Origin of the sequence: Candidatus Kapaibacterium thiocyanatum (genome assembly GCA_001899175.1) — a bacterium.
Taxonomy (GTDB): Bacteria; Bacteroidota; Ignavibacteria; order Kapaibacteriales; family Kapaibacteriaceae; genus Kapaibacterium; species Kapaibacterium thiocyanatum.
In genome coordinates this window covers 1-57,671 of sequence record MKVH01000013.1, presented here as the reverse complement: position 1 = coordinate 57,671, position 57,671 = coordinate 1, and the positions used below count along the sequence as shown (strand labels likewise).

44 protein-coding genes (1 of these 44 running past the window's edge) are annotated in these 57,671 nt (G+C 59.8%); 26 read left to right on the top strand and 18 right to left on the bottom strand.

Annotation, left to right across the window (positions count from 1 at the left end):
• Nucleotides 1–1,467: the 3' portion of a hypothetical protein gene (locus BGO89_02105; GenBank protein ID OJX59235.1), read on the top strand. It extends 123 nt beyond the left edge of the window; the window shows 1,467 of its 1,590 coding nt (coding positions 124–1,590); its start codon lies off the left edge, out of view; the stop codon is at nucleotides 1,465–1,467.
• 132 nt (nucleotides 1,468–1,599) lie between these two features.
• On the opposite strand, the gene BGO89_02100 is transcribed toward BGO89_02105, so the two are convergent.
• The 13 genes from BGO89_02100 to BGO89_02040 all read right to left on the bottom strand — a co-directional run bounded on the left by BGO89_02100 (nucleotide 1,600) and on the right by BGO89_02040 (nucleotide 13,013).
• Nucleotides 1,600–3,600 (bottom strand): hypothetical protein, encoded by a 2,001-nt coding sequence (locus tag BGO89_02100; GenBank protein OJX59234.1) that lies wholly within the window; start codon nucleotides 3,598–3,600, stop codon nucleotides 1,600–1,602.
• Nucleotides 3,573–5,162 (bottom strand): hypothetical protein, encoded by a 1,590-nt coding sequence (locus tag BGO89_02095; protein ID OJX59233.1) that lies wholly within the window; start codon nucleotides 5,160–5,162, stop codon nucleotides 3,573–3,575. Before BGO89_02095 ends, BGO89_02100 begins: the two co-directional genes overlap by 28 nt.
• On the bottom strand, nucleotides 5,162–6,058 hold the full coding sequence (locus BGO89_02090) for a hypothetical protein (protein ID OJX59232.1): 897 nt from the start codon (nucleotides 6,056–6,058) through the stop codon (nucleotides 5,162–5,164). The genes BGO89_02095 and BGO89_02090 overlap by 1 nt, the downstream gene beginning before the upstream one ends.
• Before the next feature lie 66 nt (nucleotides 6,059–6,124).
• Entirely contained in the window at nucleotides 6,125–6,883 is a 759-nt protein-coding gene (locus BGO89_02085) for a hypothetical protein (protein OJX59231.1), read from the bottom strand.
• A gap of 42 nt (nucleotides 6,884–6,925) precedes the next feature.
• Nucleotides 6,926–7,249, bottom strand: a complete 324-nt coding sequence (locus tag BGO89_02080) for a hypothetical protein (protein OJX59230.1) — start codon at nucleotides 7,247–7,249, stop codon at nucleotides 6,926–6,928.
• Nucleotides 7,250–7,316: 67 nt separating this feature from the next.
• Complete coding sequence (locus tag BGO89_02075; GenBank protein OJX59229.1) at nucleotides 7,317–7,610, bottom strand: hypothetical protein; 294 nt, start codon at nucleotides 7,608–7,610, stop codon at nucleotides 7,317–7,319.
• A complete protein-coding gene (locus tag BGO89_02070; GenBank protein ID OJX59228.1) occupies nucleotides 7,607–8,290 on the bottom strand; it encodes a hypothetical protein in 684 nt (227 codons plus the stop codon). The genes BGO89_02075 and BGO89_02070 overlap by 4 nt, the downstream gene beginning before the upstream one ends.
• The gene (locus BGO89_02065) at nucleotides 8,274–9,230 is read right to left on the bottom strand and encodes a signal recognition particle-docking protein FtsY (GenBank protein OJX59420.1); all 957 of its coding nucleotides are present in this window, start codon (nucleotides 9,228–9,230) and stop codon (nucleotides 8,274–8,276) included. The genes BGO89_02070 and BGO89_02065 overlap by 17 nt, the downstream gene beginning before the upstream one ends.
• 46 nt (nucleotides 9,231–9,276) lie before the next feature.
• Nucleotides 9,277–9,813 carry a hypothetical protein gene (locus BGO89_02060; protein OJX59227.1) on the bottom strand — a complete coding sequence of 179 codons (537 nt, stop codon included), beginning with the start codon at nucleotides 9,811–9,813 and terminating at the stop codon, nucleotides 9,277–9,279.
• Complete coding sequence (locus BGO89_02055) at nucleotides 9,797–11,182, bottom strand: hypothetical protein (GenBank protein ID OJX59226.1); 1,386 nt, start codon at nucleotides 11,180–11,182, stop codon at nucleotides 9,797–9,799. Before BGO89_02055 ends, BGO89_02060 begins: the two co-directional genes overlap by 17 nt.
• Complete coding sequence (locus BGO89_02050; protein OJX59225.1) at nucleotides 11,179–11,784, bottom strand: ribonuclease HII; 606 nt, start codon at nucleotides 11,782–11,784, stop codon at nucleotides 11,179–11,181. Before BGO89_02050 ends, BGO89_02055 begins: the two co-directional genes overlap by 4 nt.
• Before the next feature lie 12 nt (nucleotides 11,785–11,796).
• Nucleotides 11,797–12,549: a hypothetical protein gene (locus BGO89_02045; GenBank protein OJX59224.1), complete on the bottom strand. Its 753-nt coding sequence runs from the start codon at nucleotides 12,547–12,549 to the stop codon at nucleotides 11,797–11,799.
• A complete protein-coding gene (locus BGO89_02040) occupies nucleotides 12,546–13,013 on the bottom strand; it encodes a 6-pyruvoyl tetrahydrobiopterin synthase (GenBank protein OJX59223.1) in 468 nt (155 codons plus the stop codon). Before BGO89_02040 ends, BGO89_02045 begins: the two co-directional genes overlap by 4 nt.
• Before the next feature lie 125 nt (nucleotides 13,014–13,138).
• Between BGO89_02040 and BGO89_02035 the strand changes: the two genes are divergently transcribed.
• The 20 genes from BGO89_02035 (at nucleotide 13,139) to BGO89_01940 (ending at nucleotide 45,934) form a co-directional block, all read left to right on the top strand.
• Nucleotides 13,139–13,954 (top strand): hypothetical protein, encoded by an 816-nt coding sequence (locus BGO89_02035; GenBank protein OJX59222.1) that lies wholly within the window; start codon nucleotides 13,139–13,141, stop codon nucleotides 13,952–13,954.
• Nucleotides 13,951–16,485 (top strand): hypothetical protein, encoded by a 2,535-nt coding sequence (locus BGO89_02030; GenBank protein ID OJX59221.1) that lies wholly within the window; start codon nucleotides 13,951–13,953, stop codon nucleotides 16,483–16,485. The genes BGO89_02035 and BGO89_02030 overlap by 4 nt, the downstream gene beginning before the upstream one ends.
• A gap of 58 nt (nucleotides 16,486–16,543) precedes the next feature.
• Entirely contained in the window at nucleotides 16,544–18,379 is a 1,836-nt protein-coding gene (locus BGO89_02025) for a glutamine--fructose-6-phosphate aminotransferase (protein OJX59220.1), read from the top strand.
• Nucleotides 18,380–18,402: 23 nt separating this feature from the next.
• The gene (locus tag BGO89_02020) at nucleotides 18,403–19,386 is read left to right on the top strand and encodes an ATPase/protein kinase (protein OJX59419.1); all 984 of its coding nucleotides are present in this window, start codon (nucleotides 18,403–18,405) and stop codon (nucleotides 19,384–19,386) included.
• Entirely contained in the window at nucleotides 19,383–20,594 is a 1,212-nt protein-coding gene (locus tag BGO89_02015) for a hypothetical protein (GenBank protein OJX59219.1), read from the top strand. The genes BGO89_02020 and BGO89_02015 overlap by 4 nt, the downstream gene beginning before the upstream one ends.
• Nucleotides 20,591–22,399, top strand: coding sequence for a hypothetical protein (locus tag BGO89_02010; GenBank protein ID OJX59218.1), 1,809 nt, complete (start codon nucleotides 20,591–20,593; stop codon nucleotides 22,397–22,399). The genes BGO89_02015 and BGO89_02010 overlap by 4 nt, the downstream gene beginning before the upstream one ends.
• Nucleotides 22,400–22,445: 46 nt before the next feature.
• Nucleotides 22,446–24,164 (top strand): hypothetical protein, encoded by a 1,719-nt coding sequence (locus BGO89_02005; protein ID OJX59217.1) that lies wholly within the window; start codon nucleotides 22,446–22,448, stop codon nucleotides 24,162–24,164.
• A gap of 156 nt (nucleotides 24,165–24,320) precedes the next feature.
• On the top strand, nucleotides 24,321–28,352 hold the full coding sequence (locus BGO89_02000) for a hypothetical protein (GenBank protein ID OJX59216.1): 4,032 nt from the start codon (nucleotides 24,321–24,323) through the stop codon (nucleotides 28,350–28,352).
• 69 nt (nucleotides 28,353–28,421) lie between these two features.
• A complete protein-coding gene (locus BGO89_01995; protein OJX59215.1) occupies nucleotides 28,422–32,303 on the top strand; it encodes a hypothetical protein in 3,882 nt (1,293 codons plus the stop codon).
• Nucleotides 32,304–32,356: 53 nt separating this feature from the next.
• A complete protein-coding gene (locus tag BGO89_01990; GenBank protein OJX59214.1) occupies nucleotides 32,357–33,343 on the top strand; it encodes a hypothetical protein in 987 nt (328 codons plus the stop codon).
• 32 nt (nucleotides 33,344–33,375) lie between these two features.
• The gene (locus tag BGO89_01985) at nucleotides 33,376–35,829 is read left to right on the top strand and encodes a hypothetical protein (protein OJX59213.1); all 2,454 of its coding nucleotides are present in this window, start codon (nucleotides 33,376–33,378) and stop codon (nucleotides 35,827–35,829) included.
• A 73-nt stretch (nucleotides 35,830–35,902) separates the two neighbouring features.
• Nucleotides 35,903–37,393 (top strand): hypothetical protein, encoded by a 1,491-nt coding sequence (locus BGO89_01980; protein OJX59212.1) that lies wholly within the window; start codon nucleotides 35,903–35,905, stop codon nucleotides 37,391–37,393.
• Between the two features lie 245 nt (nucleotides 37,394–37,638).
• Complete coding sequence (locus BGO89_01975) at nucleotides 37,639–38,232, top strand: hypothetical protein (protein OJX59211.1); 594 nt, start codon at nucleotides 37,639–37,641, stop codon at nucleotides 38,230–38,232.
• A gap of 203 nt (nucleotides 38,233–38,435) precedes the next feature.
• Nucleotides 38,436–39,623, top strand: coding sequence for a thiol oxidoreductase (locus BGO89_01970; GenBank protein ID OJX59210.1), 1,188 nt, complete (start codon nucleotides 38,436–38,438; stop codon nucleotides 39,621–39,623).
• A 9-nt stretch (nucleotides 39,624–39,632) separates the two neighbouring features.
• The gene (locus tag BGO89_01965; GenBank protein ID OJX59209.1) at nucleotides 39,633–40,058 is read left to right on the top strand and encodes a hypothetical protein; all 426 of its coding nucleotides are present in this window, start codon (nucleotides 39,633–39,635) and stop codon (nucleotides 40,056–40,058) included.
• A complete protein-coding gene (locus tag BGO89_01960) occupies nucleotides 40,055–41,281 on the top strand; it encodes a hypothetical protein (GenBank protein OJX59208.1) in 1,227 nt (408 codons plus the stop codon). Before BGO89_01965 ends, BGO89_01960 begins: the two co-directional genes overlap by 4 nt.
• Nucleotides 41,282–41,332: 51 nt before the next feature.
• Nucleotides 41,333–42,124 (top strand): hypothetical protein, encoded by a 792-nt coding sequence (locus tag BGO89_01955; protein ID OJX59207.1) that lies wholly within the window; start codon nucleotides 41,333–41,335, stop codon nucleotides 42,122–42,124.
• 29 nt (nucleotides 42,125–42,153) lie between these two features.
• A complete protein-coding gene (locus tag BGO89_01950) occupies nucleotides 42,154–43,209 on the top strand; it encodes a hypothetical protein (protein OJX59206.1) in 1,056 nt (351 codons plus the stop codon).
• Entirely contained in the window at nucleotides 43,206–44,450 is a 1,245-nt protein-coding gene (locus tag BGO89_01945) for a non-canonical purine NTP pyrophosphatase, RdgB/HAM1 family (GenBank protein ID OJX59205.1), read from the top strand. Before BGO89_01950 ends, BGO89_01945 begins: the two co-directional genes overlap by 4 nt.
• Nucleotides 44,450–45,934 (top strand): D-alanyl-D-alanine carboxypeptidase/D-alanyl-D-alanine-endopeptidase, encoded by a 1,485-nt coding sequence (locus BGO89_01940; GenBank protein OJX59204.1) that lies wholly within the window; start codon nucleotides 44,450–44,452, stop codon nucleotides 45,932–45,934. Before BGO89_01945 ends, BGO89_01940 begins: the two co-directional genes overlap by 1 nt.
• A 3-nt stretch (nucleotides 45,935–45,937) precedes the next feature.
• Here BGO89_01940 and BGO89_01935 read toward each other — a convergent pair whose 3' ends face one another.
• Both BGO89_01935 and BGO89_01930 read right to left on the bottom strand, forming a co-directional pair.
• Nucleotides 45,938–46,840, bottom strand: a complete 903-nt coding sequence (locus tag BGO89_01935) for a hypothetical protein (protein OJX59203.1) — start codon at nucleotides 46,838–46,840, stop codon at nucleotides 45,938–45,940.
• Between the two features lie 33 nt (nucleotides 46,841–46,873).
• Nucleotides 46,874–49,126 carry a hypothetical protein gene (locus tag BGO89_01930; protein ID OJX59202.1) on the bottom strand — a complete coding sequence of 751 codons (2,253 nt, stop codon included), beginning with the start codon at nucleotides 49,124–49,126 and terminating at the stop codon, nucleotides 46,874–46,876.
• Between the two features lie 133 nt (nucleotides 49,127–49,259).
• Here BGO89_01930 and BGO89_01925 point away from each other — a divergent pair, with 133 nt between their 5' ends.
• The 5 genes from BGO89_01925 (at nucleotide 49,260) to BGO89_01905 (ending at nucleotide 53,118) form a co-directional block, all read left to right on the top strand.
• Nucleotides 49,260–49,607, top strand: a complete 348-nt coding sequence (locus BGO89_01925) for a ferredoxin (GenBank protein OJX59201.1) — start codon at nucleotides 49,260–49,262, stop codon at nucleotides 49,605–49,607.
• 4 nt (nucleotides 49,608–49,611) lie between these two features.
• Nucleotides 49,612–51,081, top strand: coding sequence for a hypothetical protein (locus BGO89_01920; GenBank protein ID OJX59200.1), 1,470 nt, complete (start codon nucleotides 49,612–49,614; stop codon nucleotides 51,079–51,081).
• A gap of 1 nt (nucleotide 51,082) precedes the next feature.
• A complete protein-coding gene (locus BGO89_01915) occupies nucleotides 51,083–52,270 on the top strand; it encodes a hypothetical protein (GenBank protein OJX59199.1) in 1,188 nt (395 codons plus the stop codon).
• Between the two features lie 90 nt (nucleotides 52,271–52,360).
• Complete coding sequence (locus BGO89_01910) at nucleotides 52,361–52,831, top strand: hypothetical protein (GenBank protein OJX59198.1); 471 nt, start codon at nucleotides 52,361–52,363, stop codon at nucleotides 52,829–52,831.
• On the top strand, nucleotides 52,828–53,118 hold the full coding sequence (locus tag BGO89_01905) for a hypothetical protein (protein ID OJX59197.1): 291 nt from the start codon (nucleotides 52,828–52,830) through the stop codon (nucleotides 53,116–53,118). The genes BGO89_01910 and BGO89_01905 overlap by 4 nt, the downstream gene beginning before the upstream one ends.
• A gap of 1,619 nt (nucleotides 53,119–54,737) precedes the next feature.
• Here the strand turns inward: BGO89_01905 and BGO89_01900 are convergent.
• The 3 genes from BGO89_01900 to BGO89_01890 all read right to left on the bottom strand — a co-directional run.
• Nucleotides 54,738–55,913: a hypothetical protein gene (locus BGO89_01900; GenBank protein ID OJX59196.1), complete on the bottom strand. Its 1,176-nt coding sequence runs from the start codon at nucleotides 55,911–55,913 to the stop codon at nucleotides 54,738–54,740.
• A gap of 548 nt (nucleotides 55,914–56,461) precedes the next feature.
• Nucleotides 56,462–56,932: a hypothetical protein gene (locus BGO89_01895; GenBank protein OJX59195.1), complete on the bottom strand. Its 471-nt coding sequence runs from the start codon at nucleotides 56,930–56,932 to the stop codon at nucleotides 56,462–56,464.
• The coding region (locus tag BGO89_01890; GenBank protein ID OJX59194.1) for a hypothetical protein at nucleotides 56,929–57,671 on the bottom strand (743 nt) is incomplete at its 5' end. The genes BGO89_01895 and BGO89_01890, both read right to left, overlap by 4 nt.

The window sequence follows — 57,671 nt, the reverse complement described above, 5'->3', positions numbered from 1 at the left end:
TCGGACAGAACGTACGCCCCCGGCAACCCAACCGGGCAGGATCGTGGTCGCGAACTTGCGACCGTCTACTGCCAGACCTGCCATGTCCTGCCCGAACCCGACGTCCTCGACCAGGCCACCTGGGTTTCCAAGGTCTTCCCCGTCATGCGCCGTTTCATGGGGCTGGACCAGGTCATCAATCGCGAAAAGCTGCCACACGATCTTCAGGCGTTGTATCCGACATTCCCGACGTTGACCGAGGACGAATGGTTCGCCATCGCCACCTACTACGTGGAGACCGCTCCCAAGGTGCTGCCGGCAGCCTCCAGACCTCCGATCACGATGGACCTCACCAGATTCGTGGCCGACACGACGACGGTGAACATCCAGCCTCCTCTCACGATCATGGTCAAGTTCGATCCGCAACGGCAACTGATCATGTTCGGTGACGGCATCGGCAGCAGACTCATCGTCACCGATGCCAAGGGTTCTGAACAGGCCATCATCCCCCTTCATGGCCCCCCATCCTATGTCGCCATCGACGGCGATGACTGGTACGTGACGGACATGGGTAAGCTCATGCCTCACGATAGCGCGGTGGGCGGACTGTATTCGGTGCATTGGAACGGTACGAAGACACCACAGGTGACAAGGATACTCGACTCCCTGCGCCGACCGACGAACGTGAACGTCGTCGATCTGAACGGCGACGGCCGCAAGGACTATCTGATCTGCGAATTCGGCAACATGATCGGGCGGTTCGGGTGGTATGAAATCCTGCCCAAGGGCAAGACCGTCTACCACGAACTGATCGGACGTCCCGGAGCCGTCAGGGCCCGCGTCACGGACATCAACGGCGACAAACGCCCGGACATCCTCGTCCAGATGGCACAGGCCAGGGAAGGCATCTTTGCCTTCATCAACAAGGGCAAGGGACGATTCGAGGAGAAGGAACTTCTCGTCTTCCATCCCGCCTTCGGTTCGTCCTATTTCGATATCGTGGACTACAACGACGACGGGAAGCCCGACATCATTCTGGCGAACGGCGACAACGGTGACTACGATGCACCGCCTTACAAGCCGTATCATGGTATCCGTGTCTTCCTGAACGACGGGAAGATGTCGTTCACCGAGCATCTCTTCCTTCCCGTGAACGGCGCATATGGAGCGGTGCTTCGCGACTTCGACGGCGATGGGGACAAGGACATCATGAGCATCTCCTACTTCGCCGACTATCGCATCGATTGCAGGGAAAGCCTCGTCTATTGGGAGCATCAGGCAGACGGATCGTTTCGTCCGCAGTCGCTGAAAGAAGCCGACCTCGGCCGGTGGATCGTCATGGACTGTGCAGATATGGATGGTGACGGCGATGACGACATCATCCTCGGCAATGCCTCGATGGGTATGGGGAACGTCCCAAAGGAACTCGGCGAGCGATGGATGCACCAGGCACAGGCCTACCTGTTGCTGCGGAATACGACCCGGTAGGACAAGAACATCGGCAGAATCCGAATGGCGCAGGAGCGAACATCTTCTGCGCCATAATTCTATCCATGACGCTCCCGCTCGAAGCGTCGCCATGTTTCTCCATGGTGGCACACGTTCGATGGTACCATTTCTTCAGGGCGGAACTACTTCCCTGCCTCTCCTCCGTGCAATCATCCACGTACCGATCGACGGCAGTCCCTCGATCTCACGTCCAAGCACATCGAATCTCCACATCGCCCATGGCACAAAGACCGGATCGAACAGTCTGGAGCGAAGATCGATACAGGGATCGAGGAGTCTGAACCTTCCGTCGCGGACGGTCCGCACCGGTACATTACCGGATACCGACGCATCGACACATCGAATTGCACAGCTCAGGCTATCACCCAGCACGACGATGAACGGGATCTTAACGGTCGTGTCGTGAAACACATCACCCCACAATTCGATTCCGGCTCGCACGACGATCTCGCGTCCATCCAGCACCGATTCCAGACGCGGATCGTACAGCGGGACCAGCATCGTGGCACGAGTACGGACATCGAAACGAAGCACCGTGGCGCGCCCCAGCACATCACCCGAACGTATTCGTAGTTCGACATCGACCGTATCACCGGGCCTGCCTTCGCAATCGGCGACATGGATCGTCACGCCATGGGCACGACGAACGACGACGGTGTCCGACGTAACGACACATCCACCCGGCGATATGACGTCCGCCCAATACTTCCCTTCCGACGCCGTACGAATCACCGGTGTCGTATCACCAGTACTCCATCGATGGACAGGAACCTGCGGTACGAGTGAGAGCTTTACCGTATCCTCGCCGTGCTCCAGAATGGTTCGCCCCTCGATGCGGGGTCGTACCATCGTCGGAACCGCTCGCTCGCTCTTCCCGATGACGGAATCGACGAGCATGATTCCGTCACCTCCGGTCGTAGGCCCGTACGCACCGTGTCCATCAGCGGTACCGAGAAAACGTCCTGCCGATCCACCTCTCGCATCGACGGATAACAGATACATATCACGACGAGTGGACACGACGGCTCCACCGCCACCACCTCCTCCCGGTGCATACCAGACCTTCGTTCCCGTACAGTATCCACCCGCACCACCACGCACGACCACATAGAGACGATCCGACAACATGCCCGCATGAATGACGACCATTCCTCCGGCACCGCCTCCACCCGCCCCATCCGACAGTGCCGTGTCCGCATCACCACCCGAAGCACGCAGCATGGCTCCCGGTCGCACATCGATGACGGGAGCGATCAACAGGATACATCCGCCACCCGCACTGCCTGCGGAACCACCATGATCGTTCTGATGTCCGCCACCACCTCCGCCGCCGAACGTAAGGCATGACGGCAAACGATCGGCTCGCTCGCTCTCACCGCCACGACCACCGGCGTCATGGGACGGATACTCTGTCGTCTGCCCACCTCCACGTCCACCCGCACCACCCAATGCACCACCACCTCCGCCGCCATTCCGGGCAATACCTCCTCCGCCTGCCGAATGCACGCTGCGACGACCGTGCATGGAATCGGCGGATAACCGGACGCTGGTCTCACCCTTGCGTCCACCTGCACAATCATCCGGACAGAAGTCATCCCGTCCCGACGTATCGATCGAATTACGCGAGGCCATACCACCACGGAATCCCGCATGCGACACGTCGATCGCCGATGAGAGTACCATCGACGATACGGCACGAATGGCGACCACTCCGCCCGTCGTACCGTCCCAACGCCGTGCCATGACGACATCGTCGACGATACACGTATCGCATACCATCATGCGAACGACCTGTACGACCGACGAGACGTCGTAGACATTGAGAAGACCGCAACGTAGATATATCCGATTGCCGTCGATCGTATCGATCACCGCCAGTTCATGGATTCCCGCCATGATACCCGTCCCCGATGACTTCACCTGATGGATCAGTACTTCATCGCCGGAACGGAAGCCCGCTACGGGATCGACGACAAGTTCCTTCAGGCAGGTATCGACGGCCAGCACACGTCCATAACGGTTGACCTGACCACGCAGATGCGTCTGGTCGAAGGCCATGCTATCGACAGCGATCACCGTGATGATCAGGGTATATAGGACAGCATTCGCCATCGCTGCATCTCCGCATCGTACATGAGCATCGTCGCTGCCGGTCCGATGAGTTCCAGACCCGCCTGTCCCGTCAGTATCCGCTGTGCTGCCGGTGCCGCAGGATCGTCATTGACGATCACGCACGATCCGGCCTGAACCAGCAGCGTGATGACCCGACCGTCATATCCACCTGCGAAGCCGCTCACGAAGCTGCCCACAGGGCTCGCCGTGAGACGCAGGACGGAGGCATTGCCGGGATCGATCGGATCGATGGCCCCCTGTGGCAAAGCGGCCAATGTGGCGACCGGCAGGAACGACGTTCCCGACTTCCATGCGAGACGTGCCGTATCACCGTCGAGGGCACCAGCCATGAGGACATCTCCCGCCAGGGGCATCGACGCCGGGAGGGCATAGATCGCATCGAGCGATCCTGTCCGGCCGGCGACGATCCTCGTCGTTCCGGTACCCGTACCGCGCATGACCAACGCACCGCTGATACGCGCATCGTACATCCGCGTAGTCGTATGGTTACCACTTCCGAGGCCGTTGATGAACGACGAGGGAAACCCCGGCGGACGATCCTGGTCGGTACTGCCCAGATAGACGTCGCCACCCTTGACGGCAAGAGAAAGGTTGAACGCATAGCGTGGAGTCGAGAAGAATCCGCCTATCGAACCGGTGGTGCCGTTGCCTGCCGTCGATGCCGCTCCCAGAACACCTATGACGAGACCGCCATGTGCCGTTGCCTGACCGTCAGCACGGCCGACGATTCCGGAGCTCGTCGTGTTCGTACCTCCACTACCGCCGCGAACCACGGTGCCGAGAACTCCGATGATCTCTTCCGTCGCCACATTGGAATTCGTCGCAGCATAGCCTCGAACGGCCACTCCGGCTACATGCGGTGGATCGGCGTATGCCGCCGATTGTGCGAGCCCGACGACGGCGGTACCGTTGGTATTCGTACGGAACGTACCTCCCACCGCCCCTGCACCTGCGACCGCAACGCTGATTCCACGCAGCGGCGGCGTGGTGAAGCCGACCTCGATGGCGGTACCACTACCGGCCGTGAGCGCATTGTAGCGCAGACCGGTACCACCTGTGATATCGACGCCGGTACCGAGCGTCGCGATCGTACCTCCTGCCGGCCCACCGATACGCAGGCCCGTTCCGTATCCGTTCGATGCGGCGGCGATGACGATGCCCGCATGATCCGTTCCCGTCAACCCGACGTCGTCGATGAGCAATCCGGTCGAAGCCGACGTACCGATCATGTCGATGACGATTCCTGTGGAATCCACCGATCCGACGCGCAGCCGTTCCATAATCGCCGCACCCACACCGGTGCCGATACCGAGACGCATCGGTATGGAGACGTCACCCATACTGCCCGCTTCGAGCGACAGCAACGTGCCGTTCGCCCCGGTATACATCCGGATGGGCTGTGCGATAGCTGACGATGCCATCAACGAGAGAGGTCCTTCACCGGCACGGACGTTGGATGCGGTCAACGTCTGTGCACAGGTTCCACATACGATGCAATGCATCAGCATCAGAAGGAACACGACCTTCATCATGGTCTTCATCACGGATTGACGACGATCCACGCGATGCGGTCGCCGGCAGCGAGAGGAGCAGACGTTTCCGCATACAACGTATTCGTGCCCGCATCGATACCGGTGACACTGACGGCGATCGTCGTACCGGCAGCATTGATCATCGTGAGAACGGGAATCGATCCAGCCAGCAGATCCAGTCCGGTGATCGGAATCGTATGCTGGTATTGCCCTGCCGTCGGAACGAAGATGCCTCTGGCCATTTCCGAAAGAGAGGGCTCCCATGCCATCACACCGCCGGCCGTCGACGTAAGGATCATACCATCGGCGGACGGAGGTACCGACGGCAAGGTATAGGTGATGTCGGATGCCTGCGCAGCGGCACGGAGGATGGTGACGTCGTTCCCGGCCGTCGACGGTTCGGCGATACGCAGTTCGCCGGCCGCTCCGTCGCTCGAGATGCGTATCGCACCGGTAACGTCCAGTCGTGCGCCCGGCGTCAACGTGCCGACGCCTACGAATCCCTGTCCAGGTCCGGCCGTTCCGACGATTCTCAGGCGCTCCACACCGGCGCTCGCGAGGACGAGATCCTGCGTGTTGCTGGTGCCGAGATACTGCTGTCCAGCACCCGTGCCGCCGGCCGTGACGGTACTGCCCGTATGTTCCCAGAACATACCGTCGGACCAGGCGAGCGACGCCGTCGTACCGCCCACATTACCGACGGACAGTATCTGTCCCGGCGTCCCGATCGTATCAGGCAGCAGAATACTGTAGGATGTAACTCCTGCCGATGGCACACTGAGGCTTACCGTCGCAGGCTGGGCATTCCGCAGATGCAGCGTCCCGGTCGTCTGACTCTGGCCCGACATCACCATCGTCATGATGACCATGCCGACGATCGTGAGCGATGTTCGTACGACGATCATGTAGGTTCTCCTCGGAAATGAAAGATTGAACGTGAAAGGCGCTGATGTCGATGGGCGGCAAGGGGTTTACCGGCGGGAGAGCTTCCACCGGATACGTTCTCCGGGCTGCAGGACCGCTGATGTCATGATGCTGAACGTATTGTCGTCGACGTCGATGGCACTCACGACACAGGCGATCGTCGTCTCCGTGCCGGTAACGACCGAAACCGTGACATGATCGACCGTATGCACCTTCGATGCGGGCTTGACGATGAAGCGAAAGGCATGCCCATCGCCCTCCAGTTCGCCGGTTTCGGTATCGCCGGACGTATCCGCGGATAGTCGCAGGATGTTGCCGTCACGACTGACGGTCACTCCCGATTCTCCAACGATACGTACTGCACCTCCGGCTTCGTTGATCGACGTGACGAGACCCGTGACGTCCGGGGACAGCGCGTCGGCCACCGTCGCACGGGCTGCGATCCTTGCGTACGGCGTTGCGAGCAGACGCCTGCGCGGCACCAGTTCGCTACCTCCGTCGACCGTAATGCCGATCCATACGTCGCCCCTCGACATCAGGATGTCGGGCAATCCTTTCTGCTGCCCGAGAGGCAGATGCGCCAGTCCATCGACGACGTCGATGACGTAGTCCTCCTCGAACATCGGGGAACCTCCCGCAGCGGCATCGTACCAGCGTATCGCGATCCCGTGCGTACCAGCAAGGGCACGCCCGGCATCGTCGAGGTGAATGACATGATCGATGATGTCCGGCACCTGTGCGACGGCCCTGAAGCAGAGGCAGACGATACCGAGTGAAAGACAGAGTATCCGCAGAATCGAAGGCATATGACGTCCATGTGTCGTTACACATGGATCGTACCGCGATGGTCACGCAACGTGACGCGGTCTCCGGAAGGTGAAGGCGACGATCAGCAACCATACCGCGCAGATGATCAGGCCACCGGCCTCACGCTCCGCTTCCCCTTCGAACCAGTGTCCGGTCGTCCGCATCACGGCCCAGATAGCCCAGGCGGCATAGACCGGAGCGATCAGCCCGGCGAGACGCCCGACCTTGCGCCCCATCGCGGCAAGCAACGAGACGATGCCGACGATGCCATATCCGACGACCCACAGCACGGGATCGACGTCGTTGAACTGGACGTAGACGGCATAGACGAAGAAGGCGAACATGACGGCGGAAACGATGCGCATGAAGAACCATTCCCTAGGTGATGATGCGGCAATGTACAGCCTCCCGGACAATCGGAAGGCTCTCCTCTCAACGGAACAGGACGGCCAGATACCCCAACAGTCCCAGCGTACCGATGATGGCGTGGCGCTTTGCCCGTGCGGGAGCGAAGGGCATGAGTGTCAGACAGAGCACGGTCCAGAACAGCATCCTGTCCCGGGTCATGACGAGGGCGACGATACACGTGAGGCATGACAGTCCGAACATCACGTGATGCCAGCGTCTGTTACGCCGTTTCGCGAAGGACGCCGTGATACCGAGGGCCATCGTACAGAGGTAGACGAGCACTCCCACCCACAGCGCGACGATGGCGATATCGTTCACAGGCTTTCCATGAACCGTCGTGGTACGATTCTCGGTACGGGTGGCACCGGGGGCGGAGGATCGGAAGCCGGGCGCGCTCGACGCCATTCCTTGCGTCGTATGTCGAGTCCCTTGAACAGGAGCGGGCCGGCGGTACGCAGACGCTCGGCGTTCCGCTGCAGCATGGGGGGAATGGACTTCGGCCGTGTGGCTGGCTGCGCATTGTACAGCTCATGGACGGTGCGCAAGTCCACGGCCGAAAGCGTTGTGTGCACGTCGTCGTCGAACTTCGCATCCTGCAGCATCAGGTACTGGAGTGTTTCATCGACCCGCTCGGTGATCCAGCGGAATTCGGTGACGGACATCACGTACCGGTTGAAGAGATCCGATAGCACGGTCCTGCGCTGGACGGGAGGTGACGAAGCTGCGATCAGCGAGTCGTAGGTCCGCGTGACGATGATGGCGAAGGCGATCTGCGTCGGTGTGAGCACGGTATCGGCAGGAGGAACGTAGGCCTTCTGATTGACGACCATCTCCGCGAAACGCTGGGTTCCGAGCTGATCGATACTGCCCAGACTCATCTGTGCATCCTTCAGGAAGAGGCGCACGGCGAAGACGATATAGACCAGGGCGATGGCGATGGATACGATGAAGACCCACCGCCCCCATGTCCACTTCCCGTGTTCAGGCTGCGGAGTCATTCACCACGGAACGGTCTTCGAACAACGCTTCGACGAAGGCGGCGGGATCGAAGACCTGGAGATCGTCGATGCGTTCGCCGACACCGATGTAACGGACCGGAATCTGCAGGGCATCGGCAATGGCGAGCACGGCGCCACCCTTGGCCGTACCGTCGAGCTTCGTGAGGATGATGCCGGTGATCGGCGCCACTTTCGTGAACTCGCGGGCCTGCTGGATGGCATTCTGTCCGGTCGTGGCATCGAGCACCAGGAAGATGTCGTTCGGTGCCTCGGGCTTGATCTTCTTCATCACGCGGCCGATCTTCTCCAGCTCCTGCATGAGGCCCTGCTTGTTGTGCAGGCGTCCGGCCGTGTCGATGATGACGACGTCGGCATTGCGCGAAACTGCCGCACGAAGCGTATCGTAGGCTACGGCGGCAGGATCGGCCCCTTGCTGCTGCTGGACGATATCCACGCCGGCGCGCTGTGCCCATACTTCGAGCTGTTCGTTGGCGGCGGCACGGAAGGTATCCGCAGCTCCGATGAGCACGGAACGCCCCACGGTCTTGTAGTTCATCGCCAGTTTGCCGATCGTCGTCGTCTTGCCTACGCCGTTGACCCCGATGACCATGATGACGTGCGGGCGGGCATCTTCGGCGATGCCGAACGTCTTGTCGTTATGGGCAGACGGCGACTCTGCCATGAGCCCGTGGATCTCCTCCTTGAGCACGTCCGTGATCGCAGCAGCATCCTCGAGCTTGTCCTGGCGGACTCGCTCCTTGAGACGCGCGATAAGCTTCTCCGTCGTGGAAACACCCACATCCGACGTGATGAGGATTTCCTCGATCTCGGCCAGCAGGGCCGCATCGATCTTCCGTCCGGCGAACAGGACGTTCTTCAGCTTGCTCACGAAGGATGAACGGGTCTTTTCCAGCCCTTCCTTCAGTCGGTCCAGCTTCAATGCGTCGGTTACCGTTGATACGGCCGACGTGAACGATTGCTTGATTTTATCGAATAATCCCATAGAGTCTCTTTCCGTATGCCCACAAAGATACGAGCATCATGATACAGCTCAGGACAATCCCTATGTCCCGGGCCAATGTCCATTCCATCATGGCGATGACCCCCGTGAGGGCGATGGCGGTCACGGCCAGCTTCCCGCTCATGAGCGAGGGCAGGACGACCGGCGTGTAGCGCCGTGCGACGAAGCCACCGATGACGATGACGACATCGCGAGCGACGACGGCCACGACGAACCAGAGCGGAAGAAGGTGTTGCCAGAGCAGCACGACGACGACCGCGCCGACGAAGACCTTATCGGCCACCGGATCGATGACCTTCCCCCATTCGCTGACGGTTCCCGTCGCCCGTGCCACACGGCCATCCAGATAATCCGTAAAGGCCGCGATCCAGCACAGGACGAAGGCCACGAGATTGTGTCCGTCCATCATGGCCATGACGACAGGAACCGTCATGACGAGACGGACGAGGCTGACGACGTTGGACCACGTCCAGAAACGGTCGCTTTCAGGCTTGACGTTCACGGCGCACCATTGATATCACGGCAATCATACAAAGGCTTGCGCCAAGTCCTACGATCATGGGATCGAGATCCGCACTTCCCCACCACCGCCACGCCAGACCGGAGAGTACCGGCACGACCATCAACGGCAGGATGACGGGACCTATCCTGGACCGGATGGGGAAGTACGAACATATAAGCGGAATCAGGAGACCGGGAATGGCGATGGATGCCGCCAGATAGAGCAGGGATATGACGCTCGGTACGAGAAGTGCCGCTGCGATACCGGCGATACCGGTCACGAGGAGTCCCCACCGTATCGAGGAGGCGCGTGCGACCGACGCCGATGCTCTTCCCCGCAATCTGTCGATGATGTCGTGGCCGATGGTGTTCGCACTCACCAGCGCATATCCGTCCAGCGTACTCATGATGGCGGCGAGGACGCCAGCGACGAAGACCCCCTTGCCGATCGCGGGCAGGATGGTATCGGAGAGAACGATGTAGGTCTGTACCGGATCGGAGACGGACATATAGGCCTTCGCATAGAGCCCCGTGGTGAGCTGCAGGAGATCGAAGCCGACCCATAGCGAGACGCTGACGAGGATTCCGCGCTGCGCCACCCTCGGAGAAACGGCTGCGGCCGTACGCATGTGGAAATTCGGATCGACGAAGGTCTGCAGGGCGATGATCCACCATACGATGACGGGCTGCCATCCGGGAGCACCCGGCAGGGTCCGGTGGGTCTCCGGTAGCCGCTCCCACATTTGCACCGGGCTGCCCCACCAGACGATGCAGCCGGCGAGCAGCACGAAGAAGCCGAGGAACATGAGGACCGTCTGGACGACATTCGCCTGGGCGTCGCTGCGAAGTCCGCCCTTGAGCACGTATGCCAGCGATGCCACCGTGCTGATCACGAGCGCGACGACGAGGGGCCATCCCGTGAATGCCTGGACGAACGTACCCGCCATCAGGATATAGGAAGCGGGAACCGTGAAGACCAGGACGAGCAGCGAGGCGATCATGCCGGCACGATCGCCGTAGTGAACACGTATCTGTTCGGGAATCGACAAGGCAGGAGACGATCTGATGCGCCGCGCCATGAACAGCGCATAGCCTATCGCGGCAAGGTAATACGGCACACCGAGACAGAAGATCATCACGAGGCCGTTCGTGTAGACGAACTCGCCTGCCCCCAGGGGAGCACCATACCATGTGGCGATCATCGTACAGACAAAGAGCGGCAGGGTAAGAGAGCGTCCGGCCAGGATATAGTCGACGGCCGACGCCTCCTCCTTGCCGGGACGGCCGATGCCGCGCAATCCTGCACCGAAGACGAGGAAGAGCGAACCGAGGACGACGACGAGATCGAGCCAGTGCAGGTGGAGCGTCACAGATTTCCCAGGAACGTATGGCGATGCAGCACGCATGGTCCGTTGAGGCGGATCGCCTCCCGATGATGGACCGTCCCGTAGCCCTTGTGCCTGTCGAATCCGTATGCGGGATGGCGTACATGGGCCTCTTCCGCCATCCATGCATCGCGGGCGGTCTTGGCGAGTATGCTCGCAGCGGCGATCGACACGCTCAGTGCATCGCCGTCGATGATCGTGGTGGAAGGAAGGCGGTGTGCCCGGAACCTGTTACCGTCGACGAGCAGATGATGGGGCTCGACGGCCAGACCGTCGATCGCCAGCCACATCGCATCGTAGGTGGCCTGCAGGATGTTCACCGTGTCGATACGATGGTTGTCGACGAAGGCGATCCGCCATGCGAGAGCCGAAGCCTTGATGGCCAGGGCGGCAGCAGCGCGTTCGTCGGGTTTGAGCACCTTCGAGTCGTTCAGCCCTTCCGGGAACGACATGGGATGGAAGACGACGGCAGCAGCCACGACGGGACCGGCAAGGGCTCCCCTGCCTGCTTCGTCGATACCGGCTACGAGAAGACCGTCGTTCCAGTACGGTTGTTCATGTTCCGATGTAGGTTCATGCGTTGGCACGCACAAAACTACTCAGTCGCTGTTGATCAGCTTCAGGAACTCGTCGCGCAGGGAATGATTCTTGGCGAGCTCGCCCCGCATGACGCTGGTGATCATCGATGCGTGGTCGTGCGCTTCCACGCCGCGGGCGATCATACAGTAGTGCCTGGACTTGATCACGACACCAAGGGCGATGGGATCGAGAAGTTCCACGAGGAAGTCGGCGATCTGCTCCCCCAGTTCTTCCTGGATCTGCCCGCGGCGGGAGAACCACTCCACGATGCGCGTGAACTTCGACAGACCGATGACCTTGTCCCGCGGCACATAGCCGATGGCACAGTCGCCACTGATCGGTTGCCAGTGATGGGAGCAGACACTCATGACCTTGATGCCGCGCGAGATCACCAGTTCGTCCACTTCCTTGCGGTTCGGGAAGACGGTAATGCGCGGCGGCAGCGAGTATCGTCCGGCGAACAGTTCCGTCACCCACATGCGCGAGAGGCGGAACGGCGTGTCCGTGCTGTTGGGGTCGTTACGGTCGATACGGAGGATGTCGAATATCTCGCCGAATTTCTGTTCGAGGAGACGAACCATCTCCTCGCGTTCGTCCTCGCTCAGGGGGCGGTTGCCGTTGGCGTCGAACAGTTCCTTGCCGACTGTGTTCTGATGGGGATAGAGCAGGCCCTGCCGCACGAACTGATGTTCGAGTTCGGTATCGTCCAGATCGACCAGCGATGGAACGCGCGGCGTACTGGACGGGTCGGAGCCTTCCTGGTCGCGGCTCATACAAGTATCCTTTCCTGCCGAGGTTCCTCGATACCGGGAAGGATCGGAATCTCGATGGGTGTACCGTAGTAGTCGGCGTAATTGTGCTCGGATTCGAACAGACGTATCGCGTGGAGTTCGCCACTCGGTAGATGGTCCTCGAGGCGACGCCAGAACATCACGGCCAGGTTCTCGACCGTGGGAATGATACCGCGCAGGAAGTCGACGTCGAAATTCAGGTGCTTGTGATCGACACGATCGATGATGCGTTCGTCGAGAATGTCGCGCAATTTTTTCAGATCGATGACGTATCCGGTTTCAGGATCCGGAACGCCCTTGACGGTAACTTCCAGGACGTAGTTGTGACCATGACCGAAATAGTTGTTGCACTTGTCGAAGATCTCCTCGTTGCGCTCATCCGTGTACGTGGGATTGTAGAGACGATGTGCAGCCGAGAACGCAGCCTTCCGGGTTACAAAGACCATGTTTTTCACTCCCTTTCCGATGAACATTCAGGGCGATTGCCGATCCACTTCCGGCGGTGACGGAACGGTTACCGGCGGCGGCGTAGACGGCGGAACCCTCTGAAAGTTGGATATTTGTGCTTCCTATGGACATGCAATCTACAACGTCGAAGGTCTGGACGCATCTCGTCATGGTCATAACGGCCGTGACGATCCTGTCCTGCTCTTCCACACAACAGTCGACGACCGGCCAGAAGACCGGCCAGGCGCAGACCCTATCATCGACATCCGCGGAACCGACTGCGATGTCCCCCGTCGCAGCGAACATCCGCACCATGGTGGTCGAGGGAAGCGTTTCGGCGACCGGTACGCAGAATATCCAGGGACTTCCGTTCGACGCCGTGATCGTCGAGCAGGACTCCTTCAGGATCGATATGGGCGGCCCACTGGGAATCACGGCGGCACGACTGTTTTCCGCGCAGGCGTCGTTCGCCTTCGTCAACTATCTGACGCGCGAGGTGATGGACGGCAATCCCGCATCGCCGTCGCTCGCCAAGGTGATGCCGTTCCCCATCAACGTCACCGATCTCATGGCTCTCATGCGCGGGTCGGTACCGGGCGACGCGGCACGCTTCCGCGAGGAGTCGGTACGCAAGGACGGCAGCGTGCTCTATTCCGCGGCCGACGGGGATGGCCGGGAATATGCTCTCGTCGACACCGCACGCGACGTCCTCCTTCAGTATCAACGGAAGTCCGCGACAGGCGCGCTGCTCATGAACGTCACGTTCACGGACGTCCGTGACGTCGAGGCGATACCGGTCGCCCATGCCGTGGAAGTCACGGTCGACGACCGCCGCCAGAGCATGTCCTTCCGGCTGCAGAAGGTCCGTATCAATGAACCGGTCACGACGCGGCTGTCGATCGACATTCCATCCAGTTTCAAACGGACGACCTACCGGTGATCCCACGCCTGTGCCGGATGATCGTCCTGGTGTTCCTTCTGGGATCGGCCGGGACCTTCGCACAATCGTCCTCCCCTCCTCCCCCGATACCCGACACGGTGCATGCCGGAGGCGTCGATACGGTCGTGGTCTTCAACGCTCGAGACAGCGTGCACTTCTCCATTTCGAAGAAGCGGATGAGACTGCGTGGCGACGCCGACGTGAAGTTCCACAGCCAGCGACTCCAGGCCGAAGTCATCATCATGGACTTCGGTCCGAGCACCCTCACGGCCGAAGGCGCTCCCGATTCCACTGGACGCATCACGGGCTTCCCCATCTTCACGGACAACGGGGAGCAGTACGCGAGCGAGTCCATCCTCTATAACTTCAAGACCAGACGCGGCCTCGTACGATTCGGCGAGACGTCGATCGACGGCGGCTACTACTACGGCTCGCACATCAAACGGGTGAGCGAGGACGTCGCCTACATCGAGAACGGCTGCTTCACGACGTGCGACGCCCCCCATCCGCACTTCTATTTCAATTCGCCGAAGATGAAGGTCATGGTGAACGACAAGATCTTCATGGATCCCGTCATCGCCTATATCGAGGACATTCCCGTCTTCATCCTGCCCGTCGGCCTGTTCTTCTCCGCAGAACGCGGCAGACGCAGCGGCCTCATCGTTCCCACGCCGCGCATGACGTCGGACCGCGGTATCGTCCTCGAACAGATCGGATACTACTGGGCCGCCAGCGACTACTTCGATACGGAGCTCACGGCCGACATCACGACGAAGGGTGGTATCGTCTTCACGAACCGCAGTCGCTACAACGTTCGCGACGTCCTCAACGGCCGACTCGAACTCAAATTCGGCAACACGCGATTCAACGTCGATAATCCGTATAAGTCGAACTTCGGTGTATTCTTCGTCCATAACCAGAACTTCCGGCCGAACGAATCGCTCGTCATGGATCTCACGTTCACGTCCGAGAACCTGTTCCAGAATACATCGTTGAACATCGGAGACCGTATCAGGCAGAACGCACGGTCCAACGCCTCCTACCAACGCACGTTCTACAACGGTCACACGTTCAACATCGGATATACGCGGGACCAGAACATCATCAACGGATCCGTGACGCACGTACCGACGATTTCCTACAGCATTCCCCAGTTCTTCCCATTGCGGGACGTGATCGGCGGCGATCACTGGCTGCGGGATCTGTCCCTCACCTATCGTACGACCGGACGCTACAACTATTCGGCGCAGCGCACGGCCGATACCCTACCCTTCGCCGTGAGCGAGAACAGCGTCATCGAACACCGTCCCTCGTTGACGGTCACGCCGAAGCTCGGCGACATCACGCTTCAGCCCAGCGTCTCGTATTCGGAGAACTGGTACTTCCAGCGCTATGCACAGCAGGTGAATGCGGCCGACAGCACGATCGTCCAGACACGGGAGCAGGGCTTTTTCCGCGAGTTCACGTATCGCGTAGGTGTATCGGCCAGTACCTTCCTGTACGGCATGGCCAATCCGAGGATCTTCGGCATCACGGCACTGCGCCATACGTTGCAGCCCACCATCGATCTGTCTTTCTCGCCCGATCTTTCCGATCCGGGTCTTGGCTTCTTCGGACAGTACGTCAGCCCCGTCACGGGCAAGACGATCAAGTATTCGCGATTCGGAAGCGGCATCGCCTCGTCGAGGGAACAGTTCCTCGTCACGATGGGCCTGCTCAACAAGCTCTCGATCAAGACGAAGCAGGGCGATACCTTGCCGGACAAGGCCCTCGATCTGCTCGTCTTCAACGTGAACACCTCGTACAACATCGCGGCCGATTCTCTGCGATTGAGTCCCATCTCCCTCACGGTACGCTCGCCGTTGCTGGACGCCATCGCCTTCAACTCGACGTTCGGCTTCAGCATCTACGACCAGGCAATGGTCACGGATGCGGCGACCGGACGCCTCGGCTACCAGACCATCAACAGGACGCTCGCCGAAGCGGGCAAGGGCTTCCTTCGTCTCACCAACGTCACCCTCAATCTCGGTACGCGGTTCTCGTCGGGCGGCCTCTCCTTCACACCGCGCAGCACGGAGACCGATACCATGGCCGCCGACAGTTCGAACGGCGACCTGCGTTCGCGCTTCGACCGGCGGCTGAACTACAAGGCCCAGGACGACGACATCTTCGGTGAACGGACGCCCGGATACTCGCCCGTCATCATGCCGTGGGACGCCGAAGTCAATCTCGCCTATACCTACAATCGGACCGACCCGGCAACGTCCTTCCAGTCGCTCCTTCTGTCGGTACGCGGAAACCTGTCACTCACCGAAACGTTGCGTATGTCGGCCTCGTCGAGCTTCGATCTCGTGACGGGCGCCATCAATACGCCGGTGATCGACATCACGAAGCGCATCCACTGCTGGAACCTGTCCTTCAACTGGGTTCCATCCGGCTTCAACCGCGGTTTCTACCTGCGTTTCAGCGCCGATGCCGCATTGCTTCGCGATCTTCAGATCACCAAGCAGAATACGCCGCTCTACCGCTAAGGATCGTTTCGGGATACAGGCTTTCGTAACTTGTACGATTATTCAGGGTAATCAGCGTATGTGCGGAATCGTCGGCTACATCGGCCAGCAGCAGGCTGCGCCACTTATCGTCAACGGGCTCAAGCGTCTCGAATACCGAGGATACGATTCCGCTGGAGTCTGTATCGTTTCGAGCGACGGCTTGACGATAGGCAAGAAGGCCGGCAAGGTCAGCGAACTCGAGAAAGCCTTCCTGCCCGATACCATTCCGGGCATGGTGGGTGTAGGCCATACGCGCTGGGCGACGCACGGTGCGCCGAACGACATCAACGCCCATCCGCACACCGACCGCGACGGAGCCATCGCCCTCGTCCATAACGGTATCATCGAGAACTACGTCACGATCCGCAAGAAACTCGTCAGCGCCGGATACGACACCTTCCGTTCGGAAACGGACAGCGAAGTGCTGGCCTTCTTCATCGGCATGCTCTACGAAACGCTCGGCGATCTCGAGCTCAGCGTCCGTACTGCCCTCTCCGAAGTCGAAGGGACGTTCGGCCTCGTCGTCGTTTCATCCCACGAGCCGGGCACCATCATCGCGGCCCGACGCGGAAGCCCGCTCGTCCTGGGGGTAGGTGACGGCGAGTATCTCGTGGCATCGGACGCCGCGGCCATCGTGGCGCATACGCGGCAGGTCGTCTATCTCCACGACAACGAAATGGCCATCCTCAAACGCGACGGCTACATCACGAAGACCATCGAGAACGAAGTGACGGAGAGCGTGGTCGAGCGTATCGACATCGACCTCGCCGACATCGAGAAGGGCGGATTCCCGCACTTCATGCTCAAGGAGATCTACGAGCAACCCGATACGTTCCACGACGGCTTCCGCGGCCGCCTCCAGATCCAGGATGGCAACGTCCGCCTTGGTGGCCTGGCCGCGGTGACGGACAAGCTGCGCAATGCGCGGAGAATCATCATCACGGCCTGCGGCACGAGCTGGCATGCCGGACTCGTGGGTGAATACCTCATCGAACAGATGGCCCGTGTTCCCGTCGAAGTCGAATATGCGAGCGAGTTCCGCTACCGCAATCCCATCATCGGGCCCGACGACGTCGTGATCGCGATCTCGCAGAGCGGTGAAACGGCCGATACGCTGGCTGCCATCCGCGAAGCGAAGATGAAGGGCGCCACCGTCCTGGGCATGGTCAACGTCGTCTCCAGTACGATCGCACGGGAGACCGATGCCGGAGTCTATCTCCATGCCGGACCCGAGATCGGGGTCGCTTCCACGAAGGCCTTCACGTCGCAGCTCTGCATCCTCACGCAGTTCGCCCTCTACCTCGCACGCATGCGCTCGATGAGCGCCGTCGAAGGCAGGGCCATCGCCGAGGCCATGACGGCGATACCGGATCAGATCCGGCAGATCCTCGATCAGGCGGACATCATCCGCGACATCGCCATCCAGTATTCGGGCGTTTCCAACTTCATCTATCTCGGCCGGGGATACAACTTCCCCGTCGCCCTGGAAGGTGCGCTCAAGCTGAAGGAAATCTCCTACATCCACGCCGAAGGCTATGCAGCCGCGGAGATGAAGCACGGTCCCATCGCCCTGATCGACGAGAACATGCCCGTCGTCTTCATCGCCCCGAAGGACGAGATCTACGATAAGCTGATCAGCAACATCGAAGTGGTACGCGCGCGCAATGGACGCGTGATCTCCATCGCCAACCCCAACGACAGTCATATCGCCAGCGTATCGAATCACGTCATCGAGATTCCCGAAACGCTGCCGATGCTCACGCCGATCCTGGCGTCCATTCCCCTTCAGCTTCTGGCCTACTACATCGCCGTCGAGCGCGGCTGCAACGTGGATATGCCACGTAATCTGGCCAAGAGCGTCACCGTGGAGTAAGGATCACGCGCGTGTCATCTCCCATTACGGCCGACGTCCTCGCACAGGGAGTACTGGATGGCAATCGCCGCCATCTGGCACGTGCATGCTCGCTCGTGGAAAGCACGACGGCGGCCGACCGCGACGTGGCGGCCGCGCTGCTCGAGCGTATCATGCCGCATACCGGACACAGCAGACGTCTGGGCATGACCGGATCTCCCGGAGTTGGAAAGAGCACGCTCGTCGAGGCCTTCGGCCTTCGCCTCTGCGAAGCAGGACGCCGCGTAGCCGTCCTCGCGGTCGATCCGAGCAGCAGACGCACGGGCGGCAGCATCCTCGGCGACAAGGTCCGCATGGCCCATCTGAGCCTGCACGACAACGCCTTCGTACGCCCCTCACCGTCACGCCTCGCCCTCGGCGGCGCCACGTCCACAACCCGTGAATGCATCCTGCTCTGCGAAGCAGCAGGATACGACACCATCATCGTCGAAACGGTCGGCGTCGGCCAGAGCGAGATCGACGTGGCCGACATGGTAGACCTGTTCCTCCTGCTCGTCCTTCCAACGGCGGGCGACGATATCCAGGGCATCAAGCGCGGAATCATGGAAGTGGCAGACGCCGTCGTCGTCACCAAGGCCGACATTTCCCCCGAAGCCACACGACGCGCCATCGCGATGCTGAAGGGCGCACTCAGGCTGATGCTTCCTTCGCAGGAAGGCTGGAACGTTCCCGTTCTCGGCCTCAGCGCAGTGGATGGGGACGGCCTCGCGGACCTGGAAGCGGTCTGCGACGGATTCTTCGACGGCAGCCGCATGAGTGCGATCGCGGACCGCCGCGCCGCACAACGGATCCGCTGGTTCGACCACGTTCTGAACGACAGATTGCTCGACCTTCTCGGCGAGCGTACCGACATGCGCGCCATGCTCGACGAGCTGCGCGCGCGGGTGCTCGACGGAACCGTCTCGCCCGCAGCGGCGTTACACCGGTTCTTCTCTTCCCTTACCATCACGATGAGGCCACTACCATGAACATTTCCTTCGCCCGCATGCAGGATGCCGTTCGCGCTGCAGGCCTCGACGCCTGGCTGCTGTTCGACTTCCGCCGCACGAATCCGCTCGCCTGGAAGATGCTTGGTCTGGCCGACGACGCCCATTGCACACGACGCTGGATGATCGTCATTCCGGCGAATGGACCCGTCGTCAAGATCGTGCACCGGATGGAGCAGGTTCCCCTCGCCCATGTCCCGGCCGAAACGCTCGTCTATGACACACGCACATCGTGGGCCGAACAGGTACGCGAAGCGACGAAGGGCTTCACCATCGTCGCGATGGAATATTCGCCGATGGGCGAGCTGCCCGTCGTTTCCAAGGTCGATGCCGGTACGATCGACTTCCTCCGTTCCCTCGGTCTCGAAGTCGTCTCGTCGGCCGATATCCTCCAGGAATTCACTGCCCTGCTCTCGCCCGAACAGATCGCCGGCAACGCACTCACGGCGGCCTATCTCCGCACCGCCGTCCACGATGCCTTCGGATTCATCCGCACGCAGTTGATGAACGACACGCCGGTTACCGAGTACGACGTCCAGCAATTCATCATGGACAGGTTCGGCAGCCAGGACATGATCACGGATACACCGCCAATCGTGGCAATCGGGCCCAATGCGGCCAGCCCGCACTACGCGCCCACGCCGCAGGAATACTCCGCGATCGGACGTGACATGGTGGTCCTGATCGACGCCTGGGCGCGTTCCTCGGGTCCTGGGTCCGTCTATGCCGACATCACATGGGTGGGATATACCGGTGAAACCGTACCTTCCGACGTCGCCGAACGGTTCGCCGTGCTGACGACGGCGCGTGATGCCACGCTCGAGATGATCCGCGGTCGCTTCGCGGCGAACGAAACGGTCTGCGGTTATGAAGTCGACCGCACCTGCCGCACGTCGATCGAACGTGCCGGATACGGTGCCATGTACATCCATCGTACCGGACACAACATCACGGACGACGTGCACGGCCCGGGCGCCAATATGGACGATTTCGAAACCCACGACACACGACGCGTGCTGCCCGGCACGTCCTTCAGTATCGAACCTGGCCTGTACGAGAACGGTGTCCTGGGACTGCGGACGGAGCTCGACGTCGTCATCGACCTCGACGGAACGGTCCTCGTCCCCAGTGAACCCATCCAGCAGGCGATACTGCCACTACTCCATCCAGAAGGAATTCCCCAGGCGTGAACGGCCGCAATCCCATACGACTTCTTGCCGCGATCATCGTCATGATGGTCGCGATCTCCCATTCCGTACCGGCACAGGAAGCCCTGACGCAGCAGCTCCGCCTCGCCCAGACATACGAACGGTCGGGCGATCTGCGGAACGCGGCAAGGATCTACCAGGAGCTCTATGCCAAGCGCCCCGAGTCACGCATCTACTTCGATGGCGTGGCCCGTACGCTCGTGGGCCTGCAACAGTACGACGCGTTGATACCACTCGTCGTCGAACGGGTGGAGAAGGAACCATCCACGGACCTGGCCGTCCTCGCCGGCGCCCTGTCGTGGAAGACCGGCAAGACGTCCGAAGCGGAACGCTGGTGGAACAAGGCCCTCGACATCGGCGGCAACGACGAGGAAACGTACGTCGCCCTCGCCAGCGTACAGTCCGAGCTATTGATCCCGAAGCTGGCCATCGCTTCCTACCTCAAGGCACGGGAACGCAGTGGCACGACGGATGCCTATGCGTCGGAGCTGGCGGCACTCTATGCCAGCACCGGCGACTACCGGAACGGCGTACGTGAAGTCATCGCCGAATACAGATCGTCGGACGACATCCAGCATGCCCGCGGCAAGCTCAGCGCCTTCATGCTCACACCGGAAGGTGTTTCCTACGTCAAGACCATGCTCGAACACGAATCGGCAACGGGCGTCCAGGGTCTGAGGCTCAAACAGTGGTTCTACCGTGAAACGAAGGACTGGCCCACGGCCCTCGCCATCACGCGGGAGCTCGATGCGGCAGGACGCCAGCGCGGACAGGAACTCATCCAGTTCGCCGACGGCGCACGACAGGACGGACAATACGATATCGCCCTCGAAGCGTATGGAGCCGTGATGGAAGGCCGATCGAACGATCCTATGACGCTGACGGCACTGTATGGCTATGCCCGAACGCTCGAGCAGCGCATGCGCCTTTCGGAAGGGCTGTCGAAGGACGATGCCAGGAAGATCCTCGACCGGTACGGCAGCATCGTCAAGACCGCTCCTACCAATCCCTTCGCTGCCGATGCGCTCTACCACATGGCCATCCTCACGGATGAGGTGATGGGAGATCAGGACGGCGCCCGCGACATCCTGCAGCGCCTCATCAACGGCTTCCGCGGAACGCAGCCCGCGGCCGACGGCGTACTCTATCTGGCTTCCCTCTATGTAGCGGCAGGTCAGCCCGAGGCCGCGACCACCCTGCTGAAGGACCTCGCTTCGCTGAACATTCCGTCGCTGGCCGACAAGCGGGACGTCGCCAATTTCCGCCGTGCCGAGCTCTACTTCCAGCAGCATCGTCTCGACTCCGCCCTCGCGCTCTATTCCGCCGTCAGCGCCCGCCCCGGCTCGGCAGCCGCCAACGACGCGCTCGACAAGCTCATGCTCGTGCAGATCGCCGAGAACGATACGGCTCTGCTCTGGTTGTATGCCGACGCCGAAGCATTGTCGGCAAGGCGCAAGAGCGTGGAAGCGGCAGCCGCCTTCGTGCGCGCCGCGGATGCTGCCAATATTGCTGAAATCAAGGATCGTTGCCTGTATGAAGCCGGCGTACGCTATGTTGCAGCCGGTCACGATGCGGAAGCCGTCCCGGTTCTGCAACGTCTTATGGAGCGTATTCCGGAAACCATATACGGTGATCGGGCGATGATGCTCGTCGCCGGCATCCAGGAACGGCAGGGAGACCGTACCGGTGCGATCGCCACGTTGACCAACCTTCTGGTACAGTATCCTCGATCGATCCTGCTTCCCGAAGCACGGGAACGTATACGCCGCCTTCGTGGCGATGCCTGACCTTATACTTATGCCCATTCATTTCCTCTGATCGGAGAACAGTTTCATGTCCTTGACGACCCCGTCGTTCCGCGACCTGCCCTACGTACGTCCCGACCTCGATGCAGTCCGTACCGAGATCGAGTCCATTTCCACCAGTATCGACGGCGCAGCCTCAGCCGCCGACGTCATCGAGCACGTGCATAACTGGAATGCCATCCGTACACGGTTCGGCACCATGCACAGCCTCGCCGAAGTGCATTACACACAGAACGTCGCCAACGACAAGGCGAAAGAAGAGAAGCACTTCTACGACCTCAACACACCGACGGTCGAAGACTGGAATCTCTCCGTATCGAAGCGCCTCATCGGCTCGCCGTTCCGCCCGGACATCGAACGCGAATTCGGCTCGCTCTTCCTGAAGCGTCTCGAACAAGGCACGAAGACCTTCGATCCGTCGATCAAGGACTTTCTCGTGGAAGAGTCGGATCTCTGCAACAGGTATAACGAGATCACGGCCTCGGCGCGCATCGAACTCGATGGCGAAGTCTACAACCTGTCTTCCATCGCCGCACTCGTCATCAACCTCGATCGCGACAAGCGTCGTCGCGCGACGAAGGCCATGTACGACTTCCTCCATACCCATCGCGAAGAGCTCGAGCACATCTACGACCGGCTCGTCCAGGTACGCACGCAGAAGGCGCATAAGCTCGGCTTCTCGTCCTATACCGAGTACCGCTACATCGAGTTCGGCCGTATCGACTACGATCAGAACCATGTGGAGGCCTTCCGCCGCCAGGTCATCGATCACGTCGTGCCGCTCGTCACGAAGCTCCGCAAGGCCCAGGCGGAACGCCTCGGTCTGGATGCCGTCACCCTGTACGACGAGAAGCTGCAGTTCGTCGACGGCAATCCCATCGCCCAGGGCGACCACGACTGGATCGTCGAGCGCGCACATCGCATGTATTCCGAGCTGTCCGACCAGACCAAGGAATTCTTCGAGCTGATGCTCGATCATGACCTCATGGACCTCAAGACGCGTGACAACAAGGCGACGGGCGGCTACTGCACGAGCTTCGCCGAATTCGGTCTTCCCTTCATCTTCGCGAACTTCAACCGCACGACGCACGACATCGAAGTGCTGACGCACGAAGCCGGCCACGCCTTCCAGGCCTATCGCAGCCGTGGCTTCGAAGTCCCGGAATATCGCTGGCCCACGGCCGAAGCGTGCGAAATCCATTCCATGGGTATGGAATTCCTCACGTGGCCCTGGATGCAGAGCTTCTTCGGCGAGCAGACGGACAAGTTCCGATTCTACCATCTCCAGGGCGCCCTGCTCTTCCTGCCCTACGGTTGCGCAGTGGATCACTTCCAGCACTGGATCTACGCCCATCCCGACGCTACGCCGGCCGAACGCAACGAGGCATGGCGCGAGATGGAACGTACCTACATGCCGTGGAGAACGGCAGACGACGTTCCGTACGCACTGGAAGGAACGCAATGGCAGTTCCAGCGCCATATCTACGAATCGCCGTTCTACTATATCGACTACGCCCTGGCACAGACGTGCGCCCTGCAGTACTGGAAGCGCTCGCTCGAGGATCGCGACAAGGCCTTCGCCGACTATCTCCGCATCTGCGACATCGGTGGCAGCATGCCCTTCCTCGAGATCGTCAAGGCCGGCGCCCTCGTCTCACCCTTTGCCGACGGATGCCTGAAGGACATCGTCGACACGGCCTATGCCTGGCTCTCCGCCATGTATCCGAACTATCTCGGCAAGGCCTGATCCGGATTCTGGGGTCCATTCCGGACAGAAGATCATGTTATCGAAGCGTTACGGCCCGGCGATTGTTCGTCGGGCCGTCGTTCTGTAGTTTTGCGGCCGAGAGAAATTCATCCAACCCTTTGTTGCCATTCTATGTTACGTGAGCGCTTGTCAGCCATGACACTTCGCCTCCTCATCGGCCTGTCCGTATTGCTCGCAGGCATGCCGTTGTTGAACGCGCAAACCAATCCGACGCCGTTCGATCTGTCGACCGGCAATTATTCCTTCACGACATGGAATTCATCACAGGCGGCAGGAACGTTTCCTCCTTCGATGGTATTCCATACGCTTCCGATTCTCGACGCCCAGGCCGATCAGGCCTCGAACGGAGACTGGCTCTGCCCATACAGTAATACCGCAGCAACGCGCATCAGAGGAGAAGGTGCCAACGGTATCTCCTTCGTCAATACGGGCAGTACTCCAACGAACGGCTGCAACTGCTCCTTCGTCGGAGCTGCAGTTCTCGCCCTGAATACCACGGGTCGGGCCAACGTGAAGGTCTCCTTCGTATCCCAACGTCTGGGCAGCGCTCAGCCGCGTGTATATGCGATCCGCCTGCAATACCGCCTCGGTTCGTCGGCTGCATGGACCAACGCCCTGACGAATGACGGTGCCTTCGTCGAGTATCTGAGCACGACGGGAACGGCACAGACGATCGCCACGACACTGCCGGCCTCACTCGAGAACCAGCCCCTCGTACAGCTCCGGTGGGTCTATGCCCACATTCCCGTCGCTCTCACCGGTGCACGCCCGCAACTTCGCCTCGACGACATCAGCGTGACATCGACGAGCATCCTTACCGGTGCTCCGACGGCTCTCGCCGTCACGTCGGTGACGCCGACCTCGCCCTCGCGCAATATCCCCTTCGGCATCCTCATCCGCAGTGTCGACGGTACGGGCGCACCCAAGAACGTCACCGCCGCCACGACCGTGACGGTATCGCTGAATACGGGTATGGGCGCACTGTCCGGTACACTGACGGGAACGATTCCCGCCGGTTCGTCCTACGTCGCTTTTTCGAATGTCTCCTATAACACGTCCGAAGCCGGCGTCTCCGTCCATGCCGCCGCAACGGCCGGTATGGCGCTGACGGCCGTCAATTCGGCCGCCTTCACGGTGCAGGACGGCGCTACGTATGCAGCGGTGACGGGCTTCGTCAACGCCGCCTACGTCAATACGCCGATGAATCCGTTCAAGGTCACGGCGTGGCGTGCGAACAATACCATCGATGCCAACTACACGGCCAATGTGACCATTACGAAGGTCAGCGGTCCGGGCAACGTTACGCTGACGTCCACGGTAGCACCGTTCCTCGGTGTGGCCACGTTCGACAACATTTCCGTGGACCAGACCGGCACCTACGTCCTGCGCGTCGATGCGCCGGGGCTGCCGTCCATCACGCTGCCGGCGCTGACGGTCGCCGCGACACCCCAACTCGTCACGAATACGGTTCCCCAGTACATCCACTCGCGTACCGCGAGCGGCGCCTGTAACTCGAGTGTCGGCGCATTCCCGATTCCCGTCTTCGCCTCCGTGACGTTCACGAACCTTCAACCCGGTACGGTGTACCGCTACAACACGGGCCTGGGCACCGACCATCTCCTGACGTCGACCGGTGGCGGTTTCAACCTCCACTACAACGGCAATACGAACACGTATTCCTATCTCAACGGCAAGTCGCTCAACAACGACGGTGAGTATTCGGTCTTCTCCACGAAGGCCGGCGAAACGTCGAAGACGATCTGGGTGAACCTCATCGCCTCCACGAACGACGCCTTCCAGGAAGGCAATACGATCTACTGGCGCATCTCTCTGGGCGACCAGCTCGGACGCCTCATCAATCGCTACGAACTGGCCCAGTCGTCGCAGGTGATCCGCCTCGGCAGCGCGTCGAACCAGGCCACGGGTATCGTGGACGTGCAGAGCCAGCTCGCACCGAAGAACTACGTCTTCCTGTACGACAACACGGCAGGCACCGGACGCCCGCTCTCGATCGCGCTGGTCCAGGACGACGGTGCGACGATCACGGGTGCCGAAACCTTCTACCGCAACATCGACAACGTCCATACCGCATGGGCCACGTTCATTCCGAACAACTCCGCAGTACGTCGTATCGAAGAGCGCGATTATCGTGACAACAGCATCGTCTATGCCGTCACATCCGACGACGGTATCTGGAACGGCGTATCCACGGTGAACGCGACGGGTGGCTTCAACAATCCGATCTTCCTCGAAACGCCGAAGATCGTTCTCACGCAGCCGATGGCCGGAGATTCGCTCTGCGCCCTGTCGTCGAAGACGATCGCATTCACGGCCCGCGGCATGAACAACGTCCGTATCGAGTTCTCGCGCTCGAACGGTCTCTCCTACGAGCTGGTCGACGTCGTTCCGGCATCGCAGGGTACGTATACGTGGACGGTTCCGGGTATCGAATTCTCGCCCGACTGCCGGATCCGCATCACGGGTGTCGAACGCCCGGACATCTCCGCCGTCTCGGGACGCTTCGTCGTCATCGCACCGTTGTCGATCAGCCAGCAACCCGAGTCGCGCAACATGTGTCTCGGCGACGATCACACGCTCATCGTCCTTACGTCCGGCAGTGTCCGCTACTATCAGTGGTACAAGGATGGCCAGCCGCTCGCCAATTCGAATACGCCCATCTTCAGCATCCAGGACGTCCAGTATCTGTCGTCGGGACGCTACTGGTGCAAGGTCGTAGGCTTCGCGACGTGCGGTGACGTCGTATCCGATACGGCGGATATCCGCGTCGTACGCCCCACCACAATCATCAATCAGTCGCTTGCCGTTCCTGCGCAGATCGGCGCCAATGCCCTCCTCACGGTGGAAGGCGAAGCTCCGAACGAATTCTCCTATCAGTGGTATCGCGGCGATCTGGCCCTGAGCGACGACGGACACTTCTTCGGTACGATGAGCAGTCGTCTCGAAATCCGTGACGTACGCCAGCAGGACATCGGCACGGACTACTACTGCGTCGTGACCGGTACCTGCGGTACAGCTACCTCGCGCAAGATCCGCATCTTCACCACGGGCGTCTATGCCGAGGCGATCGCTTCCACGGTAGCCGCCTGCATCGGCCAGAGCGTCAACGTCGATGCTCTTGCCTATGCCAATCCTGTGGGCGCGGCCCTCGACATCCGCTGGTACCGTAATGGTCAGCCCCTCAGCGAAGGCGTCAAGTATTCGGGTACCCGTACGCAACATCTCCAGATCTTCAACGTTACCACCGCCGACGCGGGCATGTACGAAATACGCGCTGCACTCGCAGACGCTCCGGTACAGTACGCAAGCGCCATGATCGACGTCGTCATCTCCGGTGTTCCCGTCATTACGCAAGGCCCTGCGAACACGACGATCTGCGAAGGCGATCAGCTCACGCTGAATGTGGAAGCCACCGTACCGGCGCAAGGTGGAGCCGAGTATCAATGGTCCATGAACGGTACCCCGCTTCCGAATGCGACGTCCAAGACGCTGACGATCGACAACATGACCGCCGCCCGTGCCGGTAGCTATACGGTCACGGTCTCCACGCCGTGCGGCCTCGCGACGTCCGAGAACGCAGTGGTCGTCGTCAACGCCCCCCATAGCTTCACGCAGCAACCGCCGGCAACGCTGTCGGTGAATGCCGGCGAGTCGCTGACCATTACGGTCGCCGTCACTGGTACGGGCACGCCGCAGTATCAATGGTTCAAGGACGGTACGGCCATCACCGGCGAAGTCGCACCGACGTATATGAAGGCTTCCGTGACCACCTCCGATGCCGGCCGCTACTGGTGCCGCGTCCTCGGCGATTGCGGCGAGAAGTTCTCCGATACGACGACGGTCACGATCCTTCCTGCCGTATCGGTCGACGAAGACGTGCTCGCGGGCGGTACCATCGTCGGAACCCTCGTGCCGAATCCCGTCGGTACGTCGGCCATCCTTCCGATCGATCTCCCGACGCAAGGCCACGTAACGGTACGACTGGTCGACATGGCCGGTCAGGTCGTGTCCACCATCGCCGACGCTATGATGCTTCCGGGCAAGCATGCCCTGACCATCGACGCCTCGCGATTCCCGAGCGGTGCATATCTCCTGGACATCACGATCGGTGGCGATCGTACGGTCCGCACCGTCTCCATCATCAAGTAACGTAGTGTCGACTTCACCCAGGGGAGCATGGATCCGTCATGCTCCCCTGTCGTGTTTCAGGAGTTAGCCATGGTCCGCCTGATACTGCTCGCCGCATCCGTATTCATCGTCATGACGGCGGCCGCACGGTCGCAGGACATCGTCGTGAGCGAATACTTCAACGACGTCTCACCGGAGACGGGTGAATGGACGGAAATCGTCGTCGTCAAGGACAACCTCAACATGGTGGGGTATATCCTCACCGACAACAACGGTCAGCAGGATGCACGCCAGGGCGGCGTCCGTTTCAAGGACGTTCCCCTGTGGCGCAACGTCCGTGCGGGTACGATCATCGTCATCTATCACCGCGGCTTCACGCTTCCGACGCAGGACCTGGATCCTTCCGACGGCTATCTCGAGCTCGGTGCGGAGAACACGACCTATCTCGACCAGTTCCTGTTCTCGGGATCGTCATGGTCGTTCAATGCCCTGAACATCGCCCAGGAAGGCGACTATCTCGAACTCTTCACGAAGGATACGGTCCACGTCCACGGTCTCGGACACAGGAATCCGACCGGCCCGTCCTACGATGCCAGCGCGCCGCCCAAGGTGAATCACGATACGGCCGCACCCAATTCGCGTTCGGTCCGCGTGAGTGGACGTACACTGGCGGCCTATGCGGCAGGCATCGGCAGGGATTCGACGAGCCTCGATCCGCTATCGACGAAGGGACTTCCGAACAACGTCGATAACGTCAAGGCCCGAAAAGGATTGCCCAACGTCAATCAGCTTCTCTGGCGTGAATGGCGCGAACCGACGTGGACGGCGGCGCCGGCGGTGACGCTCGTGCAGCAAACGGCCACGCGGCATACGATTTCATGGACGGCCGTGAACGATCCCAATACGAAGGACTCCACGACCGGCGTCATGATCCTGCGTGACACGCTCGGCTTCGGCCAGTTCGATGCCTCCACCGTGCGCGACGGCACCATCATCAATGCCGGCACGCGGCTGTCGACGGCCCTCGTCCTTGCCGTCCTGCCGAACGACGCAGGTACGACCTACCTCGATTCGCTGAACATCCTCTGCGGCGAGACCTATACCTACCGTGTCTATGCCTACAGGTACAAGGCCGACAACAGGATGTCCGTCACGGCGGACACGACGGCACGCGGCAGACAGTACAATCAGGGTGCCTTCGCCCAGAGCCAGGCCATCGCCAAGCAACGGCCATCACTGCCGACCATCGCCGCTTCGCGTACCGCGATATGCCCCGGCGATACGTTGACGCTGACATGCACCGCCACGGCCGAGCGGTATGACTGGCTCCTGAACGGCTCCGTCTACGGCTCGACGATCACGGGCCGCTTCGTCGCACGCGATCCGGGTACGTGGACCGTGATGATCACGGTCGAAGGCGGCTGTACGGCGACCTCGAATTCTGTCGTCGTGACGGCCCTGCCCGCTCCCGTCGTCGATATTACACCGACGGGTACACGGACGATCTGTACAGGCGAACAGATCACGCTCACCGCTGAAACCGACGCGGCCGAATACGAATGGCTACGCAACGGAAACACGATTCCCGGTGCCGCATCGAAGACCTACGTGGTGACGCAGGCCGGTGACTATCAGGTACGGATCGCATCGCAACAGGGCTGTCCGGGGATCTCCGCCGTCACGCGCATCAAGGTTCCGGATGTCCGCTGCAGGTTCGAACCTGCGACCCTCGACTACGGCAGCCTCGACGCCTGCAGCAACGGCAAGGCACTCCTGACCGATATCGTCAATACAGGTACGGAAACGATCACCGTCACCAATGCGGCCTTCCCTCCGGGATTCTCCCTGGCGTCTCCGCCACCGGGCTTCACCGTCGCACCCGGACAACGACAGTCCGTACGCCTGCTGTTCACACCTTCGGCCCAGGGTACGTTCTCCGGCACGGCCACCTTCACGGCAGTTCCGTGCGGCGTGCAGGCGACCATCGCTCTGACCGGGAACAAGCTCGTCTCCATCGCCGGGCTGGACAGGGCACGTGTGGACTTCGGCGTCTATCATGCCTGCCCCACAAGCGACATCCGTCCGGACAGCGCCATCCTGATCACGAACAACGGTACGACGGCGATCACGGTCAAGGCACCGAGCGTGAATCCCCCGTTCTTCCTGCTCACGCAGTTCACGCAGAAGGTCATCCAGGCCGGACAGTCGGACACGGTACGCATCCAGTACCGTCCCCTCGGCCCCGACCTCAATCGTGGTGCGATCGAGGAAATCAAGTTCCCCTATACCTCCACGGCTTGTCCAGATGACACGCTCCGCGCCACACTCATCGCCGCGGCATTCCTGCCCTCGCTCGGCACCACACCCGATACGATCCGCCTGAGACCATTGCTTGCCTGCGACGGTGCGTACGACACGACGATCGTCGTCACCAACGATGGCAACAGCGACATCACGCTCACGAACTTCGCGCAGAACTCCGTCACGATCGTCGACGCGCCCATCGTCGTCAAACCCGGAACATCCATCACGGTAGGTATCCGCATCCAGCATCCTGCCGTGCTCGGAGCCTACGTCATCAACTCGACACTCGACATCCAACCATGCTCGATGATGCGCTCGCTCACGATCATCGGCAGCGTCATCGATGCGCGGGCTTCGATCTCCGATGCGACCATCGACATGGGCGAAGTGGTACTCTGCAACGGTAACGAGGCCACCGCGCAACTCCGCCTGTCGATCGGAGACGGAACGTCCACTACCGGCATCGTACGCCAGGTATCCCTCGGTGGTCCATTCAGCACGGACCTCGTCGCACTGTCGACCTTCACGGGACGGCGCGACGTTACGGTGACCTTCAGGCCGACGAGCGTCGGTACGTTCTCGGATACGCTCACGGTCGTCGTCGGCCCGTGCGACGAAACGGTCAAATGCGTGATAACCGGACGTGCCGTGGACTTGTCGCGGCAGACCACGGTGACGTCGACATCGTTCGGAATCCTCGGTACGGGTCAGAGCACGACGCAACGCCTCGTCATCCGCAATACCGGCACGGCCCCGCTGCCGGTGGAGCGGCTCGATGGTATCGTCGGCCCGTTCTCCGTCAGATCGTCGACACCTGCCCTGCCCACGACGCTGGCGCCGGGGGACTCGATCGTCGTCGTCCTCGAATATTCCTTCGCCGGCTTCGACCGCAAGGACACGATCACCATCGTCAGCCGCACAACGGGCCTCTGCCCGGACAGCGTCGGGTACGTTCTGACCGGAACCACGACGTCTCCCGGTGTCATCACCGGCATCACGCTCGAACTCCCCGAGAACATGTCCGGTCGGCCCGGATCGGAGATCGACATCCCGATGACGCTGCGTTCCACCGTCGATATTACCGGTGCGCAGATCACCGGGATCGTCACACGGATACGCTACGATCCTACCATCCTGCGCCTGCTGGACGTCCGTCCGACATCGGAGAACACCGCCGCCATCACGCAGATATCCGCGGGTACGGCCGAGATAGCGCTCACCTTCGCCAATTCCGTCAAGGCCGATGACGTCGTCGGTACCATCCGTGGCCGCTGCTATCTCGGATCGTCCCTCACCACACCCGTCGACGTCGATACGGTCGGCATTTCGGGTGTGATCGCAACGGGACGGGGCGGCCTGCTCACCATCGGCGGCGACTGTGCCATCGAAGCACGCCAGGCCGGTATCGGCGCCCCCTCCGCCCTCATCGTGGAACGCGTGACGGGCAACGACATCGTCCTGGACGTCACCGTCCTCACGGACGATGCCGTGACGATCGTCATGCGCGACCTGCGCGGTGCCGTGACAAGCATTCCACTCGACGGACGTCTTGCGCCCGGACGTTATACCATCAGGATCGATGCCTCGATGCTGGCGAGCGGCGTCCATCTCATCACGATGGATCACGGCCTGCGGCATCATACGGCGACGGCAGTCATCGTGCGCTGAGGCACGGGCCGTTCATCGGTCGTATCTTTGCGCTGTTCATCGAGAGGAACCACGTGAATGTATTGGTGACCGGAGCCACCGGTTTTGTGGGCAGCCACGTCGTGGACGTGCTGCTCGAAAGGGGTCATGACGTTTCGTTCATTGCCCGTGCGACGAGTAATTTCCGCTGGTTGAAAGACAAACCCGTTCGACGCGTCGACGGCTCGCTGTTCGATCATACGTCCTTGCGGACGGCCGTCGAGCAGGCAGACGTCGTCATCCACGTCGCCGGTCTCACGGCGGCGAAGAACGAAGCGGAGTTCATGAAGGGTAATCGCGACGCGACGCGGAACATGGTCGACGCCATACGCGCCTATCGTCCGAACCTCACCCGCTACGTCCATATCAGCAGCCTCGCCGTCGTAGGCCCGTCGCCGGATGAAGAGCATCCCGCTACGGAAGCCACGCCGCTCCATCCGATCACGGCCTACGGCCGTACGAAGAAGGCCGCCGAAGAAGTAGTCCACGAAGCGTCGAAGGACATTCCGACGACCATCGTCCGCCCCCCCGCCGTCTATGGGCCGCGTGACGAAGCCATCCTCACCTTCTTCCAGACGGTCAAGAAGGGCTTCGCACCACTGATCGGCTTCGACGAGAAGAAGGTCAGCCTCGTCCACGTCCGTGACCTTGCCCGTGGCATCGTCGATGCCGCAATGTCTCCCAACGCCATCGGCCAGACCTACTTCGTATCGAGCGACGAGCTGTATACATGGCAGTACGTGGCCGAACAGACCGCGGCCGCATTCGGCCGCCAGCGGGTCACGACGCTGCGCTTGCCTCATACCATCGTGAAAGGCATCGCAGGGCTGTCGGGCTTCTTCGGACGCTTCTCGAGCAAGCCTCCGGTTCTCGACTACGAGAAAGGCATCGACATCACGCAGCGCTACTGGATCTGCAGTACGGAGAAGGCTCGCCGTGATTTCGGCTATCGTCAGGAAATGTCCTTGCGCGACGGCGTGATCGACACCGTAACGTGGTATCGAAAGCACGGATGGCTATAAATCGATCATGGCTGCAGGGCACGGTAGGCCTTGTGACGACGGCCGTCGTGCTGGTGATCTGCTTCGGAATCTTCGCCGTACGTCTGGCCACACGATCGCATCCGGCCCCGTACACGGAAGAATCCGCACCCGTGACGGACACGACGCGCATCTTCCGCAACTCCTTCGGGGTGCCGCACGTGGTGGCACCGACGGAAGCGGATCTGTTCTTCGCCCAGGGCTACGTCCATGCACAGGATCGACTGTGGCAGATGGACGTGGCACGTCGCGTAGGACGTGGTCGTCTCGCCGAAGTGGTCGGCCGGGAGGCGATCGATATCGACGTCTTCATGCGTGCGATCGACATGGCCGGTATCGCCCGACAGCAGATGAAGAATGCGAGCAAGACGACGCGCAGCATCCTCGACGCCTATACGAGAGGCGTCAATACATACATCCGTGAGAACAAGGATCGCCTTCCCTTCGAATTCGACGCACTGGAATACGGCCCCACGCCATGGATGCCGGAAGACTGTCTGATCGTAGGTCGTGTTCTCGCCTTCGAACTCAGCCTGGCCTTCTGGACCGATCTCTCCTATGCCCAGATCTCCGCACAACGCGGCCGTGCAGCCGTGCGGAACTACATCCCCGTCGGTCCCGGCGCACCGTACGTCCTGGATACGACGGCATCGAAGGGCCCTGTACCGTCCGCATCCGACTCGACGGCCGCACGCGCCACGGCAGCCATGGCTCCCATCATCGAAGGTCTCACACGACGCATCGATGCCGTACGCAACAAGCTCGGCATGACGGGATCGTCGGTAGGCAGTAACTGCTGGGCCGTACGGACGGACAGCGCCTCCATCCTCGCCAACGACCCGCACCTGTCGGTAGGCCTGCCGCCCAAGTGGTATCAGATCCACCTCTCCTCACCGACCTTCAACGTCATCGGCATGAGCGTACCCGGCATGCCCCTCGTCTTCTCCGGACGGAACGACGACCTCGCCTGGGGCTTCTCGAACGTCATGGTCGACGACGTCGACTACTTCCTCGAGCGTATCGACAGTACGAACGGGAACTACTACATCGCGAGCAACGGTCGACGTACGAAATTCAAGTATCGCCGTGACACCATCCACATCAAGGATCAATCCGACTCCTTGATCGACCTTCGCTTCACGACGAGGTCGGCCGTGATTTCCGACGTCCATCTGATGCGGGAACCTTCGAAGCTCTTCGATATGCCGCGCCAGCGAGCGACGACACTGCTCACGACGTCCTGCCTTACGTATCGCTGGACTGCGTCGACACCGAGCGACGAAATACTTGCGATGTATAAGATCAACAAGGCGAAGAATTTTCCTGCTGTCGTGGACGCCGTCGGAACGTGGCATGCACCGGCACTCAACGTCAGCGTGGCAGCACGTAGCGGCCTCGTCGGTACTGTCCTCGCCGGCGTGATTCCACAGCGGGGCAATGCCGATCCACACCTCCTGGCACCGGGCTGGGATGCGGCATCGGACTGGAAGGGGCTCACCCATCTGCGTACGCTCGGAACGATGGTCAATCCCGCACGCGGATTCGTCAGTTCGGCCAACAACCGAACATGGCCGAAGGCCGAGCCCTTCATCGGCACCCTGTACGAACCGTCGTCCAGGGCCGAGCGCATCAACGATCAGCTCCGCCTCTACGAAGACTATACCGTCCGTGATGCCCAGGTCATGCAGATGGACATCGTCTCGCCCTATGCGAAGCAGACGCTGGCCATGCTGCTGCCCATCCTGAAGCGCGGGCAGTCGCGATACGGCACCATGGAACGCGAGGCACTGAAGATCCTCGCGCGATGGGACGGCACGCAGAGTCCCGTCGATCCCGGAGCCAGCATCTACGCGGCACTGCTGGAACGGTTGATATGGAATACGTTCGAGGACGAGCTCGGCCAGCAGCTCTACTACGACTATACCTTCGTGGGCAGCATTCCGCTTCGTCGTATGCAGGAATTGCTCAATGAGCCGCAGCATGTACTCTTCGACGACAGTCGTACGTCTCAGCGTGAAGATCTTGCGTGGATCGCCATCCGCAGCTATATCGAGGCGGTACGGGCGACGGCCACGACCTTCCAGAGCGAGCAACCGCAACAATGGCTGTACGGCACTCTCCATACCGTGACCTTCCCGCACCGCTTCGGCAACCATCCGCTGATGCGTCCGGTGATGAATCAGGGACCGTTCGAGATCGGCGGCAGCAGTACGACCATCAACAACACGGAATGGCGCATCTACGCTCCATACGATACCCGCGTCGCCGCGTCGATGCGCGTCATCTCGGACATGCACGACACCGTGCAGTACAGTGTCGTTCCGGGCGGAGTATCGGGCGAACCGCTCAACGCGCATTACAGCGACCAGTTGCAGCTATGGCTCAAGGGCGGGTACGTACGGCTTCCGGTAGCGGCCGCACCCGACGTCAGCTTCAGGCTCTATCACGTATTCGTGCCCTCGTCCTGAACAGTGAGCCTGTCCATTGCGTAAATTTGTCGCTTACGACTTTGTCGACACATTTCAACATCAAGGATCCGTCATGTCCGTTGCCAGCCAGGTAGGTACCCGCCGTACCGCCAAAGCCGATGCCATCGTCGTATTTCTGTATCAGGATGAGAAGTCGTTCAAGAGCGCGACGAAGGAACTGATCGGCGAGATCCCTCATGTACAGCCACTCATCGCTTCGGGCGATTTCACGGGCAAGAAGGGCAGCACGGCAACGGCGTATACGGGTACTGCGACGGCCGCTCCCCGTCTGATCCTCGCCGGTCTTGGCAATGCCGAAGGTCTGACGGCCGAAGGCGTACGCCGCGCAGCAGCAGCGGCGACGAAGCGCGCGGCATCGCTCGGCTGTGGACACGTAGCATTCGAACTTCCTGCGGTCAAGGGTCTGGATACGACCGCCGTCGCACAGGCGGTCGCGGAAGGTTCCCAACTGAGCCAGTACCGTTACGACAAGTACAAGACGATGGAGAAGGGCAACGGCCTCGTGACCAGGTTCACGTATCTCGCCGCTGACAAGACGGCGCAGAAGGCCGTCAAGAGCGGTGTGGACACGGCCACTGTCATCAACGAAGGTGTCGTGCTCGCACGTGACCTCGCCAACGCCCCCAACAACGAACTCTATCCCGAAATCCTCGGCAAGCGTGCTGCGGAATCCGGACGCAAGGCCGGTTTCAGGACGACGATTCTCGACAAGCGCAAGATCGAGGCCCTGAAGATGGGTGGCCTCCTCGGCGTGAACAAGGGCAGCGTCCGTCCTCCCGTCTTCATCGTGATGGAATACAACGGTGGCAGGAAGGGCGACAAGCCCGTCGTCCTCGTCGGCAAGGGCATCACCTTCGACACGGGTGGGATCTCCATCAAGCCCGCTGCAGGAATGTCGGACATGAAGGGTGACATGCACGGAGCTGCCTCCGTCATCGGCACGATGTACACGATCGCGAAGCTCGGTCTCCCCGTCAATGTCGTCGGTCTCGTCCCCTCCACGGAGAACATGCCCAGCGGTTCGGCCATGGTACCTGGCGACATCCTCACGTTCATGAACGGCAAGACGGCAGAGATCGACAACACGGATGCCGAAGGACGTCTGATCCTGGCCGATGCACTGTGCTATGCCGATCGCTACAAGCCCCAGGCCGTGATCGATCTGGCTACGCTGACCGGTGCCTGCGTGATCGCCCTCGGCAATACGACGACCGGTATGCTCGGTACGGATGAACACACGAAGACCATGCTCGCGAATGCAGGCAAGCGCACCAGCGAATACGTATGCGAACTGCCCCTGTACGAAGAGTACGAAGAACTCATCCAGAGCGACTACGCCGACATCAAGAACTCCGGTGGTCGCGCCGCCGGCACCATCACGGCAGCGCTCTTCCTCAAGCACTTCGTGACCTATCCCTGGGTCCACCTCGACATCGCCGGTACCGCACTCGCACCCAAGGCAGGTCCGTATGCACCCAAGGGTGCGACAGGCGTCGGCGTACGCCTCCTGACCGACATGCTCCAGAACTGGAAGAACGGCTGATACGATCTCGTATCCGCCCCGGTACCCGGTCGGGTACCGGGGCGGACACTACGGCATCCTTCCCTTCTTCGTTTTTCCTGGCGGTTCGGGATGCCGTATCTTTCAGCGTATCCATTCGACGAGCATACCGACGAACGTTACCTGGCATACTCTTTGTAGTGGCAGGCAATAATCTGGTCCGCTAGGCCGTCTCCGACCTGCAGGTGCCTTCAAGTCCCCATTTTTCTTGCGTTCGAGGAATCGTGATGAAACGCTCATTAGCCGTAGTCGCCGGACTGGGAATCGTCGCCGCGACGTTCGCCTATGCATTTACCAGCAACAGTGCTCCGACGGCGAAGGCTGCTGTCAAGTCGACCCCCGTACAAGCCGCTGCCGGAAAGGTCTTTCTGGTCGAGTCGGTGACCAAGCGCGTCGGTAACAAGGCCGTGGACTTCGTATGGAAGGACGGCGGAAAGAACGTTTCGTTCTCCGAACTCACGCAAGGCAAGGTCGTCCTGCTGAACATCTGGGCTACGTGGTGCGGTCCCTGCAAGCGTGAGATCCCCGACCTCGTCGAGATCAGCAAGGAAATGGCACCGAAGGGTGTTCTCGTCGTCGGCGTATCGCTCGACGAAGTCGACAACAAGCTCGCCCTCGTGAAGGGCTTCGTCGAACGTGCGAACATCTCCTATCTGAACGTGATCGATAACCTGCAGATCGCCCAGGAATACGGTGGTGTCCGCTCGATTCCCACGACGTTCATCATCGACCGCCAGGGCAACGTCGTGCAGAAGATCATCGGCATGCAGACGAAGGAAGCCTTCATGGCAGCCATCAACAAAGCGATGCAGGGCCAGTAAGCACCGGCGCACCCGATACGCGAATCGTTCCGAACGGCACGGCTTCCACGGTTTCATCGTGGAGGCCGTTTTTCGTTTGACGGTATGCCACGATCACGATATCCAGGGATATCATATGCGTCGATATCGTACAACGTTCATCGCCACATCGTGAGTTGAGACACATGTTTTTTATATGCGTCTAAATTTTCTTATGTTGTGGCGTGAAACACTTCCTCCTCGCTACAGCCATCGTTCCCCTGCTGATCGCCTGCGATGCCATCGTGCCACCGGCTCCGGCAGTACATGACGTCCTCGACGGCCCCGTCGACGGTCTCACACACGAAGAGCAGATCCGCCACCTCGCGGGCGACATCGCCTTCAACGACGACGTCTTCACCGCATCGACTGGACTCGGCCCGATCTTCGTCGCGACGTCGTGCGGCACCTGTCATGCGAGCGACGGCAAGGGACATCCCTTCACGACGCTCATCCGGTTCGGCCAATCCGACGCTTCGGGCAATCGCTACCTGGATGCGGGCGGTCCGCAATTGCAGAACAGGGCCCTGCCCGGCTACAAGCCCGAACAACTTCCCGCGGGTGCCCCTTTCTCCCGTTTCATGCCTCCGCTCAGCGTCGGCCTGGGTTACCTGGACGCCCTCACGGATGCGCAGCTCCTGGCCAATGCCGATCCCGACGACAGGGATGGCGACGGTATTTCAGGCGTTCCGAACTACGTCCACCCCCCGTCCTACTTCAGACCACGCTCCGGCAGTATGCCTGTCGATGGTCGTTACATCGGCAGGTACGGCAAGAAAGCCGCGGCCATCGACCTGCTGCAGCAGACCGTGACGGCATACAACCAGGACATCGGCATCGCTTCGGCTTACGATCCCCTCGACGTGTATTCCGGACACGACATCGATCCCGAAGTGTCGAACCAGACCATCCATGACGTCGTCTTCTACCTGCAGACACTCAAGGCGCCGACGCAACGCAATGCCGACGATACCCGCGTTCAGGCAGGCAAGAGGACGTTCGGCGACATCGGCTGCGCCTCGTGCCACGTACCGACGTTCACGACTCCGTCGACGTCGATCGCTGCCCTCTCCGACAAGACCATCCATCCGTATACCGATCTTCTCCTGCACGACATGGGACCGGAGCTCGACGATGGCTATACCGAGGGAACGGCGCTGACGTCCGAATGGAAAACACCGCCGCTTTGGGGCCTCGGCCTCGCACCGACATCGCAGGGAGGACAGTACTTCCTTCTGCATGACGGGCGCGCCCATAGCATCGAGGAAGCCATCCTCTACCATGGCGGCGAGGGAGCGAAAAGCCGGGAGCGTTACAGGCAGCTTCCCGCGCACGACAAGGAAGCGTTGCTCAAGTTTCTCGAATCACTCTAGGATCCGCCGATGGACAGGAAGGGTTTTCTGGCCTTGTGCGGTGCCGGCTGTCTGTCCCTGCTGCTGGACGGATGCTCGAGCATCAAGTATCTGAACGCCATGGTATCCGGCAATACCATGGAAGTGCCGCTGAATGAATTCGAAGTGGTCAACGATGGCGCGAAGACCTACCTCCCCGTTATCGTCGCCGGCAATGAACGTCTGCGATATCCGGTCTGCGTCTTCCGTACGAAGGAAGGCACGTTCAAGGCCCTGCTGATGCGATGTACGCATCAGGGCGCCGAACTCCAGGTATCGGGTGACCGCCTGCACTGTCCCGCGCACGGCAGCGAATTCGATAGCTCCGGTATCGTCCAGGAAGGTCCTGCCGAAACCAGCCTGCGGACCTTCCCCACCTCCGTCAACAACCGATCCGTCGTCATCGATCTGACATGAACCTGATATCCACCCTTCTCCTGACGGCCGTCCTCGTATCGACGGCCTCGGCACAGAGCGACAGCACGTTGTTCAAGCGCGTCCCTGCCGACACCGCGCAACAAGGCATGAACATGGATGCCGTCTACAACAGACCTTTTCTCCAGATGGGCGGCCTGCCCGTATCCGTCGGTGGTTACGTCGAAGCCGACTACCGGTACATGGGCTCGAACGGCGTGAGCGACGGCCACAGCTTCGGCATGCCGCGCATGACGCTCTTCGTGGCGGCATCCATCCACAGGAATATCCGCTTCCTTACGGAAGTCGAGTTCGAGGAAGGCGGCAAGGAGATCGCCATCGAGTTCGCTTCTGTCGACGTCAGCTTCGCGCCGCTCGTCAACTTCCGGGGCGGTATCGTGATGAATCCCATCGGCGCCTTCAACCAGAACCACGACGGACCGAAGTGGGAGTTCGTCGACAGGCCCGTGGCGATGACGCAGATGCTGCCCGCCACATGGAGTAACGTCGGCTTCGGGATGTACGGCAAGCATTTCGACGGTGCATGGGCGCTGGGCTACGAGGCCTATCTCACGAACGGCTTCGACAATTCCATCATCGCCAACAACCAGAACAGGACCTTCTTGCCCGCATCCAAGGCGAACGCGGAACGATTCTCGGAAAGCGGCAACGGAAGGATGCTCGTCACGGGCAAGGTGGCCATCCGCAATCAACGTGTAGGAGAGATCGGCCTTTCGTATATGGGCGGCATCTACAACAAGGTCGATGTCGACGGCCTGCAACTCGACCATGCACGCAGACTGGACGTCTTCGCCGTCGACGCGAACACGACCCTGCCCGGAATCGGAACCCGCATCGTCGGAGAGTGGGCCTGGATCATGGTCGACGTGCCCGCAACCTACACGCAGCAGTACGGTGACCGTCAGCACGGCGGATTCCTCGACGTCATCCAGCCCGTCATCGAAGGTACCATCCTCGGCTTCGACAAGGCCGTCGTCAATCTCGCCTGCCGTATCGAATACGCCGACTGGAACGTCGGGAAGTTCCGTGAAACGGGCGGGAACATCGCCGACGATCTCTGGGCCATCGTGCCTGCCATCAGCATCAGGCCTGCACGCCAGACCGTACTCAGGATCAACTACCGGAACGCGTGGCAACGCGACATCCTCGGCAATCCGGCCGTACGGACGAGCGGCATCGAAGCAGGGATTTCCACCTACTTCTGAACAGGGCATGTCGTGATCGCGAAGACATCACCATGGGCCTGAACGTGGCGAATGGTAGGTATCTTTGCAACCGTGAATACACTATCGTTACCACGGCTTTCGCAGAAACAGCGGAAGGAAGTTCGCGAACTCCAGCGCGCAACCGTCCGCGAGGAACGGCGGCAATTCGTCGTCGAAGGCCCACATGCCTGTGCTGACCTCGCAGCCAGCGGCCTGCATCCCGATACCGTCGTAATACGCGACGACGCATCGCCTTCGTCGTGGGAGCTGGCCCGGACCTTCATGGACGCGGGAGCCTACGTCTACGCCTCGGGTGCGAAGGATGTCGACCTCATGACCGACGCGTCGTCTCCACAGGACATCTTCGCGATCGTCGATTTCCTCGACGAACGTCCCGTCGGGGACCGTACCATCCTGCTCGACGGCGTCTCCGATCCGGGTAACGTAGGTACCATCATCCGCACTGCCGCATGGTTCGGATTCACCGACATCGTGCTCGGACGTGGATGTGCCGATATCTACAATCCGAAGGTCGTACGCTCCACGGCCGGTGCCCTGTTCCGCTGCAACGTCCTGCGTCACACCGACCTCGCATCCCTGCTCGCCGGAACGTTGACCGGCAGAACGGTCTTCGCGACATCCGCACGTGGCGGCGCCGAACCGGAAGTACTGCATGGCAACGAACGTTTCGCCCTCATCATCGGCTCCGAAGCACACGGCATCTCCGCAGACGTCACACGGCACGTCACACGGACCATCACGATTCCCGGTGGACACGGCACGGAATCGTTGAACGCGGCCGTTGCCGCGTCGATACTGCTCTACGAGGCAAGTAGGCCATGATGCCACAACGTCTGTACACTCCCGGCCCCGTGCGCATTCCCCAGACCATACTCGATGCCTGCGCCCAGCCGCCGATGCATCACCGTACGGCGGCCTTCATGGAACTGTCGGAGCGGATCTGGCAGAACCTGCAACGTATCTTCCTCACGAAGGAACCCGTCATCGTCCTCGCCGGCAGCAGCATGACCGGTATCGAAGCCGTGGCCTGGTCTCTCCATAAGCCGGGCGACCATGCTCTCGTGATCGAACACGGACGGTTCGGAGAACGGATCGAACATATCCTCGGCCTCGCAGGTGTGCACGTCCAGGCACTTCGCGCCCAATGGGGCAGATCCGTATCGGTGGACGACGTGATGCAGGCCATCGACGAAGCGGGAGACCTGGCCTCGATATGGCTGGTCCACAGTGAGACGTCGACCGGTGTCACGCTCGACCTCGAAAGCATCGCCAGAGCGGTCCGAGCGGTACGCCCCGACATCATGATCTGCGTCGACGCGGTGAGCAGCGTCGCCGTGCATGAGGTGAAGGTCGACGAATGGGAGCTCGACGCCGTGATCTGCGGCACACAGAAAGGTCTCATGTGCCCACCGGGCCTCGCCTGCCTGTCGCTGAGCAATCGGGCCAGGCGGCATCTCGATACGCTTCCACAACGCGTCTATACGATGAACCTGCACGACGTCCTCGCCCATCGGCGAAAAGGGCTGTTCGTATGGACGCCGCCGGTGACGCTGCTGGCGGGACTCGACGCGGCGCTCGGCATCATTCTCGAGGAAGGCATGGAACACGTCTGGGCACGCCATATGCAGGTCACGAATCGTCTGCATCGCGAGCTTGCCGGACGTGGCTTCGCACTCTTCGGTGAAGCATCGTCGCACGCGCTCACGGCCGTACTCCATGACCGATCCGAAGACATCAGGCATGCACTCGAAGAACGGCACGACATCATCGTGGCCGGTGGTCAGGATCACCTGCACGGAACGATGCTCAGGATCGGAACGTGCGGTCCTATGACATCGGGCGACATCAGGGACTTCATGACGGCATTCGACGACGTCTGTTCAACTCTCGACATCGACAGGATATGACCGATACCATCGTGATAGCGACGGGCAATGCACACAAGGTCGACGAACTCCAGGCCCTGTTCGCACGACATGGGATCGATGCCAGGTTGATACCCATGACGGCCGCCATCGGCGCCGTCGAGATCGAGGAAACGGGAACGACGTTCGAGGAGAATGCCTTCATCAAGGCACGGACCATCCATGAGCGTACGGGACTGCCCGTCATCGCCGACGATAGCGGTCTGGAAGTCGATGCCCTGCACGGTGCACCGGGTGTGTACTCGGCACGCTATTCCGGTCCGGATGCCACGGATGCATCGAACAGGACGCTCCTGCTCGAACGCATGAAGGACGTGACGGAAGATGGGCGTACGGCACGGTTCCGTTGTGTGCTCTGCTATATCGACGGATACCGTACACTGTTCTCCGAAGGCACGAGTACCGGCCGCATCACCGATATGGAGCGTGGCGGCGGAGGCTTCGGCTACGACCCGCTGTTCATGGCCGATGGCGAAACCAGGACCTACGCCGAGATGTCGCCCGAAGACAAGCAGGCCATGAGCCATCGCGGCAAGGCCGCCGCACGGCTTTGCGATAGTCTGTCGCGTCTCGATACGGAACGGCTACTTCACGACGACAGGACACCCGAAGCATCGGTCGAATACGACCATCTCATCCGTGCGGCCATCGCAGCCGCCGTCAACGATAGCGGCCTCCTGCGCCGCGTCATAGCCGATGTGGTCACACCGGACGAAGCGGACGATCTCTATGAAGTGCTCCTGCAGTCGTATCTGTTCGCAGGCTTCCCTGCCGCCCTCGATTCGTTGACCATCCTCGCCGATCATGTACGGACCGCACTGCCGGACCATCGGCTATCGCCGGCCGAACCGTTCTCCGTCGATGCATTCCGAGAACGGGGACAAGCGCTGTGTCGCAAGGTCTACGGCAACGTCTACGATCGCATGATGCAACGCCTCGATACCATCACGCCGGACCTCCGTTCATGGATGATCGTCGAAGGATACGGCAAGACACTCTCCCGCCCCGGCCTGCCCATCGTCATGCGCGAACTCTGCGTCGTGGCGATGCTCGCGGCGCTCGGAAGGACGACGCAACTGTATTCGCACGTACGTGGCGCCTTCCTCGTTGGGGCGACGGATACGGACATGCAGCGATGCGTCGACGTCGTGATTGAGGAATGCGGCAACGATGCCGCCAGCATCCTGCTGACTGCATGGAATCAGGTACTGGAGCGCATGTAATGTATCTCGCCCGCCTCATCCTTTCCGGCCTGTTCGTCACGACGGTCTCGTTCGCACAGGGCCAGTCCCGTTCGGCGGCCGTACGCGAGCTGCGTACGGATCTCGATAACCTGCTGTCCGCCCCGGAATGGCGTTCGGCGCTGCTCGGCGTCTGCGTAGCATCCACGGACAATGCCGAACATCTCTATCGTCACAACGACGAGATGTTCTTCACCCCCGCATCCACCAACAAGCTGTTCACGACGGCCGTGGCGTTGGCCACGCTCGGACCGGAATACCGCTTCCGCACGACATTGTATCTCGACGGTCGCATCCAGGAGAACGGTGAATTCGCAGGCAACATCATCGTCCGCGGTTCCGGCGATCCCACATGGAGCACGACGTTCGGCCGCGATCCCCTCGTCCTCTTCGATCAGTGGGTCGGCGTTCTGGATTCGCTCGGCATCAGATCGGTCAAGGGAAACATCATCGGCGACGACGACGTGTTCGACGATGTCGACTATGCGACGGGTTGGGCATGGGACGATCTCGTATGGTCGTACGGCGCCCAGGTCAATGGTCTCGGAGTGGCCGACAACAGTGTACGTGCCCTCATCATCCCTCCGCTGAAGCCCGGCGGTGAATCGCAGATCAGACTCGTTCCCGAAACGGACTACGTCCGTGTGATGAACGGTCTGCGCGTCGTGGACAGTACGGGTGTCACCGAAGTGAAAGCCTTGCGTGATGGTCCCACGAACATCGTCGACATCGTCGGTACGATCGTGGCGCGCCCGCGGCGGGATACCATCAACCTCCATCTCGCCGTCGAGAATCCGACGCTGTATTTCGCGAGTCTGTTCAGGGATGCCCTCGTACGCCATGGCATCCGGTTCAGGGGAGCGCTCATCGACGTCGACGACTGGAACGATCCTCTACCCTACGACAGCAGCATGCGCGTTGCGGAAACGGTATCGCCTCCCCTTTCGGATATCGTGGCCGTGATCAATCATGTCAGCCACAATCTCGGCGCCGATATCCTGTGCAAGACGATCGGACGTGAGGTATCCGGTGACGGAAGTTTCGAGAAAGGCGCCGATGTCATCCGTACCTTCGTGCAACGCAATGGTATCGGTGGTCAGGACCTCGCGATCGTCGACGGATCGGGTCTCTCGCGCCTCGATCTCTGTACACCGCAGCATCTCGTCAATCTGCTCAACGTCGCATCGCATACGCCCTGGGCTGCCGCCTACAAGGCCTCTCTCGCAGCACCAGGTGAGCCTGGGACCCTGCAACGCAGGATGGTGGGCACACGCGCCGAACGCTCCGTACGTGCGAAGACCGGCGGCATGAACAACGTTTCGACCCTTGCGGGCTACGTCACGACGCGCGACGGAGAAACACTGAGCTTCGCCGTGATGGCCGACAATACGGTCCTGCCGACGGCCATGGTCCACAACCTGCAGGACCTCATCTGCATGCGTCTGGCGAGCTTCAGCCGGAAGTGACGATTACGGCGTGACGTCCTTCCTGAGGAAGGTCGGAGCCTTGATGACCGAAGCCGATCCGAAGACGCCGATGCCATCCTTGATACTCCCCAGATTGGGATTGATCTGACGGCCACCGAACGTCAACTGCTTGAGCCAGTTGATGAAGTTCCTGTCGCCGGCATAGACGCGGAATTCATGACGGCCGAACCATTTGAACGCGCCCCATGAGAAGATGTTCGACGCCTGTGCGAAGGCGATGCGCGTACGCTCGCGTGCCAGCGGCGTATCGTCGTCGAACTCCGAGTCGCGAATGCGTCTGTTGGAGTCGGTCGTAGGGGGATCGAGGTAGACGCCGTAGCGCAATGTATCCAGACATTCCATGGCCACCATGTATTCCGTCGTCGTTGGCGGTACCGTCCACGACACCTTCAACGAATCGACGGGCTTGCCTTCGTTCATGAAGCCCGGATACTGGATCGTATCCTTCGGCGGCTTGATCCATTCGATGCGTACCGGCGTGGTCGTGACACCGGACATCGAGCGCCCCTCGACGTTGACGGCCAGATTGTAGGTCGTCGACGGCTGGATATGGATGTTCGTATCCACGGCCTCCCATGTTCCACCGTTCGAGTCGGCGACGAAGTGCAGCGGTATCGTCGTGGCACCGGTGGTGATCTCCACCATGCCGGTACGGATGGCTGCCCGTTCGTACTTGAAGGTATCGGACAATGACTGCGACCAGTAGATACGGATGCCCTTGATGGGCTGATCGACATAGAGGAAGGCCTCCACCACGACCTGCGGCGTATAGTCCTGCGGTATGGGATCACCGCAACTCGTGAGCAAGGCCGTCACTGCCAGCAGTCCCGCCACCATCAACGAACGCATGCTCTTCGATCCCTGATGCTCTCTGTTCATCTTCATGTGTAAACCGTGTTGTCGTTGTTGTGGTGGATGTCAGAACTTCAGTTCGAAGGAAATCGTGGGCAGCAGAGGCAGCAGGCGTACGTCCGTCACTTCGGGAACGGGCTTGTTCGTGTCGTAGAAACGGAACCAGATATCGCGACGCGAATAGGCATTGTAAAGATCCAGAAGTATCCTGAAGGGTAGATCGAAGAGCGTCGTGTTGTAGTTCACGTTCAGGTTGAGCTGGTGCGACGGCGGAAGGCGCAGACCCCAGCGTTGTGACGGAACGACGAGTCCGACACCGGTTTCGAGTCCTGGAAGCTGTCCCTGCAGTCGCGATGTCGCTCCCGTATAGGACTGGCCGGACTGGAAGACGAAGGTCGCCCCGAGTTCCCATCGCTCGTTGAGCTTGTAGATACCGGTGACCTTGAAGTCGTGGCGGCGATCGTACTTCGGACGGAATGTCTGCCCGCCGTTGATCTGCGGGAAGGTGGCCTCGACCCAACCAAGAGCGTAGCCAACCCATCCTGTGAACTGTCCGACCTTCTTCTGGAGGAAGAGCTCGACGCCATAGGCGTGGCCATTGCCGAGATAGAAGACGTCGCTCACCGTCCGTGCACGTGTATTGGTCTGGTTCAGTTCGTTGATGTTCCAGAGCTTCTTGTAGTAGACGTCGACGTTGAAGTCGTAATCCTCGAAGGGATGGGTCTCAACGGAAAAGATATAGTGGTCCGCGCGACCGGGCTGCACCGTCGAATCCGTTGGCAGCCACGTATCGAAGAAGGAGAAGTCCGGCGCCGATGCCAGACGCAGATACTGGTGATACATACCCCAGGCACCCTTGACGGCCACGCCTTCGAAGAGCTGATAGCGGAAGGCCAGACGTGGATCCACGGTAGCCGTCTTCGAATACGACCAGTAGTTGCCGCGCAGACCTGCCTGCAAGCTGAGGAGGTCGTTGACCTGATAATTCATCTGCCCGAAGACACTGTGCGTGTTGTCCCAGATGTCCAGATTGAAGACGGCATCACCCCCCTGATTGCTCTGCGAACCGGAAAAATTCTGGAGATAGGTGAAGTTGAAGATCGTGCCTTCGTATCCGCCCTTGACGGTCAGCTTGTCCGAGGCATACCATTCGGTTTCGGCCTTGACGGAATAGTCGACGATGCCGTTGGATATCTCGAATTCGAATCCGGCGTTGTTGCCGTTGAATCCGTTGCGGTAGCGGCTGGCACTGAGCGTGAGCGAGGAGAACAGATCGGCTCCGAAGATGTGCACCCATCGCAACGATCCCGCACGATTTCCGATACCGATGCCGAAGTCGAGATTGGGCTGGTTCAGGGTAAGATTGTCGCTCGTGAGGAAGCCACTCAGCGATAGCTTGTCGTCGTCGCCGAAGTTCTGCGTGATCTTGGCATTGACGTCATAGAAGTTGAAGGACGGGAACGGATTCTTGGGGTCTTCGGGAAGAAGGCCGAGCACGAGGTCGAGATACGTGCGGCGTCCACCGATGAACCACGAACCGTTGCCGAGCGGCCCCTGCACGGATGCGCGGGAAGAGATGAGCCCAAGGCCGACAAGACCTTCGACGTGATCGCGATTACCGTCCTTCTGCGTCACGTTCAGCACGGCCGACATCCGTCCGCCGAACTCAGCCGGGAAGCCGCCCTTCATGAGGTCCACGTCCTTGATGGCATCGGAATTGAACGCCGAGATGAAGCCGAACAGGTGGGTAGGATTGTAGACGGTCATGCCGTCGAGCAGGACGAGATTCTGATCGGGAGAGCCGCCGCGGATGAAGAGTCCCGACGATATCTGCGACGACGTCAGAACGCCCGGCAACATCTGGAGGGCGCGGAAGATGTCGGCTTCGCCGCCGATACGCATCTGGGCGATCTGCTGCATGGGAATGTTGACCTGCGACACGTTGATCTGGCGCTTGTCCTCGTTCCGCGCGGCTTCCACACTGATCTCCTTCGTCTGGACCTCGCCCGATCCCATCTGGATACGGGTCTTGATCGACTGCCCCGCCGTCACCTTGAAGGGAATCTCACGGCGGACGTAGCCGAGCATGGACACGACGAGCGTGCACTCTCCCGGAGGGATCTGCGAGACCGAGAAGAAGCCGCTCTTGTTGGTGTAGGCTCCCAGTTTCGTGCCCTTCACACTGACGGAGGCTCCCACGAGCGTCTCCTTGCTCACGGAATCCTCGACGAAACCGGATATCGTCGCCGTGGTTTGTGCCGATACAGTCGTAATGGCTCCAAGGCACAGGAGCAGGATCGTAGCTATCGTATGCCGCATTAGAATAGTGTCCCAGACGGAGAAATCGAGCGCGTCAAACGTATACGCCGCCCGTTTGTTTCAAATCTTTTTGCATCCCCTCGGTTCAGCATCCTTGTTGTAAATTTGTGATCCATCCCAAGGATAGTGAACCATGGCGATCTACATTACTACCGACTGCATCAACTGCGGAGCCTGTGAACCGGAATGTCCCAATACGGCCATCTACGAGGCCGGTGCGGAATGGGAACTCGCGGGCAACCGCTATGGCGACGCACCATCGCCCGCAGGATACGAACGGAACTTCTTCTCGGCCGAATTCTACTACATCGTTCCCGACAAATGCACCGAGTGCAAGGGCTTCCATGATGAACCGCAGTGCGCGGCCGTCTGCCCGGTGGACTGCTGTCTGCCCGATCCCCTCATCGTGGAAACGGACGAAGCACTGCTGAAGAAGAAGGACTACCTGGACAGCATCGACACCATCCGCCTGCGCAACTGATCCCTTGTTTGCAGAACTACACTTCGAACGCGGCCGTATTCGTGCCGTGTTGCCGTGCCCGACGGGCACCATCATCCGTACCGAAACCGATACCTACGACTATCCCGGATGCCACGTGCTACCGGGCTTCGTCGATAGTCACGCCCATATCGTCGGACTCGGTAAGCGGCTGACTTCCGTCTCGCTTCACGATGCCCGCAGTGCAGATGAATGCGTGATGCGTATCGCCGCAGCCTCGCCATCGCAGGGAGGCTGGATCCAGGCTATGGGATGGAATCAGGAACTGTGGGAGGATTCCCGCTATCCGTCGACGGCCATGCTCGACGATGCCATTGGCCACATCCCCGTCGTCGCGTCACGCGTCGATGGCCATGCTCTCTGGACGAACAGCGCGGCCAGACAGGCCGCCGGACTGACGGATACAGCCGACATTCTCGCCGACGATGCCATGGCCCCGATATGGACAGCCATTCCGGCACCGACTTCCGAAGAACTGAAGAACATGATCGTTGCCGCCACGGCCGAATGCGCCCGTAACGGTATCACCGAAGTACACGACATGGACGTCGATGCCGCATGGCTCGATCCCATGCGAGAACTGGCAGAGAGCGGACGCCTTCCCGTACGAGTGCAATCCTTCCTCCGGTCCCAGCACAACGAATGGGATACGTGGAACCTGCTTCCCGCCGTGGGTGAATTCCTCCGGGTATGCGGCGTGAAGATGTTCGCCGACGGAGCTCTCGGTTCCCACGGCGCTGCACTGCTCGCGCCTTATACCGATCGTCCCGATACGACGGGAACGGCCCTGCTGTCGATGCAGGACATCGTCGACCGTACCGCACATGCCATCGACGCCGGCTGGTGGTGCATCGCCACACATGCCATCGGCGATGCCGCCGTACGAACGGTCCTCGACGCCTACGAACGGATCCGGCGCCGTCCCGATGCCGGGCCGTCGGACATCATCCTGCGTATCGAACATGCCCAGCATGTCCATCCGGACGATGTCCGGCGTATGGCCGAGCTCAACGTCTTCGCCTGCATCCAGCCCACGCACTGCCTGAGCGATGCACCGATGGCCGAACGTCGTCTCGGCCGCGACCGTCTGCCCTGGGCCTATCGCTGGCGCAGCCTTCTCGATGCAGGTATCCGTATTTCCTCCGGCAGCGACTTCCCCATCGAACCACCGTCCCCAATCGAAGCCATCGATGCCTTCGTACGACGTATCCCTCGCGGCCATGACCGTCCGTGGCAGGCACAGGAGTGCATCACGCGAGCGGAGGCCCTCATGGCCTCGACGTCGTGGGCCCATGCCGCAGCCGACATGCAGTATCGCAGGGGTTCCATCGAGCCCGGCTTCGATGCCGACGTCGTCGTCGTCGACCAGGATCTTCATGCATGTCCTGACGACATGATTCTCCGTACGCAGGTGATGGCTACTTTTACGGCCGGAAAACTGCGTTACGGGAGATGATGTGAGACCAGACCTCCAGGAAGCGTTCATCGAACGCGTCACACCGGAATCCTATCGGCGTTGCAAGGACGAACTGAATGCCTGGCTCGGCATGGAGATCGGCTATCGCGTCTGCGAAATGCCCATCTTCCTCTCGTCGGGAATGCGCATCACGCTCGAACGTGCCGCCGCCGACATCGTCAAACAGTGTGTGCGTCCCGACTACGTCGCACAGTCGGACGTCACGCTCTCGCCCGAGCATACCGTCCCGCGACAGAACGATCGCCCGTTGTTCTCGGTCGTCGACTTCGCCATCTGCACCGATGACGACGGCAACTTCGTCCCGAAACTCATCGAACTCCAGGGCTTTCCATCCCTCTTCGGCTATCAGTACCTCTATGCATCGACAATGCGCGACTTCTATGGTGTGCATGACGTCACGCCGACGCTATCCGGTCTTTCGGAACAGCACTACTTCGATGTCCTGAAGCGCGCCGTCTTCGCCACGCACGATCCTGCCGAATGTGCCCTCCTCGAAGTCGACCCCGAGCATCAGAAGACGCGAACGGACTTCATCGCCATGGAGCGTTATATCGGCCTGCAGACCATCGACATCAGGTCGGTGCGCAAGGAAGGCATGCATCTCATGGCCGAGCGGAACGGCAGGACGATACGTCTCCGGCGTATCTTCAACAGGGCCATCGTCGACGAGCTCGACGACATGGGTGTGGCCCTGCCCTTCGCATGGACCGACGACCTCGATGTGGAATGGGCCGGGCATCCGAACTGGTATTTCAGGATCAGCAAATATTCCCTTCCGTTCCTGAAACACGCAACAGTACCCGATACGATATTCACGAACGACAGTACATCGATTCCGGACGATCTCAACGGCTACGTTCTGAAGCCGCTTTTCTCGTTCGCGGGAAAAGGCGTGAACATCAATCCTGTGAAGGCCGACATCGATGCCATTCCGATCGACCAGCGCGACAAGTGGGTATTGCAACGCAAGGTCGTCTATGCTCCGTGCGTCGCCACTCCGTACGGTATGAACAAGGTCGAGATCCGCATCATGCTCGTATGGTTCGACGATGCTGCCGAGCCCATGCCCGTCATGTCTCTCGCACGAACCGGGCGGGGAGAGCTCATGGGTGCCCGCTACAATGTCGACCCCTGGACCGGATCGTCGGGCTGCCTGAGTGCGCCTTGAGTATCGCATCATACCGTCGATGATGCTACTGTAACCTTTCGTCGAAGCCGGCCGTATGTCCCCTCTGTCATTTCACTACAGGAGGTTCCAATGACCCGTCGCTTCTTCCGCTCGCGCAACGATCGCATGGTTTCCGGTGTAGCTGCCGGACTCGCCGACTATCTGCAGATCGATCCCGTCCTCATCCGCGTGGCCTTCGTCCTCGCCGCCTTCGCCGACGGCATGGGTGTCCTGGCCTACATCATCCTCTGGATCCTGACGCCGCAGCAACCGTGGGCCATGGCCTACAATGCCATGAATCCAGGTTCGACGACGAACGATGACGAACGATCGACCATGCCGTTCCCGCGCGAACGGTCCGGTATGTCCGGGACCGTCGTCTTCGGTATCATCCTCATCGTCCTCGGCGCTATCACGTTGACGGAGAATCTGATTCCGCAACTCGATCTGTCGTTGTTCTGGCCCGTATTGCTCATCGCCATCGGTGTCGGACTCATCGTCAAGTCCCGCCGATCTGCCTACATTCCAACGCCATCGACCGACGAACAGGTGACGGCATGAGCACCTTGCCTACGTTCTTCGGCGCGGCCCTCGTCGGTAGTGGCATGGTCTGGCTCCTGTCCAACCTCCATGTCGAAACGGCCTGGCTCGGTCCGCTCGGCATCTGGTGGCCTGTCTTCCTCATCCTGCTCGGCATCGCCCTGCTGCTGAAGAACGAGTGGGTACGCAGGATCATCACCATCGTTGCCGGACTCGCCGTCGGCGTTCTCCTCGCAGGCCAGATGTCATGCACCGAGCATGACGATTCCTGCAGGATGCACATCGAACTGCACGACGACGCCTATTGAAGGAACGGTCGTCGATCAGGCATCCCGATCGAACATGGTCGTGTTTCGGTACTTCCCGATCCTGGATTCATCGTCCGGTATCGGGAAGTGTCGTAATACAGGTATCATGCGCTGATATAGCGGACAAGGAGTTCTGAAGCAGGTGAATCCCCGTATCATGGTTCGTGTCCAGGGAATGCTGGATTCTCATGCGAGCATCGCCACCGGAGGCCACAGCCAGTGCTGTGAAGGGAGCTATTGATGACTCGATCCCATTATCGGCACAGTTAACACTAGGGACGAGACCCATCGTCCGGATCGAACCTGTAAGCAGTGAGAGCAGAACGTCGGTTCAGCTCATCCACATACTGGAGCACGAGGTTCGAATGTTCCGCGGAAATACGGCAGAACGGGCTTGTGAAGAAAGAAGCTTTCACTCCATGATGATCACGACAGGGAGGAATCCCTCTACCAAGCCATTTATCGGCTGTTCGACTTCACCGTCGACATATTGGAACACTCCCCACATATTGGAACACGAGATCCGAAAGATACCTGACGCAGCCTCGTTGCACTGTTTCTTCCCACCCGATCGACAGCTATCTCCCCCGTCCAGGTGATAATGGCAAAGGTGACCGGATAGTATTCAAGCGGCATCCCAATGATCCGGCTTCGCCATCAACATATTGGAACACTACCACAGGGAGGAATCCCGCTACCAAGCCGTTTATTGTCCATTCGATGATGTCATCAACATATTGGAACACTACCCACACATTGGAACACGAGGTCTGAAAGAAGCTCGGCATAGCCTCGTTGATCGACTTGCTTCCGTCCGATCGACAGCTATCTACCCTAGACCAGGTGACGGCGACGAAGACTACGGGGTAGTGTTCAAGCGGCATCCCAACGATTCGGCTTCGTCATCTACATATTGGAACACTACCGGTCTGAAGGATACCCGACGCAGCCTCGTTGAGCGGTTTGTTTCCGCTCGATCGGCACCTATCTACTCTCATCCAGGTGACGGTGAAAAAGGCTACGGGACAGTATTCAGGCGGCATCCCAACGATTCAGTTTCGACATCCACATTTTGGAACACTACCCATTTTGGAACACTACCCATCCAGGTAACGGTGATATAGATTGCAAGACAGTATTCAAACGGCATCCCAATGATCCGGCTTCGCCATCAACATATTGGAACACTACCGTTGACGGGGACATCAACATATTGGAACACTACCCTACCCGGAACGCTACCCTACCTTGGTAGCCTGACCGTATCAGAGCATACTTCCAATGTATTAACGACTTTTGATACGACTACCTGTGATGCCTTTTTACTGAGTATTCTCTCAAATGGTACATCTCCTGTACTTGATACTGGAACTGGATCGTGATAGATGATCACCACCATATCCTTGTCAAGACGTAAATGCAACTCGGTATAAGATAGTGGTTCAGGATCTGCCTTCCACATATCTAGTATTGGCCCAGCAAACGTACGAACCTGCTCTATGCAGTCCCCTACTGAAGCTGACCTCTTCTGAATCTGATTACTGTAAACCTGGCACTGATTCGTACTTGTTCCGCACGATACAATGAGAAACCCACATGCCAGAGTAAACAAAGAGGTCCTATTTAACCTCTTTGTATACACTCTTATCTTCTGATGTAGTTTCATACACACGAACTCCTGTATTTTTACTGTTTATCATCTCAATAATTCTTGCACGCACACCTTGGGAGGATCCCTCCATTCCTTTTGTGAACGCAGCATTGAACTCTTTTACATCCTTGAATTGACCAAAGAATGCAACGGCTTGTTCTACTGATTCGATTTCAACCGCAAAATTAGCCCCATTAGCTGCAATGAATGAAATGAATCCTTTTGCCTGCTCTCCAAACCTCACGGCAAGATTCCCTGTCGAAAAGATATCAATCCCCCCAGGAGGAGTTCCCTCACGAGGTACGAGATCATCTTCTGATTCCGGACTAGTGTGTGTATGGATTGAACCAGCAAGACCAGGAATCAGCGGACTTCCATCAAATTTTCCACTCGTTGTTAGTCGCGCGGAAGCATGCGTCCCCGGTGTAAAGTTCTCATCGGTGACAGAAATTGCCCCACCATCTGCACGGACAATCGTTCCAGACGCTTCGCCCCAGCCCTGTCCGCTGGCTAGATACTGTGCGCCCTGTTCATACATACGACTCATATATCCAGCAATTGCTGCCCCAACACGATTGACGTCTTCGACACCAAGTCCTGTAAAATCTGTTTGAGTCAGCGGACTATTCAGGCTATAGTGGTACGGAGTAACAGTAGTGTATTTACTCCACAGCGGATCCACGGACAGAAATCGTCCATACCCTGCATCGTACTGCCTGACGCCGTAGAAGCCCAGTGCGCTCTCGTTGTCCGTCTCACGGCCGATGTAGCCCGTACGGCCCATCAGCGCTTCGTTCGGAAGATTCACGTCCTCGCCGAAGGCCGTGTACGCTCGCTGATCCGCACCATACTCCGGCGTTCCTCGTCTCACCTGGACCGTGCTCCCAAGGTGATCCGTGAAGACGATCTCCTTCGTTCCTCCTGCTGCACGCGTGATGATCCGCGTGTTCATCGGACCGTAGCTGTTGTACTCCACGGGCCACAGGAAGACGTGGTTGTTCTGAAGACACCACGTACCCTGAACACCGTTCCATACCGACAACTGCTTCCTGTCACCACCAAGACCGTAGTACACCCAGGCGAGGCCTTCGAGCTGATACTCTCCACTCGAGAGTTCGACCTGACGCTTCTGCTCACGCTCCATGAACGGAGCGTACCGGTAGCGCCAGTCGTCGCGCGGCGCCGTGAGCGCATCGGGATAGCAGCCGGTGGCGAGGTTCTGGCTCTTGATGACGGAACTTCGTGTGTAGCGTTCGACGAGGTTGTTCGCGTCATAGCTCCACGTCTCGTAGGTCTGACGGCCGTAGGGCGTGGTGTTGACGAGCAGGTCTTCCGACCGCGTACGGGTGGCGATACCGCCACATGCACATCGCTGCGAACACGGCGACGTCTTCCGACCGCGTACGGGTGGCGATACCGCCGTTCTCCGTGTAGGTATTGGCATCCGTGCGGGCCAGACCCGTCGTCCGCGTCGAGCCCGTCAGCCAGTTCGAGCAGGGTGTCGGTTCAATTCATCCACACATTGGAGCACGAGGTCTGAAAGGTGCCAGACGCGGCCTCGTTGAGCGGTTTGTTTCCGCTCGATCAGCAGCTATCTACCCTCATTCAGGTGACGGTGACAAAGGCTACGGAACAGTATCCAAGCGGCATCCCAACGATCCGGCTTCGCCATCAACATATTCGAACACTACCCTACCGTGCCGTGCTATCCTGTTTCCAATTGAAAATCGGATATGCAAAACCATATGGAATTCTAACGGCCACATACTCAAGAAGATCTCTATCCAATGGCAGCAACTTACCATTGATCATCATGAACTCTCCCCGACCAAATCCTATCGTATCAACACGATTTAGTGTTTGTCTTATAAATACGATCCTGACATCGATTTTTCCTTGCTGAACAGGCAGACCTCTATATTTACTGACATCAGCTTGTTCCATTGCCCCATGACTGTGAACAACAGTACAGTTCCTCTTCGCTGTTTGAATCAAGTCCTTAATATCATATATAACTAAATCATGACTTGTCCATGGCCTATAATAGATTGTCCCAACGAAACGCTCTCTATTCGGTTTACACTGATGCTGGCCGTATACTATCGTACAGCAACCAATCATACAGAGTATCCACATGGCTTGTAACACGATATACTTCATCATTGACGGTCTCCTGTTGGTGTACGGTCACCAGGGATATTATCATTCTTTCCTCCTCCGGTAACCTCTTTTATTTTTTTCTTACTAGCCTTCCTTGGCACTTCCGAGACTTTGCTTACGGGAGCAAGACGCGGATTAACTCCAATATGATTCCTTCGCAATGACTCACCAAGCTTTCTGGCTAGATGGTGTTCAATCTCAATGGCTCTACCCTCTTCAGCACTGGTCATCGGATCATTGAGATATTCTGTGCGATCGGCTCCCGTACCTGTCAACCAACCATGTGCGTGAACGATTTCGTGGAAAAGTATGAGTGCTGGGGATATGAACTTCCCGGGTTCAAATTCCAAAGCATGTCGTGCATCCCAAGAAATGAATGGTAGGTATCCAGGAGGCACTGCTTCGTACGCCCCATCTGCAGAGCCATACTCATTAAAATAGTTATCCTGTACGATTCCGCTACCAGTTGCGCGTAGATAGAATGTATGCTTGTCGCTGGTTTCGATATCAACGAAGTACTTAGCGAATTCCTGGCCTCCCTTTTTGAGGATATAGTCTTTCGCTTGTTCATATGCACGTCGAGAAGATTCGCCAATGAACTCTATGTGAGTGCCTCCCATATCGAGCTGAATGATCGGGTTGTTCCCAGTATACTGATACGGCGTCAGTGCGGTGTACTTGCTCCACAGGGGATCCACCGACAGGAACCTGCCATACCCCGCATCGTACTGCCTGACGCCGT

Bases quoted from the DNA above. Each gene is read 5' to 3' on its own strand.
- BGO89_01935 (OJX59203.1), bottom strand. From the start codon at position 46,840: ATGAAGATGAACAGAGAGCATCAGGGATCGAAGAGCATGCGTTCGTTG.
- BGO89_01955 (OJX59207.1), top strand. From the start codon at position 41,333: ATGGTAGGTATCTTTGCAACCGTGAATACACTATCGTTACCACGGCTT.
- BGO89_02100 (OJX59234.1), bottom strand. From the start codon at position 3,600: ATGGCGAATGCTGTCCTATATACCCTGATCATCACGGTGATCGCTGTC.
- BGO89_02085 (OJX59231.1), bottom strand. From the start codon at position 6,883: ATGCCTTCGATTCTGCGGATACTCTGTCTTTCACTCGGTATCGTCTGC.
- BGO89_01930 (OJX59202.1), bottom strand. From the start codon at position 49,126: ATGCGGCATACGATAGCTACGATCCTGCTCCTGTGCCTTGGAGCCATT.
- BGO89_01980 (OJX59212.1), top strand. From the start codon at position 35,903: ATGTCCGTTGCCAGCCAGGTAGGTACCCGCCGTACCGCCAAAGCCGAT.
- BGO89_01975 (OJX59211.1), top strand. From the start codon at position 37,639: ATGAAACGCTCATTAGCCGTAGTCGCCGGACTGGGAATCGTCGCCGCG.
- BGO89_02090 (OJX59232.1), bottom strand. From the start codon at position 6,058: ATGATCGTCGTACGAACATCGCTCACGATCGTCGGCATGGTCATCATG.
- BGO89_02070 (OJX59228.1), bottom strand. From the start codon at position 8,290: ATGACTCCGCAGCCTGAACACGGGAAGTGGACATGGGGGCGGTGGGTC.
- BGO89_02025 (OJX59220.1), top strand. From the start codon at position 16,544: ATGTGCGGAATCGTCGGCTACATCGGCCAGCAGCAGGCTGCGCCACTT.
- BGO89_01900 (OJX59196.1), bottom strand. From the start codon at position 55,913: ATGGAGCGTGAGCAGAAGCGTCAGGTCGAACTCTCGAGTGGAGAGTAT.
- BGO89_01925 (OJX59201.1), top strand. From the start codon at position 49,260: ATGGCGATCTACATTACTACCGACTGCATCAACTGCGGAGCCTGTGAA.
- BGO89_02045 (OJX59224.1), bottom strand. From the start codon at position 12,549: ATGAGCCGCGACCAGGAAGGCTCCGACCCGTCCAGTACGCCGCGCGTT.
- BGO89_02080 (OJX59230.1), bottom strand. From the start codon at position 7,249: ATGCGCATCGTTTCCGCCGTCATGTTCGCCTTCTTCGTCTATGCCGTC.
- BGO89_02015 (OJX59219.1), top strand. From the start codon at position 19,383: ATGAACATTTCCTTCGCCCGCATGCAGGATGCCGTTCGCGCTGCAGGC.
- BGO89_01945 (OJX59205.1), top strand. From the start codon at position 43,206: ATGACCGATACCATCGTGATAGCGACGGGCAATGCACACAAGGTCGAC.
- BGO89_01960 (OJX59208.1), top strand. From the start codon at position 40,055: ATGAACCTGATATCCACCCTTCTCCTGACGGCCGTCCTCGTATCGACG.
- BGO89_01910 (OJX59198.1), top strand. From the start codon at position 52,361: ATGACCCGTCGCTTCTTCCGCTCGCGCAACGATCGCATGGTTTCCGGT.
- BGO89_01940 (OJX59204.1), top strand. From the start codon at position 44,450: ATGTATCTCGCCCGCCTCATCCTTTCCGGCCTGTTCGTCACGACGGTC.
- BGO89_02005 (OJX59217.1), top strand. From the start codon at position 22,446: ATGTCCTTGACGACCCCGTCGTTCCGCGACCTGCCCTACGTACGTCCC.
- BGO89_02035 (OJX59222.1), top strand. From the start codon at position 13,139: ATGGACATGCAATCTACAACGTCGAAGGTCTGGACGCATCTCGTCATG.
- BGO89_02040 (OJX59223.1), bottom strand. From the start codon at position 13,013: ATGGTCTTTGTAACCCGGAAGGCTGCGTTCTCGGCTGCACATCGTCTC.
- BGO89_01995 (OJX59215.1), top strand. From the start codon at position 28,422: ATGGTCCGCCTGATACTGCTCGCCGCATCCGTATTCATCGTCATGACG.
- BGO89_01965 (OJX59209.1), top strand. From the start codon at position 39,633: ATGGACAGGAAGGGTTTTCTGGCCTTGTGCGGTGCCGGCTGTCTGTCC.
- BGO89_01895 (OJX59195.1), bottom strand. From the start codon at position 56,932: ATGATGAAGTATATCGTGTTACAAGCCATGTGGATACTCTGTATGATT.
- BGO89_01905 (OJX59197.1), top strand. From the start codon at position 52,828: ATGAGCACCTTGCCTACGTTCTTCGGCGCGGCCCTCGTCGGTAGTGGC.
- BGO89_02095 (OJX59233.1), bottom strand. From the start codon at position 5,162: ATGAAGACCATGATGAAGGTCGTGTTCCTTCTGATGCTGATGCATTGC.
- BGO89_02000 (OJX59216.1), top strand. From the start codon at position 24,321: ATGACACTTCGCCTCCTCATCGGCCTGTCCGTATTGCTCGCAGGCATG.